This window comes from Wolbachia endosymbiont (group A) of Melieria omissa (genome assembly GCF_964031125.1).
GTDB classification, from domain to species: domain Bacteria; phylum Pseudomonadota; class Alphaproteobacteria; order Rickettsiales; family Anaplasmataceae; genus Wolbachia; species Wolbachia pipientis.
Window position 1 is genome coordinate 1,153,427 of the sequence record NZ_OZ035007.1, and the last position, 57,671, is coordinate 1,211,097.

49 protein-coding genes, 5 tRNA genes and 5 pseudogenes (2 of these 59 running past the window's edge) are annotated in these 57,671 nt (G+C 35.4%); 29 read left to right on the top strand and 30 right to left on the bottom strand.

The genetic code is table 11. The features are described 5' to 3' along the window. Window positions 1-52: pseudogene (locus tag ACQH2Q_RS05400) on the bottom strand (IS630 family transposase); it reaches 937 nt to the left of the window's first position. Window positions 53-374: 322 nt separating this feature from the next. Between ACQH2Q_RS05400 and ACQH2Q_RS05405 the strand changes: the two are divergent. The 9 genes from ACQH2Q_RS05405 to ccmE all read left to right on the top strand — a co-directional run bounded on the left by ACQH2Q_RS05405 (window position 375) and on the right by ccmE (window position 8,281). Then, window positions 375-1,091, top strand: a complete 717-nt coding sequence (locus tag ACQH2Q_RS05405) for a hypothetical protein (RefSeq protein WP_425383435.1) — start codon at window positions 375-377, stop codon at window positions 1,089-1,091. A 73-nt stretch (window positions 1,092-1,164) separates the two neighbouring features. Next, complete coding sequence (locus tag ACQH2Q_RS05410) at window positions 1,165-1,752, top strand: NADH-quinone oxidoreductase subunit J (RefSeq protein ID WP_264339643.1); 588 nt, start codon at window positions 1,165-1,167, stop codon at window positions 1,750-1,752. Then, complete coding sequence (gene nuoK / locus ACQH2Q_RS05415) at window positions 1,743-2,051, top strand: NADH-quinone oxidoreductase subunit NuoK (protein ID WP_006012916.1); 309 nt, start codon at window positions 1,743-1,745, stop codon at window positions 2,049-2,051. Before ACQH2Q_RS05410 ends, nuoK begins: the two co-directional genes overlap by 10 nt. 4 nt (window positions 2,052-2,055) lie before the next feature. Next, the gene (gene nuoL / locus ACQH2Q_RS05420; RefSeq protein ID WP_425383436.1) at window positions 2,056-3,903 is read left to right on the top strand and encodes an NADH-quinone oxidoreductase subunit L; all 1,848 of its coding nucleotides are present in this window, start codon (window positions 2,056-2,058) and stop codon (window positions 3,901-3,903) included. A gap of 3 nt (window positions 3,904-3,906) precedes the next feature. Continuing rightward, complete coding sequence (locus ACQH2Q_RS05425; protein ID WP_264339642.1) at window positions 3,907-5,349, top strand: complex I subunit 4 family protein; 1,443 nt, start codon at window positions 3,907-3,909, stop codon at window positions 5,347-5,349. Next, window positions 5,346-6,710 (top strand): NADH-quinone oxidoreductase subunit N, encoded by a 1,365-nt coding sequence (locus ACQH2Q_RS05430; protein WP_425383437.1) that lies wholly within the window; start codon window positions 5,346-5,348, stop codon window positions 6,708-6,710. Before ACQH2Q_RS05425 ends, ACQH2Q_RS05430 begins: the two co-directional genes overlap by 4 nt. Window positions 6,711-6,727: 17 nt before the next feature. Then, window positions 6,728-7,771 carry a biotin--[acetyl-CoA-carboxylase] ligase gene (locus ACQH2Q_RS05435; RefSeq protein WP_010082374.1) on the top strand — a complete coding sequence of 348 codons (1,044 nt, stop codon included), beginning with the start codon at window positions 6,728-6,730 and terminating at the stop codon, window positions 7,769-7,771. After that, window positions 7,768-7,905, top strand: coding sequence for a CcmD-like small membrane protein (locus tag ACQH2Q_RS05440; RefSeq protein WP_010962957.1), 138 nt, complete (start codon window positions 7,768-7,770; stop codon window positions 7,903-7,905). The genes ACQH2Q_RS05435 and ACQH2Q_RS05440 overlap by 4 nt, the downstream gene beginning before the upstream one ends. Beyond that, window positions 7,889-8,281, top strand: a complete 393-nt coding sequence (gene ccmE / locus ACQH2Q_RS05445) for a cytochrome c maturation protein CcmE (RefSeq protein ID WP_010082373.1) — start codon at window positions 7,889-7,891, stop codon at window positions 8,279-8,281. The genes ACQH2Q_RS05440 and ccmE overlap by 17 nt, the downstream gene beginning before the upstream one ends. Window positions 8,282-8,353: 72 nt before the next feature. On the opposite strand, the gene ACQH2Q_RS05450 is transcribed toward ccmE, so the two are convergent. The 4 genes from ACQH2Q_RS05450 to ACQH2Q_RS05465 form a co-directional block, all read right to left on the bottom strand. After that, window positions 8,354-8,728, bottom strand: a complete 375-nt coding sequence (locus ACQH2Q_RS05450; RefSeq protein ID WP_010082372.1) for a hypothetical protein — start codon at window positions 8,726-8,728, stop codon at window positions 8,354-8,356. Between the two features lie 97 nt (window positions 8,729-8,825). Next, window positions 8,826-9,311, bottom strand: a complete 486-nt coding sequence (locus ACQH2Q_RS05455; RefSeq protein WP_010082371.1) for a hypothetical protein — start codon at window positions 9,309-9,311, stop codon at window positions 8,826-8,828. A gap of 41 nt (window positions 9,312-9,352) precedes the next feature. Further along, complete coding sequence (locus ACQH2Q_RS05460) at window positions 9,353-10,828, bottom strand: magnesium transporter MgtE N-terminal domain-containing protein (RefSeq protein WP_425383438.1); 1,476 nt, start codon at window positions 10,826-10,828, stop codon at window positions 9,353-9,355. Window positions 10,829-11,042: 214 nt separating this feature from the next. Then, window positions 11,043-11,118, bottom strand: a tRNA-Ala gene (locus tag ACQH2Q_RS05465). 320 nt (window positions 11,119-11,438) lie between these two features. Here ACQH2Q_RS05465 and ACQH2Q_RS05470 point away from each other — a divergent pair. Continuing rightward, window positions 11,439-11,511 (top strand) — tRNA-Lys (locus ACQH2Q_RS05470). Between the two features lie 19 nt (window positions 11,512-11,530). Further along, window positions 11,531-12,784 carry an NADH-quinone oxidoreductase subunit NuoF gene (nuoF, locus tag ACQH2Q_RS05475; protein ID WP_010962959.1) on the top strand — a complete coding sequence of 418 codons (1,254 nt, stop codon included), beginning with the start codon at window positions 11,531-11,533 and terminating at the stop codon, window positions 12,782-12,784. A 28-nt stretch (window positions 12,785-12,812) separates the two neighbouring features. Here the strand turns inward: nuoF and infC are convergent, their stop codons facing one another. Next, the gene (gene infC / locus ACQH2Q_RS05480) at window positions 12,813-13,331 is read right to left on the bottom strand and encodes a translation initiation factor IF-3 (protein WP_151807803.1); all 519 of its coding nucleotides are present in this window, start codon (window positions 13,329-13,331) and stop codon (window positions 12,813-12,815) included. Between the two features lie 12 nt (window positions 13,332-13,343). Next, window positions 13,344-15,245: a threonine--tRNA ligase gene (gene thrS / locus ACQH2Q_RS05485; RefSeq protein WP_265043322.1), complete on the bottom strand. Its 1,902-nt coding sequence runs from the start codon at window positions 15,243-15,245 to the stop codon at window positions 13,344-13,346. Between the two features lie 142 nt (window positions 15,246-15,387). On the opposite strand from thrS, the pseudogene ACQH2Q_RS05490 reads away from it, so the two are divergent. Next, a pseudogene (locus ACQH2Q_RS05490) lies at window positions 15,388-16,328 on the top strand (IS5 family transposase). 326 nt (window positions 16,329-16,654) lie between these two features. Here ACQH2Q_RS05490 and nuoI read toward each other — a convergent pair. Further along, window positions 16,655-17,137, bottom strand: coding sequence for an NADH-quinone oxidoreductase subunit NuoI (nuoI, locus tag ACQH2Q_RS05495; protein WP_041573606.1), 483 nt, complete (start codon window positions 17,135-17,137; stop codon window positions 16,655-16,657). 222 nt (window positions 17,138-17,359) lie between these two features. Here nuoI and mnmE point away from each other — a divergent pair, with 222 nt between their 5' ends. From mnmE to ACQH2Q_RS05510, 3 genes are all read left to right on the top strand, one after another. Then, complete coding sequence (gene mnmE, locus ACQH2Q_RS05500; RefSeq protein ID WP_264339624.1) at window positions 17,360-18,688, top strand: tRNA uridine-5-carboxymethylaminomethyl(34) synthesis GTPase MnmE; 1,329 nt, start codon at window positions 17,360-17,362, stop codon at window positions 18,686-18,688. 47 nt (window positions 18,689-18,735) lie between these two features. Further along, window positions 18,736-18,823 (top strand) — tRNA-Ser (locus ACQH2Q_RS05505). Window positions 18,824-18,991: 168 nt separating this feature from the next. Continuing rightward, window positions 18,992-20,008 (top strand): NAD(P)/FAD-dependent oxidoreductase, encoded by a 1,017-nt coding sequence (locus ACQH2Q_RS05510; RefSeq protein WP_182309632.1) that lies wholly within the window; start codon window positions 18,992-18,994, stop codon window positions 20,006-20,008. 251 nt (window positions 20,009-20,259) lie between these two features. Here ACQH2Q_RS05510 and ACQH2Q_RS05515 read toward each other — a convergent pair whose 3' ends face one another. After that, entirely contained in the window at window positions 20,260-20,436 is a 177-nt protein-coding gene (locus ACQH2Q_RS05515; protein ID WP_179945717.1) for a hypothetical protein, read from the bottom strand. A gap of 325 nt (window positions 20,437-20,761) precedes the next feature. On the opposite strand from ACQH2Q_RS05515, the gene ACQH2Q_RS05520 reads away from it, so the two are divergent. Beyond that, complete coding sequence (locus ACQH2Q_RS05520; RefSeq protein WP_264339118.1) at window positions 20,762-22,087, top strand: IS4 family transposase; 1,326 nt, start codon at window positions 20,762-20,764, stop codon at window positions 22,085-22,087. Window positions 22,088-22,204: 117 nt separating this feature from the next. Here the strand turns inward: ACQH2Q_RS05520 and ACQH2Q_RS05525 are convergent, their stop codons facing one another. Genes ACQH2Q_RS05525 through rpmF form a run of 3 tightly spaced genes read right to left on the bottom strand, consistent with a single transcriptional unit; the run spans window position 22,205 to window position 24,438 of the window. Then, entirely contained in the window at window positions 22,205-23,215 is a 1,011-nt protein-coding gene (locus tag ACQH2Q_RS05525) for a beta-ketoacyl-ACP synthase III (protein ID WP_425383439.1), read from the bottom strand. Next, window positions 23,208-24,245, bottom strand: a complete 1,038-nt coding sequence (gene plsX / locus ACQH2Q_RS05530; RefSeq protein WP_182309753.1) for a phosphate acyltransferase PlsX — start codon at window positions 24,243-24,245, stop codon at window positions 23,208-23,210. The genes ACQH2Q_RS05525 and plsX overlap by 8 nt, the downstream gene beginning before the upstream one ends. Window positions 24,246-24,255: 10 nt before the next feature. Then, window positions 24,256-24,438: a 50S ribosomal protein L32 gene (rpmF, locus tag ACQH2Q_RS05535; protein ID WP_041573607.1), complete on the bottom strand. Its 183-nt coding sequence runs from the start codon at window positions 24,436-24,438 to the stop codon at window positions 24,256-24,258. A 918-nt stretch (window positions 24,439-25,356) separates the two neighbouring features. On the opposite strand from rpmF, the gene ACQH2Q_RS05540 reads away from it, so the two are divergent. From ACQH2Q_RS05540 to ACQH2Q_RS05560, 5 genes are all read left to right on the top strand, one after another. Further along, window positions 25,357-26,139 carry an MlaE family ABC transporter permease gene (locus ACQH2Q_RS05540; protein ID WP_264339622.1) on the top strand — a complete coding sequence of 261 codons (783 nt, stop codon included), beginning with the start codon at window positions 25,357-25,359 and terminating at the stop codon, window positions 26,137-26,139. Next, entirely contained in the window at window positions 26,132-26,833 is a 702-nt protein-coding gene (locus ACQH2Q_RS05545; protein ID WP_006279859.1) for an ABC transporter ATP-binding protein, read from the top strand. The genes ACQH2Q_RS05540 and ACQH2Q_RS05545 overlap by 8 nt, the downstream gene beginning before the upstream one ends. Window positions 26,834-27,153: 320 nt before the next feature. Further along, window positions 27,154-27,651 carry a hypothetical protein gene (locus ACQH2Q_RS05550; protein WP_264339621.1) on the top strand — a complete coding sequence of 166 codons (498 nt, stop codon included), beginning with the start codon at window positions 27,154-27,156 and terminating at the stop codon, window positions 27,649-27,651. 72 nt (window positions 27,652-27,723) lie between these two features. Continuing rightward, window positions 27,724-28,887 carry a 1-deoxy-D-xylulose-5-phosphate reductoisomerase gene (dxr, locus tag ACQH2Q_RS05555; protein ID WP_264339620.1) on the top strand — a complete coding sequence of 388 codons (1,164 nt, stop codon included), beginning with the start codon at window positions 27,724-27,726 and terminating at the stop codon, window positions 28,885-28,887. 279 nt (window positions 28,888-29,166) lie between these two features. Then, the gene (locus tag ACQH2Q_RS05560; RefSeq protein ID WP_264339619.1) at window positions 29,167-30,117 is read left to right on the top strand and encodes an Rpn family recombination-promoting nuclease/putative transposase; all 951 of its coding nucleotides are present in this window, start codon (window positions 29,167-29,169) and stop codon (window positions 30,115-30,117) included. Here ACQH2Q_RS05560 and ACQH2Q_RS05565 read toward each other — a convergent pair. Both ACQH2Q_RS05565 and tldD read right to left on the bottom strand, forming a co-directional pair. Then, window positions 30,114-31,361 (bottom strand): IscS subfamily cysteine desulfurase, encoded by a 1,248-nt coding sequence (locus ACQH2Q_RS05565; protein ID WP_264339618.1) that lies wholly within the window; start codon window positions 31,359-31,361, stop codon window positions 30,114-30,116. The genes ACQH2Q_RS05560 and ACQH2Q_RS05565 overlap by 4 nt on opposite strands. Window positions 31,362-31,647: 286 nt before the next feature. Continuing rightward, window positions 31,648-33,066, bottom strand: coding sequence for a metalloprotease TldD (gene tldD / locus ACQH2Q_RS05570; protein WP_010962974.1), 1,419 nt, complete (start codon window positions 33,064-33,066; stop codon window positions 31,648-31,650). Window positions 33,067-33,128: 62 nt separating this feature from the next. Here tldD and ACQH2Q_RS05575 point away from each other — a divergent pair. From ACQH2Q_RS05575 to ACQH2Q_RS05590, 4 genes are all read left to right on the top strand, one after another. Continuing rightward, window positions 33,129-33,213 (top strand) — tRNA-Leu (locus ACQH2Q_RS05575). A 70-nt stretch (window positions 33,214-33,283) separates the two neighbouring features. Continuing rightward, the gene (locus ACQH2Q_RS05580; RefSeq protein WP_425383440.1) at window positions 33,284-33,781 is read left to right on the top strand and encodes a hypothetical protein; all 498 of its coding nucleotides are present in this window, start codon (window positions 33,284-33,286) and stop codon (window positions 33,779-33,781) included. A gap of 253 nt (window positions 33,782-34,034) precedes the next feature. Further along, window positions 34,035-34,742: a uroporphyrinogen-III synthase gene (locus ACQH2Q_RS05585; protein ID WP_010962976.1), complete on the top strand. Its 708-nt coding sequence runs from the start codon at window positions 34,035-34,037 to the stop codon at window positions 34,740-34,742. Then, window positions 34,742-35,521 carry an exodeoxyribonuclease III gene (locus ACQH2Q_RS05590; protein ID WP_006280373.1) on the top strand — a complete coding sequence of 260 codons (780 nt, stop codon included), beginning with the start codon at window positions 34,742-34,744 and terminating at the stop codon, window positions 35,519-35,521. The genes ACQH2Q_RS05585 and ACQH2Q_RS05590 overlap by 1 nt, the downstream gene beginning before the upstream one ends. A 36-nt stretch (window positions 35,522-35,557) precedes the next feature. Here the strand turns inward: ACQH2Q_RS05590 and ACQH2Q_RS05595 are convergent, their stop codons facing one another. From ACQH2Q_RS05595 to ACQH2Q_RS05640, 10 genes and pseudogenes are all read right to left on the bottom strand, one after another. Continuing rightward, window positions 35,558-36,697 (bottom strand): hypothetical protein, encoded by a 1,140-nt coding sequence (locus ACQH2Q_RS05595; protein ID WP_264339616.1) that lies wholly within the window; start codon window positions 36,695-36,697, stop codon window positions 35,558-35,560. A 49-nt stretch (window positions 36,698-36,746) separates the two neighbouring features. Next, the gene (polA, locus tag ACQH2Q_RS05600) at window positions 36,747-39,332 is read right to left on the bottom strand and encodes a DNA polymerase I (RefSeq protein WP_338481758.1); all 2,586 of its coding nucleotides are present in this window, start codon (window positions 39,330-39,332) and stop codon (window positions 36,747-36,749) included. Between the two features lie 171 nt (window positions 39,333-39,503). Continuing rightward, window positions 39,504-40,581: pseudogene (locus ACQH2Q_RS05605) on the bottom strand (IS3 family transposase). A gap of 232 nt (window positions 40,582-40,813) precedes the next feature. Beyond that, on the bottom strand, window positions 40,814-41,620 hold the full coding sequence (locus ACQH2Q_RS05610; RefSeq protein WP_182309590.1) for an SDR family oxidoreductase: 807 nt from the start codon (window positions 41,618-41,620) through the stop codon (window positions 40,814-40,816). A 5-nt stretch (window positions 41,621-41,625) separates the two neighbouring features. Then, the gene (locus ACQH2Q_RS05615) at window positions 41,626-42,270 is read right to left on the bottom strand and encodes an alpha/beta hydrolase (protein WP_319606718.1); all 645 of its coding nucleotides are present in this window, start codon (window positions 42,268-42,270) and stop codon (window positions 41,626-41,628) included. A gap of 397 nt (window positions 42,271-42,667) precedes the next feature. After that, entirely contained in the window at window positions 42,668-43,033 is a 366-nt protein-coding gene (locus ACQH2Q_RS05620; protein WP_064125381.1) for a hypothetical protein, read from the bottom strand. Between the two features lie 121 nt (window positions 43,034-43,154). Further along, window positions 43,155-44,822 (bottom strand): aminopeptidase P family protein, encoded by a 1,668-nt coding sequence (locus ACQH2Q_RS05625; protein ID WP_265024010.1) that lies wholly within the window; start codon window positions 44,820-44,822, stop codon window positions 43,155-43,157. Window positions 44,823-44,830: 8 nt separating this feature from the next. After that, the gene (mnmG, locus tag ACQH2Q_RS05630) at window positions 44,831-46,753 is read right to left on the bottom strand and encodes a tRNA uridine-5-carboxymethylaminomethyl(34) synthesis enzyme MnmG (protein ID WP_425383441.1); all 1,923 of its coding nucleotides are present in this window, start codon (window positions 46,751-46,753) and stop codon (window positions 44,831-44,833) included. A 110-nt stretch (window positions 46,754-46,863) separates the two neighbouring features. Continuing rightward, the gene (locus tag ACQH2Q_RS05635) at window positions 46,864-47,307 is read right to left on the bottom strand and encodes a hypothetical protein (RefSeq protein ID WP_425383442.1); all 444 of its coding nucleotides are present in this window, start codon (window positions 47,305-47,307) and stop codon (window positions 46,864-46,866) included. A gap of 65 nt (window positions 47,308-47,372) precedes the next feature. After that, a tRNA-His gene (locus tag ACQH2Q_RS05640) sits at window positions 47,373-47,448 on the bottom strand. A gap of 150 nt (window positions 47,449-47,598) precedes the next feature. Here ACQH2Q_RS05640 and murJ point away from each other — a divergent pair. Both murJ and ACQH2Q_RS05650 read left to right on the top strand, forming a co-directional pair. Beyond that, window positions 47,599-49,086 carry a murein biosynthesis integral membrane protein MurJ gene (murJ, locus tag ACQH2Q_RS05645; protein WP_264339609.1) on the top strand — a complete coding sequence of 496 codons (1,488 nt, stop codon included), beginning with the start codon at window positions 47,599-47,601 and terminating at the stop codon, window positions 49,084-49,086. 3 nt (window positions 49,087-49,089) lie between these two features. Then, on the top strand, window positions 49,090-51,633 hold the full coding sequence (locus ACQH2Q_RS05650; protein WP_338481766.1) for an AsmA-like C-terminal region-containing protein: 2,544 nt from the start codon (window positions 49,090-49,092) through the stop codon (window positions 51,631-51,633). A 54-nt stretch (window positions 51,634-51,687) separates the two neighbouring features. Here the strand turns inward: ACQH2Q_RS05650 and ACQH2Q_RS05655 are convergent. The 5 genes and pseudogenes from ACQH2Q_RS05655 to ACQH2Q_RS05675 form a co-directional block, all read right to left on the bottom strand. Then, window positions 51,688-51,912, bottom strand: a pseudogene (locus ACQH2Q_RS05655) (phage portal protein); the annotation flags it as partial. Window positions 51,913-51,925: 13 nt separating this feature from the next. Then, window positions 51,926-53,251 carry an IS4 family transposase gene (locus tag ACQH2Q_RS05660; protein WP_264339118.1) on the bottom strand — a complete coding sequence of 442 codons (1,326 nt, stop codon included), beginning with the start codon at window positions 53,249-53,251 and terminating at the stop codon, window positions 51,926-51,928. Between the two features lie 65 nt (window positions 53,252-53,316). Further along, the gene (locus tag ACQH2Q_RS05665; protein ID WP_425383443.1) at window positions 53,317-54,321 is read right to left on the bottom strand and encodes a phage portal protein; all 1,005 of its coding nucleotides are present in this window, start codon (window positions 54,319-54,321) and stop codon (window positions 53,317-53,319) included. Window positions 54,322-54,556: 235 nt separating this feature from the next. Beyond that, a complete protein-coding gene (locus ACQH2Q_RS05670) occupies window positions 54,557-54,820 on the bottom strand; it encodes a type II toxin-antitoxin system RelE family toxin (protein ID WP_425383623.1) in 264 nt (87 codons plus the stop codon). After that, on the bottom strand, window positions 54,796-55,029 hold the full coding sequence (locus ACQH2Q_RS05675) for a DUF6290 family protein (RefSeq protein ID WP_010081986.1): 234 nt from the start codon (window positions 55,027-55,029) through the stop codon (window positions 54,796-54,798). Before ACQH2Q_RS05675 ends, ACQH2Q_RS05670 begins: the two co-directional genes overlap by 25 nt. A gap of 251 nt (window positions 55,030-55,280) precedes the next feature. On the opposite strand from ACQH2Q_RS05675, the gene lipB reads away from it, so the two are divergent. After that, window positions 55,281-55,898 carry a lipoyl(octanoyl) transferase LipB gene (gene lipB, locus ACQH2Q_RS05680; protein WP_010081985.1) on the top strand — a complete coding sequence of 206 codons (618 nt, stop codon included), beginning with the start codon at window positions 55,281-55,283 and terminating at the stop codon, window positions 55,896-55,898. Next, complete coding sequence (locus tag ACQH2Q_RS05685; RefSeq protein WP_182309597.1) at window positions 55,898-56,923, top strand: LD-carboxypeptidase; 1,026 nt, start codon at window positions 55,898-55,900, stop codon at window positions 56,921-56,923. Before lipB ends, ACQH2Q_RS05685 begins: the two co-directional genes overlap by 1 nt. A 343-nt stretch (window positions 56,924-57,266) precedes the next feature. Here ACQH2Q_RS05685 and terL read toward each other — a convergent pair. Beyond that, window positions 57,267-57,671: pseudogene (gene terL / locus ACQH2Q_RS05690) on the bottom strand (phage terminase large subunit); its annotated part runs 906 nt beyond the window's last position; the annotation flags it as partial.

The following is a 57,671-nucleotide window of genomic DNA, read 5'->3' on the forward strand; positions in this document are numbered from 1 at the left end:
CTTTTGCTGATTCCACCACTTTTTCATCCAATAATTTTGATCTTAATGCCATTTAAACCTCGCTACTTTACTTACTTCAGTATGGCTTTTTTTCTATTATTGTCTATCCGTTACTTGTGTAGCGGGAATTGGTATTAGAACTATTGTTGCTTTTGAAATAACCAAATATGTTGTACATTTTGAGCTACCGCTGATTATTAATATACATATATTATGCATTAATAAATTAAAGTTGTCAAGAATTTTACTACTTGCACTCTGTAAAGTTTTTGTTGTGTACTTTGAACTTTGAGAAAAATGGACGCCTAAATTTGACAATTGTGAAAATATTAGTTAAAATTATTGTATGTTAAGTATAGTAAATAGGAGAAAATATGCCTACTAATTCTGATGAGCAAAGAAAACTTTCACTTGAAGAACGGATAGTTATTACGTCTTTAACATCTGTGGAAAATTTAAGAATCCGTAATGTTGAATCAGTTAAAAAAACGACTGACATAATAAGTTATTATGTTGAACAAATAAAGGAGCCCTTTGAGGAATTTATTAAGCAAATCAATGAGATACATACTTCATTTATGTGGGAACTTGATCGTCTTGATCATGATACTTTGAGAGAACACTTTAATGAAGGAGTAACAATAGATGCACTAAAAGAACATGTGCAATCTGTTGGACAATACTTAGAATGCACTTCAAAGATTTTATATAAATTTGGTAAGTTAAATGATGAAGAAAAACAACAAGGTAGTGATTTAGTAGCAGAAAAACTTAAAATAATAGAAGAGATTTCAAATCCTAAAAGCAAGCCAAACGCTTGTAGAACTTGTTGTGCTTTAAGTGGTGGTGCAATTATTGGAGCAGCTATAGCATACCTTGCAGGAGCTGCCACTTTAGCTCCTGCTATTGTTGCTGTTGCAGTATTTATTGCAGCCACTGTTGTTGGTGCACTGGTGGGTTATGGTATTGGAAAATCTTGTGAAAAGGTCAGTGAAGAAAGGCAAAAGGATCGCCATATGAGCATAGGTACTGTGATTAAGAATGTCCTTACTCCTGAGTGTTTAAAATCACAATCGCAAGTTCATCCATAAGGTAGGCATTTAGTATTGACTTTACAACAATAGTCACTTTAAATTAGTAACTATTGTTGCAGTTAAAGTATCAATGCCTTTTTTCTTTTATTTTTTTGCAATTCTAAGCATTTTATCTGCTGTATGCGTGATTAGCGTAAGAAATCCTGTGCATGCAGTATTATTTTTAATTTTCACCTTCGTTAACTCTGCAGTGCTTTTCATTCTTCTTGGAGCTGAATTCATTGCTATGATGGTACTGATAGTATACATCGGTGCAGTTGCAGTGTTATTCCTCTTTGTAGTTATGATGCTCGATATTGACTACATAAGGTTGCGCCAGGGTTTTGCAAAGCATTTCACTCTTGGTGCTATATTATGTGTTGTGTTTTTTCTAATCATCAGCTTTGTAATCCGCAGCTCAGCACCGAATATAAGCAATGTTATAAACTATAATACTAATAACGTGAAAGCTATTGGTAATTTGCTATATACTGACTATATGTATGCTTTTCATCTTTCTGGAATTTTGCTGCTTGTTGCAATTGTCGGTGCAATTGCTCTTACTTTGCAGGATAAGAAAAAAGGAGTTAAAAAACAGAATGTGTTAAAGCAATTGACGCAATCTTCATCTGTAAAATTGATTAAGGCTAAATTTGGAAAAGGAGTAGAATGGAAATAGGATTAAATCATTTTCTGATAGTTGCTGCTGTTTTGTTCACTATTGGAGTGTGCGGTATTTTCATCAACCGTAAGAGCATAATCAATATATTGTTATCAATAGAAATATTATTGCTGGCAATTAATATCAACTTAGTTGCTTTTTCTGCCTTTATGAATGATATAGTTGGGCAAATTTTTGTGATGTTTGTGTTGACTGTTGCGGCAGCAGAGTCAGGAGTTGGGCTTGCAATATTGGTTGTATATTATAGAAGCCGTGGCAATATAGACGTTGAACAAGCGAACTTAATGAAAGAATAAAAGTATGACGTATATACTGAAATTAATAGTATTTTTGCCACTTTTTGGTTCGCTATTTGCAGCACTTTTTAGAAAAAGTCAGTTAGTTACAACGGCAGGGATTGGAATATCTGCAGTTTTATCTTGGTATGTTTTTCTCACCTTCTCTGAAAATTATCACTTGAGTTTATTTCCTTTGTTTTCATTGAGCATCTTAAAAGTAAATTGGGCAATTAGTGTGGATGCTCTCTCATCCTTAATGCTTATTGTTATTACCACCGTTTCACTGGTAGTACATCTCTACTCTATCGGTTATATGGAGCATGATAAGGGGAAGTCGAGGTTTTTTTCTTACCTATCGCTATTTACGTTTTGCATGATTGTGCTGGTTGTAAGCGATAATTTCGTGCAGCTTTTTTTTGGCTGGGAAGGGGTTGGCCTATGTTCTTATTTACTCATAGGATTTTGGTTCCAAAAATATTCTGCAAATAATGCAGCAATTAAAGCATTTGTTGTGAATAGGGTAGGAGACTTTGCACTATTGATTGGAATCTTTCTTATTTATTATACATTTCACTCTTTGAATTTTACTGAAGTTTTCGACACAACTGATCTTCTTGGCACGCAGAACATTAGGGCATTCTGCTGTGAATTCAAAGTAACTCATATAATATGCATATTACTTTTTATTGGCTGTATGGGTAAATCTGCACAGCTTGGTTTACATGTTTGGTTGCCAGATGCAATGGAAGGGCCAACTCCTGTTTCTGCACTTATTCACGCAGCAACGATGGTAACAGCAGGTATATTTTTAGTAGCAAAGTGTTCTCCATTCTTTGAGTTATCAAATGTGGCACGAGAATTAATAGTTATCGTTGGAGCACTCACTGCTTTTTTTGCAGCCACCGTTGCAATTACTCAGAACGATATAAAGAAAATAATTGCTTATTCAACCTGCAGTCAACTTGGTTATATGTTCATGGCATGTGGGCTTTCTGCTTACAATGTTGCTATTTTTCATTTAATGACACACGCTTTTTTTAAAGCTCTACTATTTCTTGGTGCTGGCAATGTGATTCATGCAATGCATCATGAGCAAAACATTCAGAAAATGGGAAATTGCTGGAAGAAAATCCCTTGCACTTACGCTCTCATGTGGATTGGATCTCTTGCGCTTTCTGGGATATTCCCATTTGCAGGTTTTTATTCAAAGGATTTGATAATTGAACATGCTTATAGCACGGATAGCTTTGCTTTTGTAATAAGCTTAGTTGTTGCATTCTTCACAGCGTTTTACTCTTGGAGGTTATTGCTTCTTGTGTTCCACAGCCAAAAACAAAGTAAAATTAATATACATGAGGCACCAAAGATTATGCTTATACCATTACTGATACTCGCTTTTGGATCAGTATTTTCTGGAATATGGGGAGCAAATATTTTGAACATAACTAGTAATGCGTTTTGGAAATCAAGTTTAGTGATGATTGATGAGCATGGAGTTCATAATTTCTTTATAAAACTACTGCCAACCTTAGCAAGCCTAAGTGGAATAGCACTTGCGTACCTAATTTACCAATATCAAGTAATTAGGCAAATTAAGAGTAAATTTTTACTTAAGTTTTTGCAGAATAAATGGTACTTTGATGAGGTGTATGAGTTTGTTATAATTGCACCGATAAGGTTTATATCTAGGCTTCTATGGAAGTTTGATGTTAAGGCTATTGATTCATTTGGACCAAATGGTGTTGTAAGGTTGGTTAATGAATGTTCAAAAAGTTCTATAAAGTTACAAACTGGTTATATATTTGATTATGCATTTATTATGTTTGTTACTCTAATAATCGGTGCTTTATATATTATTGGAATTAAATAGAAGGTGTTGTTACTTAGTATATTCTTGCTTCCACTGATAGGAGCGTTGATTTTATCCTTAATCAGGATTAATCATCAATCTATACACCTAAGATTCCTTGCTCTATTTTTTGCTGTACTTCCATTTTTGCTTAGCATTGTAGTTTGTATAGAATTTGATTATAACAATGCGGACTTTCAGTTTGTCAGCTACCCAATTAGAAATGTTGGAATAGGGATAGATGGTATATCGTTGCTTTTCCTTCTGCTTACAACTTTCTTGTTTGTAATTTGTATACTCTACAACTGCAAAATGAGTTATACGACCCTAAAAGCCTATATGGCATTGTTTCTACTGCTTGAGAGTTTTGTAGTCGGTTTTTTCGTTTCACTGAATGCTATAAGCTTTTATGTGTTTTTTGAAGCTGTTTTAATACCAATGTTCTTTATTATTGGCATCTGGGGAGGAAAACACAGGGTATATGCAACGTTTAAGTTGTTTCTTTATACATTAACTGGCTCATTATTATTTCTACTTGGATTGGTTTACATCTATAACATTTTTGGAACGTTTAATATACAAAAATTAGCTACATTAGTGCCAAGCCTTGATCTTGAAGTGCAGTCATTGCTGTGGATTGCATTTTTTATTTCTTTTGCAATAAAAGTACCGATGTTTCCATTTCACACTTGGCTTCCTGATGCGCATGTACAATCACCAACTTCTGGATCTGTGATTTTAGCTGGCTTGCTTATTAAAATGGGAGGATATGGATTTTTAAGGTTTTCTATTCCAATGCTTCCTCAGGCAAGTTTATATTTTTCAAATTTCGTTGTTGTGCTGAGCATTATTGCGGTGATATATGCTTCGCTAGTTGCGTTTGCTCAAGATGATATAAAGAAGTTAATAGCTTATTCTTCAATAGCACATATGGGGATCGTTACTGCTGGCCTCTTTTCATTTTGTGAGGAAGGAGTACTGGGTAGCATATTTCAAATGATTAGTCATGGCCTTATTTCTGCTGCTTTATTTTTGTGTGTTGGAATGCTATATACTCGAACTGGAACTTTGGAGATTGCAAAATATTTTGGCATAGTAAACACAATGCCAAAATTTGGTTTTATGTTCATTTTATTTTCAATGGCTTCAATAGGGCTACCTGGAACATCTGGATTCATAGGTGAGTTTTTGGCTATGGTTGGAATGTTTAAGAGCATAGGGTTTTTTACAGGATTTATCGCACTTGGCACTATTTTAAGCGCAGTTTATATGCTGAATTTATGTAAGCAAATAATATGGGGGGTTAGCTATTCTAAATTATTAAATAACCGCTTGGATAGCATAGAATTTTCTGTCTTAATTCTGCTTGCAGTGTTTGTTATTTTGCTTGGATTCTACCCAACCCTTGCACTGAATTATTTGAAGCCATGTATGGCAAATTTGTTAGTCAAATATAATGCGCTATGAATTATATACAGATATTGCCGGAAACGTTCTCTATTATCTCCTCGTTAGTGTTGCTACTGCTTGGAATTATATTTAACCGCCGAACTATCAACTTATTAGCACTTGGCTGCACAGTGGTAACTTTGATTATTTTAATTATTTCGGCAGAAAACAATGAAATTTTTCTCTTTAATTCGTTGTTAAAACTCAATTTATACATCAGGTCAGCCCAAGGGTTAATTCTCAGCACAGGAATTTTAATACTTTTGATGCTGAATTTATCAAAATATGACTATAAATATGAATTTTCAATACTGATTCTTTTTGCGCTATTTGGCATGATAACTTTGGTTTCAGCAAATAGTCTGATTTCTTTTTATTTAGCTTTTGAGTTGATGAGTATATCTTTGTATGTTCTTGCGAGCTTTAATAAAGATTCAGCTTATGCATGTGAAGCAGGAGTGAAATATTTTACACTTAGTGCACTATCTTCCTGCATTATGCTATATGGAATGTCGCTGCTTTATGGATATACAGGACAAGTCAATTTCTCTGAGCTCGGTTCATTCTTGCAAAGCCATCAGATAACTTATGGAATAGTTTTTGGGTTAGTTTTTATCCTTATTGGTTTGTGTTTCAAGCTTGCTATTGCTCCTTTTCATATGTGGGCTCCAGATGTCTATCAAGGTGCACCTACCATAGTAACTGCGTTTTTTTCTACAGCTCCAAAAGCTGCACTTGTAACATTTTTAATTCGATTGATGAATGAAGAGTTAGTAAATGTAAAAAGTTATGTTCAGCCTATTTTCTTATACGTTTCAGCATTGTCTGTGCTTATCTCAGCTTTTGGGGCCTTACGTCAGCAAAACTTAAAAAGGCTGCTTGCTTACAGTTCAATTGGTCACATTGGTTTTATATTTGCTTCACTTTCTATTTTTACACAAGCAGGAACAGATAGTGCCTTAATGTATCTGGTGATATATATCATCACAAGCATAGGGCTATTCTCATATCTTGTACAAATTGACGATGACGATTGTGATATTGCAAATTTATCTGGTATAGGGAAGAAACGCCCAATTGTAGCATTTCATCTTTCTGTACTGTTACTCTCGATGTCGGGAATACCTCCACTTGCAGGTTTTATCGCTAAATTTTTTATATTCAAAAGTTTAATAAATTCTGGCTTTATCAGCCTGTCTTTGACCCTTGTGGTGGCGAGTGTTGTATCGTGTTACTATTATCTAAATATTATAAAAGCTATGTATTTCGATAAAGCTAGTGGTAATAAGGTTGCTTATTCTAAGGGCCTATTCATTATCACTTCGGTGGCTTCGCTGATCAACCTCGTTCTTTTCTTGTACGTTTTACTCACTCATTGAACTAAAGGGCTGACAAGGTGACCCCTGAGGGTTTTCATATTCATCATTACAAAAAAGTTTCAAGCACTAATAAAGAAGCGTTGGATTTAATTGATAAAGGAATATCAAATGAAACTATTATTGTTGCTGATAAACAAACAGAAGGCAGGGGGCGCACCGGAAAAAACTGGATTTCTCCAGAGGGTAATTTTTATGCAAGTTTGGTAATAAACCTCTTTAACGATTATCTGAATGAAAGCCAGCTTTCGGTGTCATTCCAGCGCGTGACGCTGGAATCTAGAAATCAAGAAGAATGGTCAAGCACACAACTGTACAAACGTTGTGGTATTCCCACCAAGGATGATGTCATCCGAGTAGCCTGGCACTGGGATCCAGAAAACTTAATTACAAATGGGCACATCAGGCAACTGTGTAATAAGAACTGGATTCCAGTGTCACGCACTGGAATGACACCACATACCACCTGCAAATTGCAATGTTCGCATAGTTATGTGTCAAGCACTGGGGAAAATACTGGGATGATAGAAAGAGGTTTAATGAATCAAGTTAGCAAATTAACAGAATTGACTTTTGTTACTGCTCTTGCTGTTGGAAATGCTATACTGTCATTTATAAATGGTCTAAATCTCCAGTATAAATGGCCAAATGACATTCTAATCGATGGCAAGAAAATAAGTGGAATATTGCTTGAAAAAAGATCCAATTCGAATTGGCTCATTATAGGAATTGGAATTAATGTCAGTCATGCACCACTTCCAGGAACAACGTGCATTAGCAATTACGGTGAGTCTGTGTCTAACATAGATCTGTTAAAGAAATTAATAATAAATTTTAATAAGCTAAGAAAGCAATGGCTACTTGATGGGTTTTATGCTATAAGAGAAATGTGGTTAAAAAAAGCATTCAAAATGAATGAGCAAATCAGTGTAAAGTTAGCTGACAAATTGTATGAAGGAATTTTTGCTGATATAGATAAAAGTGGTAAATTGGTGTTGCAGCAAAAGGATGGAAGCTTAATTTATTTTGATGCAGGTGAGTTATTTATTGATAATGCATTATGAATACATATGTAATTTTTGCTTACCTTATTAGTTTCACGCTGATTGCTGGAGAGCTAATTTTTACCATTTCTTGTTATACTAAAAGTAAAAAAATTCTAGAAAGCCTGAAAGATAATCATGAAGAAGAAACATAAGCGATTACTTATAACTTCAGGAATTTTCTGCTTTTTAAGTTGTGCAGTTTTTTTTATTTTAACAACGCTCAAAGAAAATATCTCATTTTTCTATACAGTAAGTGAGGCAATAGTTTTACCAAATGGTCAAAAACTAATCCGTGTTGGTGGAATGGTTGTTGAAAATAGCGTGATACGCAACGAAAGTGAAGTGATTTTTCAAATGACAGATTTTAATAAGAGCGTTATGGTGAAATATCAGGGAATACTTCCACCAATGTTTTCAGAAAAAAGTGGTGTTGTTGTGCAAGGTAAAATGTTTGATAATAGTACTTTTCTTGCAGATACAGTGTTTGCAAAACATGATGAGAACTATATGCCGAAAGTTTTAAAATAGATTCCTTAACCTGGCTGTATTGAAACGGTATGTAGAGAGAGTCACAGCCTAGAGACTATTACTCTTTCCAGTTTAACCCCAATCTGGTTCATTAATGGTATTGTTTTCTAATTCCTCTACTTTTGTCTGTAAGTTATTCAGGCTCTGTACTAAACCACTATTTTCATTACCAACCTTTGTAATTAGCTCGTCAAGCTTACTCCTTTCTTCTGTTAGCATGTCATTTAATTGACTGATGGAGTTGCTATTGTTATGCAATACATCATCCAATTCAGGAACGAATTTCGTGTTCAGCTCTGCGATTAATTTATCTAAAGCTTTGTGGACATAACCAAGCTGCGCTGGATTTCGCGCAACTGTTTCATCATAACCTTTAGGTTTGGTGTTAACTTCTATTTTGCTTATTACTTTAAGTTCGTTTTTGCTTTCTTGTTTACTATTATTCATGCTAACTCCTATAAAAAATTATAATTTTAAAATCAATTCAGCTACATTGAAGTGGTATGTGGAAAGAGTAACAGCTAGCAAGCTATTACCTTTTTTATTAAAGCAACCCGTTCTCTTCGCCAGTAGCATGAGGGAATATGGAAGCTTCTGCAATGCCTGGCTGATCATCACGAAATTCCTGAAGCTCATCTCGAAGAGTTTGAAGTTGACTTTTTATTTCAGTTGTATTGTTCCCTATATTTGATATAGTTGTTGACAGTGGCTCCACTATGCCAGTTGTAATGTTACTGCTTAAACTTGTGTTATACTCATTAATACTGTCTATCAAGCCATCATAAACCTTTTTAAGGTATGTTATAGCTGCGGCTGTTTGCTTCATTTCCGCTATAGGTATTTTTTCCAGTGGCTGATTTATATCAAAATCTAACTCCTTAGCACCTTTTTCTTTATTCTGAATTTTTACTGAATCTATACTTGGTTTTACAAAATCTGGTTTTGTAAAAACCGGGCTCTCAAGTTTTAGTAATTTACTTTGGTCTGAAGGCTCGTCACCAAAATATAATTCTACATTGTTTTTACTCATAATAAGTTACCTCCTATAAAAAAATTGATTTTCATAAATTGCTACCATACAAGTAGCATTGAATCGTTATTGTTTTCTACTATTGTAAAATCTGGAGCTTCTGCAATGCCTGGCATATCTTCCTTGATTTGCTTGAGCATCTCAATCATTTCCTTGTTCTGTTTACTCTGCTCGTCAGGTTTCCCTTTTAATGCATCAATAATAGCTTTAGACTGATCTTGATTGCTGAGATCACCGATCACAGCTGTCACTTTCTCATAAGGCAGTTTGTGAATGATGTCTTTAAGCTCTTCTGCGCCTACGTTATCCAAAAGTTCTTTAAACTGCTCATTAGACATATTGCGAGCAAAAGCTTGAAGTTTGTCTGGGTTGTCAACTAAAGACTTAATGATAATCTGAATCTTATTAGAATCAGTTAAATCCTGAGCAATTGCTTCGAGTTTCTCAGGATCAAGCTTATTAACTAAGTCTTTCAGTTGTTCTTCTTGCAGACTATTTACTAAAGCTTTCAACTGATCACCTTCTAATTCTTTGGAGAGTATTGTCAAGTGGTGCTCAGCCAAGTCTTTTGCAAGCACTGTAAATTGCTCGTCATTTAAAGTTTTAATAAGTGCTTTGAACTGATCCACTTTTAAGTGAGGTAAAATTTCTTTTACTTGCTCTGGATTTAAGTCTCTAACTAGAGCTTCAAGCTGAGCATCATTTAAAATAGGAACAATTATTTGTAACTTTTCTGGATTTAGTTCCTGAGCAAGAGTTTGTAATTGGTGATTGGTTAGATGATCCACTAAAGCTTGGAGTTGTTCATCTGTTAAGTTCTTTGCTAAGGTCTGTAGTTGGCTTGAGCTCAGTTCAGGAATTATTTTTTGCAGTTGCTCGTTACTAAGAGTATTGGTAAGAGTTTTTAGTTGGTCGTCTGTTAGGCCCTGAATAAAAACTTTAGTAAACGCGTTTGATAGCAACAGTAGCACATCTCTTATATGTCTCTCACCGTAGTATAACATAATGTCTTGTAATACCTTATTGTCAGGTGAATCGATTATATTTCCTGCCTCGTCTGAAAAATAATATTTATTGTTGCCAGTATCTGAATCTTCCCATGTTACATATTTGTATTCCAATTTTTTTGATTTAATAGAACTGCTACACATAGTTTTGAAAGGCTGCACAAGCTCTCTTGTATATGATAACTTAGCCAACTCATTACCGTAATATACAAATGTATGGTTACTTTTTACATAATCTAAGTTAGAATCACTTTTATAATCTTTGGCTACCAGATTTCCTTCATTTTCTTCCTCCAGACATATGTAACTGTCTAGGCAAGAACTGCTGCAAAGTTTTATAGGCAATAAGCCTAGTACTACATCGTTTTTATCATCCAGCGATACAAGCTCAACTTTTTTAATAGGCATTGTAGGATCATTACCTTCAGGCCACTTTATCCTTGTAGTCGGGGTTTTTCTAAACACCTCTTTTCCAGGTATCATCTTAAAAACATGCTTTTTTCCACTCATGAGTATTACCTAATAAATTTAATTATAGCTATTCTAACATTTATTGATTAATTTATTGTTAAGTTAGTATATATTAGAATTATAATAACAAACATTACTTGTGTAGAGAGAAGTGACGAAAAGAAATAGGGATTTTTAGGAAACTAGTATAAAACACTCATAGATTAAAATAAGCTGTTTTGACAGGTTTTGTGGCGGCTAGAGCTGTATAGACTGGTGGAGGCAAGCGGGATCGAACCGCTGACCTTCTGCGTGCAAAACAGATGCTCTACCAGCTGAGCTATACCCCCAGGTAATTCTTGCTTAAAGCATAAATCACTCAGGCTGAAATGCAAGAAATATTTATCTATTAGGCTATTGCTAAATAGTGTACAAATTCTGCAGGGTGTACACACTTCTCTATTTTTTTGTCTCCTTAGCGTTATACGTCACACCATCCAAATAAATCTGTGAACTGAAAATTAACAAGAAGTTTTCCTTTAAAAATTTTTTAACTAAATTATCACTAACGCAGTATATTATATAATTCATTTAACCACACATGAAAATTTTAGTTTGATTAAAACGGATAAAAACTGTATTGATGTTTAGTATAGCTGAAAAATGAAATGATCCCGTAGCTCAGCCGGTAGAGCAACTGACTTTTAATCAGTGGGTCACGCGTTCGAATCGCGTCGGGATCACTCACAAATTTTGAAAAACATGCTAAAAGAACAAGACAAAATATTCACCAACCTAAATGGTAAAGGAACTCCACTACTTGAGGGTGCAAAAAAACGTGGTAGCTGGCAAAAAACAAAGGAATTACTGGATTTAGGATCAGAAAAGATCATTGATGAAGTAAAGAAATCTGGTTTGAGAGGTCGAGGGGGTGCAGGATTTTCCACCGGCCTTAAGTGGAGCTTTATGCCCAAAAATCTCCCAAAAGCATATTTAGTAGTCAATGCAGATGAGTCAGAACCTGGTACATGTAAAGATAGAGATATATTGCGATATGAGCCACATAAGTTACTTGAGGGAATTCTCCTGGCCGGCAAAGCGATCAGCGCATCAGTTGCATATATTTATATCAGGGGTGAATTTTATAATGAATATTTAGTTCTAAAAAAAGCACTTGAGGAAGCCTATAAAGAAGGTTTAATTGGAAAAAATGCCTGCAAATCAGGTTATGATCTTGATGTGTTTATCCATAGGGGCGCAGGAGCTTACATATGTGGGGAAGAAACAGCTCAACTCGAATCAATTGAAGGAAAAAAGGGCTTTCCTCGCATGAAGCCTCCATTTCCCGCAGGTGTTGGACTTTTTGGCTGCCCAACCACAATAAACAACGTTGAAACTATAGCCATGGTTCCAGATATTCTGAATCGCGGAGGAGAATGGTTTGCATCTCTTGGTAAACCAAATAATACTGGTACCAAGGTCTTTTGTATTTCAGGGCACGTAAACAACCCGTGTAATGTTGAAGAAGAGCTCGGAATTCCATTACGTGAATTAATTGAAAAATACGCAGGTGGAGTGCGAGGAGGTTGGGATAATTTACTTGCTGTAATACCTGGTGGGTCTTCAGTGCCATTAATTCCAAAATCTATATGTGATACTATTGAAATGGATTTTGATTCATTAAGAACTGCACAATCAGGGCTTGGTACTGCTGCTGTAATAGTGATGAATAAATCAACTGATATAATAGCTGCAATAGAGAGGTTATCACACTTTTATATGCATGAGTCCTGTGGACAATGCACACCATGCCGTGAAGGTACTGGATGGATGTGGAGGATTATGAAGAGGATGGTGGCAGGAGATATTAAGCCTGATGAAATAGATAAGCTGCTTGACCTTACAACTCAAATAGAAGGACATACAATTTGCGCACTTGGCGATGCTGCAGCTTGGCCGATTCAAGGATTAATAAGACATTTTCGCCATGTTATCAAAGAGAGAGCGATAATTTAACTTTACTTATACTTCTTAAGCCGTTTTGCTACTTAGCAACCAGAGCTAAAAAATATTGATTCCCTTCTCTTTTAGGTGCCAATTCTACCTTTGCGATATCTTCAGTGTCTCGAATTAGCCGTTCTAATTTTTCCAGTCCAACTTCAGTGTTTATAAGCTCTCTCCCTCTAAATCTCATTGTGACTTTAATTTTATGTCCGTGGGCAAGTAAGTCTCTTGCTTGACGCAATTTTGTTCCGTAATCGTGATCACCAATATTGGGACCCAGTTTAATTTCTTTTATAGTTAATGTTTTTTGTTTCTTTTTTGCTTCACTTGCTTTCTTTTTTATATCATACTTTTGCTTGCTATAATCCAGAATTTTACATACTGGAGGGGTTGAATCAGGTGCAATTTCTACCAAGTCTAAACCAACACCCTGTGCAAGCTCCAAAGCTCGTTCTATTAGCACGATTCCGATCATTTCACCACTGTGATCAACTAAGCGTACCTCCTTAGCTGTGATGAATCCATTAATTCTGTTTTTATTGTTCTTTTTAACTTGCAAACTTTAACTCCCTTAATTCAAATTAATACTTTTTAACAACAATTCAATAGCCTTCTCCAAAGAAAAAGACTCCTGTCTTTCCGATCCTAAATTTCTCACTGACACAGTTTTACTTGTAACTTCATTTTTGCCTACAATCCACAATATAGGAACCTTGTTTGAACTATGCAAACGTATCTTATAACTAATTTTTTCATTGGTCAAATCAGTCTTGACTCTCACACCTTGTTCTTTTAAAATATTGCTAATTTCTGTGGCGTAACCGTCAGCTTCATTTGTAATGGTCAGAATAGCAAGTTGCGTTGGAGCAAGCCAAACTGGAAATTTTCCTGCATAATTTTCTATCAAAATTCCGATAAAACGCTCAAAAGTCCCAAGAATTGCCCTATGTAACATGACAGGGTGATGCTTGTGCCCATCTGCCCCTATATAAAAAGCTCCCAGACGTTCTGGTAAAATGAAATCAACTTGCAATGTTCCACATTGCCAGCTTCTGCCTATTGCATCTTTCAAAACAAACTCTAGCTTTGGACCATAAAATGCACCTTCACCAGGGCTCAGTTCATAACTCAAGCCCGCTTCTTTAACGGCTTCAAGCAGCGCTTTTTCAGCTCTATCCCACACTTCATCATTACCTGCTCTAATATCTGGACGGTCTGAAAATTTCACAGAAATTTCATTAAATCCAAGCTCTGAATATACTTCTTTTAAAAGGTCACAAAACTTTATAGTTTCAGAATTCACTTGTTCTTCCATACAAAAAATGTGTGCATCGTCTTGCGTAAAACCACGCACTCGCATCAGTCCGTGCAATGAGCCTGAGCTTTCATTCCTATGACACGTACCAAATTCTGCCATACGTATCGGTAAATCACGATAGCTTCTGGTGTGAGAATTAAAAATCTGCACATGACAGGGGCAATTCATGGGTTTTATTGCTAGCTTTTTGCTTTCAGATTCATCAACAATAAACATATTTTCACGAAACTTATCCCAATGTCCAGATTTTTCCCACAGCTCTTTGCTTACTAAAATAGGAGTTTTTACCTCAAAATAGCCATTATTTATTAGCTTCTTTCTGATGTAAGACTCAAGAACATTATATAAAATATATCCTTGTTCATGCCAAAAAACCTGCCCGACAGCTTCCTCTTGGATGTGAAATAAATCCATATCCTTGGCAATTTTGCGGTGATCACGTTTCTCTGCTTCTTTGAGACACTCAAGATAAGCGTTTAATTCATCCTTATTTCTCCATGCTGTGCCATATATTCGCTGCAACATTGGGCCCTTTGCATCACCTCGCCAGTATGCACCCGCTACTTTCATAAGTTTAAACGCTTTAACTCTACCGGTTGATGGTGAGTGCGGACCACGGCATAGGTCAACAAAATCACCTTGCCTATAAACAGTTAGGTTTTCACCCTCTGGTATGGATGAGATAATATCAACCTTATATTTTTCGCCTATACCACTAAAGAAATCAACTGACTGCTTGCGAGTCCAAACTTCTCGAACAAATCTGTGGTTACTTTTTACAATCTCTTTCATTTTCTTTTCTATTGCGGTAAGATCGTCCGTAGTGAAGGTACGATCTGTAGCAAAATCATAGTAAAAACCGTCCTGAATTGTTGGGCCGATAGTAATCTGAGTATTAGGAAATAGCTCTTTCACTGCCTGCGCCATTATATGAGCAGCATCATGCCTTATTATATCTAAACCCACTTCGTCACTCAGTTGTATCACCTCTATCTCTGCATCAGCTTCAATTTCACGTGAGAGATCATGCAACTCACCATTTACCTTAAAGGCAATTGCTTCTTTCAAAACATCCGGTTGTAATATATCAAAGCCAGTAACTTTACCACTGTATTCTTTTACTTTTTGTTCGGCTGAAAAAGTAATCCTAATCATTTATCGACCCTTTTGTCTAACCCTCTCTTTGTCATCCCAGTGCTTGACACTGGGATGGCTTTGTTGCATAGCAACTGAAAAAATCTGGTGGCTACTGACAAAATTCATTATAAAATAGCCATTTAACCTTGAAAGAAAAAATATGCCACAAAAAATGAGGGTCAGTAACCATAGCGAATATAACAAATTTCTAGAAAAAAGAGGAAATATTTTTCATTATATCAACGAAGCCATAGAAAAGTGGTACGAGAATGGTCCAAAAATACCAGGTGGCAACAATATTTATAGCGATAAAGTTGTAATTTTGGTGCACATAATAACTTGTTTATTTAGAATAGGCCTGAGGCAAACAGTTGGGTTTATAGCAGGATACCTTGAGCAAATTGGGAAAAATTTGCAAGTTATCAGCTATTCACAATCATCAAGAAGGTTTAAGAAACTCAATATTAAGATCAATGATTGCAGAAAATAATATGGAAGATATCGAAATTGCTATAGACAGTACAGGAATTAGTATATACAACAACACTCCTGGTCATAGCAAAGAAAATAGCGAAGATAGAAAGTATCGCAGCTATGAGCAGACAAGAAAATTGCATGTAATGTTGAATACAAACAGCAAAAAAGCCATAGCTGTAAAATACAGTAACGGCTGATCACTATGGAGCTTGTGATTTGCTAAAAGAAGTCGATTTTCAGTATGTCATAAAAGTACTATATGCAGATAGGGCATATGACAGAGAAAAGCTCTATAAGCTGTGTAATCAATATGGTATAAAAACGAAAATTCCTCCGAAAAACAACGCAGCAGAGCATCCAAAGTTAGACTATATGGCTGAGAGAAATGCTGCAATTAGACTAATAAAATCATGCAGCGAAGATGGAATGAAGAGGTGGAAAAGGCAAACAAACTACGGAAAAAGATCTTATATAGAAAGTTTTTTCTCGCGACTGAAACAAACATTCGGGTTTAGTTTTAGGAATAAATCTGAGACAAATAGAGAGAAGGAACTACTTGTTAAATGCTATTTGCTCAATAAGTTCACTGATATTGGTATGGCTAAATTTGAGATAGCTTCATAAATTTATTGTGCGTTACCTACTATCCGAAGAGCGATGCAACAAAGCCCACTGGGATCCATCTTATTTTTATAATGGAAATTAGTTTAACGTATGCTCCTAAAATCTGTTGTCCATTGCACAATTTGCAAATATTTTTATACCTGGACCCCAGTGTCAAGCACTGGGATGACACCTTTGTGTTTGAGGCAAAACAGGCTATAACATTTAACATACTGCCCTCGCAAACAAATGTTCGTACAGTTGTGTATCAGCTACTTGGATGACACCACCCCTAGTGGGCACTGCCCTTAAATCATAATGGATAACAGGGTTATAAGCTCTGAACATTAATAATAAGGTCTATTCTTTTTTAACCTGAGTGCAATTGCGTCTTCCCAAATTTCACCATTACGCAATAACTTTTCTTTATTGTACATTAGCTCCTCTCTCGTTTCAGTAGCAAATTCAAAGTTAGGACCCTCCACAATTGCATCAACTGGACATGCCTCTTGGCAAAGCCCGCAGTATATGCATTTTGTCATGTCAATATCATAGCGTGTGGTGCGACGACTACCGTCTTCTCTTTCCTCTGCTTCAATAACTATTGCTTGAGCAGGGCAGATAACTTCGCATAATTTACAAGCTATGCACCGTTCTTCACCGTTTGGATACCTACGCAACGCATGCTCACCACGAAACCTTGGACTTAAAGGGCCCTTCTCCATAGGATATCTTAACGTAACCTTTGGTTTGAACATATATTTCAATGTAATAGCAAACCCTTTGATTAACTCTGCAAAAGACCAATACCAAGCTAATTTCTTGAGCATAAAATATTTAAAACTTGTGTCAGCCATTATAAATCATATTATCAGTTTTCAAAATAAATATTTTCACCTGGGTGACTTTTACAGCTTTTCTATATAATACATTCACTAGTATGATAGTACTGCATTAATATAAACTAGCAAGATAGATAAAAATTTTGAATATTTTCAAATTAGGTATTTTGGTTTCTTAAGTGTAATATTGCTAAGTAGTTTATATAAATAATGACAAACACAAATGAAACTATTTTCGCTTTATCGACCGTATTTGGTAAGTCAGGAGTTGCAGTAATTAGAATTTCAGGCAACTATGCGCTTAAAGCTTTAAATCATTTTCATATTAAGAAAGAAATTAAACCAAGATTTGCTACTTTAGTTGATCTATATGATGATTTCAATCAATTGATAGATAATGGAATAATCATCTATTTCCCTGCTCCAAACAGTTTCACTGGCGAGAATGTTATAGAGTTACAAGTGCATGGAAGTAAGGCAGTCATAAAAATCATCTTGGAGGAATTATCAAAAATTTTCGTTATGGCCAGGCCTGGAGAATTCTCACTTAGGGCTTTTCTAAATGGTAAATTTGACTTAACTCAAATAGAAGGAATTGCAGACTTAATTGATGCTGAGACGAAAATGCAAGCTAAACAAGCGATTAAGCAGATATCAGGAGAATTGGAGAGACTATACAGCAATTGGAGGCAAAGATTAATAACGATACAATCCAAAATCGAAGCATATATAGACTTTCCAGAGGATGTTTGGACAGAAAAAAATGAATTGGAAAAAATTAATAATGAAGTGCGAGCTCTTGTGCGGTTGATACAAGAGCATTTAAATGATAATAGACGGGGTGAAAGGTTGCGTGAGGGTTTACATGTTGTAATAACTGGTAAACCAAATGTCGGTAAATCAACTCTGTTTAATTTCTTAGCCAAGCGTGATATTGCTATTGTTTCTGAATATGCAGGCACAACAAGAGATATACTTGAAGCTCATATTGACATTGGCGGATACCCAATCATTCTCTCTGATACTGCTGGAATTCGTGAGAGTTCAGATCCAATAGAATCAGAAGGTATAAGTCGAGCGAAAAAGAGGTCTTTTGAAGCTGATTTAAGAATAGAACTGTTTCCTTTTGAACAGCGTCATAATATCAATTGCAACGTTGTAAATAGCGATACTATTTATGTATTGAGCAAAGCTGACGATGTTATCAATAATCACAATATAAAAATTAATGGCATAGATTTTCTACCTATTTCTATTTTAAAGGGAATAGGTACAAACAAATTGATCTCTCTCATAAAAGAGAAGGCAGAGGAAAAATTTGGGCATGATAGAGACACTCCTGTAATCACTCGGCAAAGACATAGGAATCACATGCAGAAAGCACTGGAACATTTACAACGTTTTAATATCGATAATCCAATTGAGTTGATATCTGAAGATTTGAGGCTTGCTGCATTTGAACTTGGTGCGGTGATTGGAATTATTAATGTTGAGGAAATATTGAGTAGTGTGTTTAGCAACTTTTGCGTGGGCAAGTAAAGCTTTTATAGATTGCTTAAAATCAAATGTTGTGATAGAAAAGAAATGGACGGATGGCCGAGCGGTTTAAGGCACCAGTCTTGAAAACTGACGTACGTGATGAGCGTACCATGGGTTCGAATCCCATTCCGTCCGCACAGCATCTCGCTATGCTAGCTGATTTTTAGAGCTTATTTGGACTATGTGGTTCATAACGCTGGAAATCTTATCTAATCTAGCCACATCTTTTAAAAATACGTCCCTTTGTAAATTGACCTTATTAGCGAAGAAAGCTAATATCTATAAATAGATTACCATCTGAATATGAAAACCGATATAGTAATAATAGGTGCAGGACCTGTTGGAATATTCACTGCTTTTCAAGCGGGAATGCTTGATATGAGATGTCATGTAATAGATGTTTTGGATCAAGCAGGAGGACAATGCACAGCTCTTTACCCAGAAAAGCCAATATACGATATACCTGGTTATCCTGTAATTACTGCCCAAAAATTAATTGAGCAGCTAATGGAGCAAGCTTCCCCATTTAAGCCTATTTACCATTTAAGTCAAAAAGTAGAAAAGATTTCAAATAACGAAGGTGAAAACTTTACTATCATAACGAGCATAGGTACAGAGGTAAAATGTAAGGCTGTTATTGTTGCTGCAGGTAATGGAATGTTTGAACCTAACCGTCCACCCTTAAGTGGTATATTAGAATATGAAAATAAATCTGTATTTTACAGTGTAAATAAAATTTCTGATTTTCAGGATAAAACTATAGTCATTGCAGGGGGGGGTGATTCTGCAGCTGATTGGACTGTAGAACTTTCTAAAGTTGCAAAGAAAATTTATGTGATACATAGGAGAAAGGAATTTCGCTGCACTCCTGAAACTAGAAATAAATTAGAATCACTTGAAATTGATGGAAAAATAGAACTGGTAGTGCCATATCAATTACACGAACTAGCAGGAGGTAATGGGCAATTGAGCACAGTGATAGTAAAAAACATTGCCTCTAAGGAAGAAAAAGAAATATCCGCTGATTTTTTGCTGCCATTTTTTGGATTGTCAATGAATCTTGGTCCAATAAACAATTGGGGTATACAGTTAGAACATAGCCGCATAGTTGTCGACCCAGCTACACTTAAAACCAGTAGAGATAGGATATATGCAATCGGAGATATAGCTATTTATTCAGGCAAACTAAAATTAATACTAAATGGTTTTGCTGAGAGCGCCATGGCTTGTTATGACATATACAAAGTAATCCACAACTCTCCAGTCAATTTTCAATATTCAACTTCAAAGGGAATTCACGGGAAAGAAAAACTTCCTTGACAAACCTTGCCAGCTCCCTTATCATGAAACTGAAGCTATTGTATTTGCTTTCGCCAATCTGCAGATTAAAAGGTAAGGATTACTTAATGTATCGGCGTCTTATGTTCAATTTTTTGCAGTATATAGATACTGTATGTCTTTACAAAACTTCATCTACATCTAGATTTTTATCTAAATAAGCTGAACGCGCTTACAAAGCGTTACAAGACATCAAAAAATGCCAATACTCGACAGAGATAGTAAAAGACTAGCTAACTCGGGGATTCTTTGTCTTTTTTTCTGCTTAGTAAATTTCTTAAACGTTTGCAGCGTAAGTTAGTTGCAATTAAAAGCAGCTTAATCTCGCTTGTCAAGCGTTTAAAACATAAAAAACGCCAATATTTTAAAGCGGATAATAACCCCAGGGCTTCTTTTGCCTTTTTTTTCATTTGGTAAATTTCTTAAATATTTGTGGCTAAACGACAACCGTCATCCCGCTGCTTGTTAGCGGGATCTAGAGATACCGCGAATGAATCGCGGTATGACGTAGGACTGCTGTCATTCCAGTGCTCCTTTTTTTGTCATCCGAGTAGCTGACACTGGGATCCAGGAAACTTAACTTTACACCAGGTGAATGTACAATAAGAACTGGATTCCAGACTGGAATGACACCGAAGGGGCTACCATACGCGTCAAGTTAAGGAAATAAAGGTATGAAAGAGATAGAATAATAAGGTATAAGTTCTCCCAGATATACTTTTAGTGAGAGAACCAATGAATAAAATAACTTGCTTATCAAAAAAGCTCAAAGAATTTTTTAATGAAAAAGCAGAGAAAATCTCAATTACAACAAGGTTTATAAAAAGAAAGAGAAAGCTAAAAGGTTCATCATTCGTAAAAGCCATGGTCTTGGGTAATATAGGAGTTGATAATTGTAGCGTAGAAACAATGTGTCAATTACTAAACGAGGACTCGATAGATATAACAAAACAAGGTTTGGATTTTAGATTTACTGAAGAAGCAGTGGAATTTATGAAAAGGATGTATAATGAATCTGTGATTCTCTTTAAAAATATCTTGCAAGTTGATTGCAAAATCTTACAGCAATTTAATAGTGTTAAATTATTGGACAGTAGCTATATTACTCTACCTAACAGTATGGAAGAGATGTATAAAGGTTATGGTACTAGCTACAGTGGCTATGAAAGCAATACTAAGTCTGGAATAAAGTTACAATTAGTTTTCGACTACATGAATCAGATAATAGACCAACTTAATTTAACGGAGGGGGTAAGATCAGACCAGGGATATAGGAAACATTTAAGTAATATATTAAGCAATGATTTGCTAATATCTGATCTCGGTTATTTTGTGCCAAGTTCTTTTAAACAAATCAATGAAATAGGAGCTTATTTCATAAGTCGTTATAAATCCGATACCAACATATATGATGTAGAAACAAATCAAAAAATGGAGTTATTAGAATGTTTAGAGGATAAGTTATTTTTAGAAAACGAGGTATTGTTAGGAAAAGAAGCAAAAATTAGAGTAAGAATTATATGTCAGAAACTAACTGAAGAACAGTCTATGGCCAGAAGAAGGAAAGCTAATAGATTAGCAAGATCGCAGGGATATACATCCTCTAAAAGAAATCAAAAATTGTTGAACTGGTCAATATTTATAACTAATGTTCCAGAAAATAAAATTAGTGCTGAGCAAGTATTAACGATTTACAGAGTAAGGTGGCAAATTGAGTTATTATTTAAATTGTATAAAAGCCATATCAGGCTTGATAAGCTAAAAGGAAAGCCATGCAGAGTATTATGTGAACTATATGCTAAATTGTGCGCAATTCTTATATTTCACGGCATAGTTGGTTGCACAGAAGTGAAAAAGAATACAGAACTTAGCTTAACAAAGGCATTTATTGAGCTAAAAAGGCGGGTTAGAGAGTTATTTTTAGTATTAACCAAAATTAATAGTTTAAAAGCATTTCTTAAAAAACTCACTATAACTTGGTCGCGATTTTCATTAAAAGACAAACGTAGAAGGGCTAGAGTATCCACTTTAACCTCTCTAAATTTGCTCACAATCTCTTAACTTGACGCGTATGGAAGGGGCTACTGGGATGACAAAAGGGGGCACTGGGATGACAGGAGAAAGAGGCACTGGAATGACAAAGAGGGTACTTGGATGACAGGAGGTAATGCAGGAAGTCTAATAGTGCAGCAACACGGAACCCCAGGTCAGGCCTGCACCTATTGAAATCAGCAGTACCAGATTTCCTGATTTTATTTTTGATTCTTGTATTGCATAGCCTAAGGCCAGTGGAATTGATGCCGCTGAGGTGTTTGCATGCTTATCAACGGTATTAATCACTTTCTCTATAGGAAAATCTAATTTCTTTACTACTGCTTCAATAATACGAATGTTTGCTTGATGGGGAATTAACCAGTCAATATCAGTGATTTTCAAATTATTGCATTTCAGAGTTTCCTCTACTGAGGCTGTTAACTTATCCACTGCATGTTTAAACACTTCTCTTCCATTCATGCATATTTTTCCAGAATCACCAGTTGAGGATATCCCTCCGTTCGTACATAGTATGTCCACATTGCCATCAGAATATAGGCTAGTTGAAATTATACCTTTTGTAACCCCCTTCTCTGCCACCCAAGTATCAGCATCATTTGTTGGAATGACGTTAAAATGACATGCTGATTTCATTATTACTGCACCAGCACCATCACCAAAGAGTACACAAGTTGACCTATTTTCCCAATCAACAATCCTAGACATTATTTCAGCACCTATAACCAATGCATATTTAATTCTATTGTTAGATTTTATGAGCGAATCAGCAACTGTAACTGCATATATAAAACCAGAGCATGCTGCTTGTACATCAAAAGCAAATGCGTTTTTACATTTTAACTTACTTTGTACAATCGTTGCACAGCTAGGAAAAGTTTTATCAGGAGTTGTTGTAGCAACTATAATCAAGTCAATTTCATCTACTGAAATTTTAGCTTTTTCTATAGCACTTTTTGCTGCATTTACAGCTAGATCTGACGTTAGTTCTCCTTCATCTGCTATATGCCTTTGAACTATTCCTGTTCTCTGCCTTATCCATTCATCGCTCGTCTCAACTATCGATGCAATTTCGTTGTTACTCAACATTTTTCTTGGTAGGTAAGATCCAGTGCTTAATATGAAACTTTTATTCAATATGACTTACCCCGTTAATTATCTTTTGATTTAAATTTTCACTAATTGCATTTACTGCAAATTTTATGGCATGGGCAAAAGAAATAGCATCAGAATTTCCATGACTTTTAATGATGATACCATTCAGCCCTAAAAACATAGCTCCACTTCTAATTTTGGGATTAAAACGCGTTAAAGCTTTATTTAGTTTGGATTTTAACAATATACCAACAAGCATTTTCGCTATCCACGAATTGAATACTTCCTGCTTTATTAGATTGATAAAGGTACTAGCGGTTGCCTCAGCCGTTTTGAGCATTACATTGCCAACAAAACCATCAGCAACAATCACATCTATATTACCCTCTAAAAATTCACTTGCCTCTATATACCCTTTGAAATTAATGCCTGGAGCGTTTTTAAGCAACTCAAAAGCGCCGCGCACTGAGTCATTACCTTTAACTTCTTCTGTGCCGATATTTAGCAAAGCAACTTCAGGATTGTCAATTTTTAATGCTATTTTTGCAAATATACTACCCATTAACGCAAATTGAAATAATGAGTCGGCATTACAATCAACATTTGCACCAAGGTCAAGCAAAGCGAAGCTTTTTGTCTTAGTTGGACAGATAGAGGCAATAGCAGGACGATAAATGTTTGGTAATGTTCCTAAAATAAATCTGGAAATTGCCATCAACGCTCCGGTGTTGCCTGAAGATACCACTCCGAAAGCTTTACCTTCTTTCACTGCAACAGTTGCAGCTTTCATACTTGAGTCTTTACGATGTCTCAGCGCAAAAGATGGCTTATCATTTGCAAGGACATTGTCAGAACAATGAGTAAATTCAGAATTGTTACTTACTTTTTTATATTTCAAAAGCAAAGGAGATACTTCTTCCTTATCTCCATAAATATGAAAAAAAACTTTAATGCCTGGGTCAACAAGGTTGTCTAAAAAAAAACCAGCACCCTGAATTACGGAAAGAGGCGCAAAATCGCCCCCCATAGCGTCAAGTGCAATAACTATATTATTATTGACCGTAGGTAACATATCATAATAGTCACTCCGCCTGTTGCTTGATGAAAACCCGTTTTCCTTTGTAACTGCCATCAACTGCTACGTTATGAGGCAACATGAATTCCCCAGTTGTTGAACACACCACAATATTCTTAGGCTCAATAGCATGATGAGAACGATGCATATTACGCCTTGACTTTGACTTTTTTCTTTTTGGAACTGCCAAAATTTCCTCCATTCTACTACAAAATACAATACATTAGTAACATGTTTTTTACAGGAAGTAAACAGGGATAGTAAAATAAGTAAGGTTTGCTTATGTAATTGAGTTCTATAGCTAAAGTGGCTCTACAATTTGAAAAACCGTCATTCCGCTACTCGTTAGCGGAATCTATACCGCGAATGAATCCATAGCTGTACGAACATTCATTTTTGAAGGTAAATTGCACAACAGATGATGTCATTCCAGTCTGGAATCCAGAAATTTTGCTTATAACTGAGCTGATGAGCTAAAGGTAGTTGTCTTATGCTAAAACAAACGTTTTTAATTAAGTTGCATAGAAGCTGGATCCCAGTGGGCTTTGTTGCATCGCTACTTATGAAAGGCTAACTATAGTTAGGATTATAAGCGACCTATTGAAAATCTTGTTTTTTTGCAATCAATCTGATCAAATTTAAGAATAGTAATTTGTTATTTATATTAATAAATTTAATTCTATTGAAAATAGCTAAAGCATTGAAATTCTTGAATTTTAGCCAGATTGGTGAGTGGTAGTGAAATTTCTTTTACTCAAATTTAGGTATTCACTGACCGTTCTTGTTATAAATACCAGAATAATAAGCTACTGATATTCCCTATCTTTTTTATCTTTAATCCATCATAGCTAGCGATGCAACAAAGACATCCCAGTGTCTGGGCACTGGCCCACTGGTGGGAATTGCTCCCAAACTACAACGTTCGTACAGTTGTGGATACCGTGGCGGTATGACGTAGGGAAACCTTTCTTGGGTTAGCTATATGAGCTTTAAATTAAAACATCAAGTATGTTGAACTTAAAACATATCTCAGCTATACTTTGCGATAAAGTTAATAAAAATTTTAATAAAATCAGTAAGACTAACCTCTAGCTAAAATGAATACAAAGTGAGCTTTTTTGATATAAATAGTGTTAGAATAATTGGTAGGTACTTTATCAATTTTTTGTTAAGGCTTGGTAGTGCATTCATATTTTTTATTCAATCTCTATACCACTTCCTTGTGCCACCATATTATTTTAGCAACATAGCAAGACAAATTATAGAGATAGGCTTTTTCTCTCTGCCAATTGTTGGGCTCACTGGAGTTTTTATAGGAGCGGCAATAGTTTTACAAAGTAGCTTGAGTGACCCATTAATTAACCAAGAACAGATAATACCCAAACTTGTTACGATCACTATCATTAAAGAGTTAGGACCAGTTTTGATCAGCTTAATAATGGTAGGAAAGGTTGGATCATCAGTTGCAGCAGAAATTGGTACAATGCGCATCACCGAGCAAATAGATGCACTTACAACCTTGAACATCAACCCTTTTAAATATTTAATTGCACCAAGGATTTTAGCGTCAATCATAGTATTTCCCATACTTACAGTATGTGCAGATTTAATAGGAATATTTGGAGGATGTATCACTGCAGTCTTCGAATTTAACCACAATTTAAATATATACATTAAACACACAGCTCAGTTCTTTAATACGTATGATTTTATAACTGGGCTAATAAAAGCAACTGTATTTGGCGCCATAATTTCTGTCTCAAGCTGCTATTACGGTTACCATTGCAAAGAAGGTGCACGAGGAGTAGGTGTTGCTACAACATCAACTGTTGTTTTATCGTCCATACTGATCATTTTAGCAAACTACATGATTACTTTGATACATGCGTAACCCCATAATATCAATATTGAACTTAAGCTTATCTTTTGATGATAGGACAGTACTAAAAGATCTAAATTTTGATATATTAAAAGGGGAATCATTAGTCATACTTGGTGGCTCAGGAAGCGGCAAATCTGTATTAACAAAAACAATTATCGGCTTGCTTGCTCCAGACTCAGGGTCTGTTAAAATAAATAGTAAAAGCAAAAATAAATTTGGGGTTTTATTTCAAAATTCCGCTTTATTTGACTACGTTACAGTGTGGGAAAATATATCTTTTAATTATAAAAAGCGCTTTAATATCAGCAAAAAAGAGGCAAAACAGCTAGCAATCGAGAAGTTAAATGATGTTGGACTGGAGGAAAGCATAGCAGATATGTTTCCAATAGAGCTATCAGGTGGAATGAAAAAAAGAGTGGCACTTGCAAGGGCGATTGCACACAATCCAGAAATCATTATTTTGGATGAACCAACTTCAGGATTGGACCCAATTATGTCAGATATAGTAAACGAGATAATAATAAAATTATCTAGAGATCTTAACCCTACAATTATCACGATTACACATGATATTCATAGTGCATTTAAAATAGCTGATAAAATAGCAGTATTATATGAAGGGGAGATCATTTCCCATGGAACTGTTCAGGAAATACAAAATACCAATAACGAATATATAAAAAAATTCATTCATTATATATAGCTAAAGATATATACACTATTGCTAACAGTCATATTTTTAAGTTTTAACTTTGTAAAAGGTAGTGGACATTGGAATTCAGATTTTTTTCAAACTGGATCCTATAGCTAACACGTCATACCGCGATTCATTCGCGGTATCTCGGCATAGATTCCGCTAACTAGTAGCGGAATGACGAATTTGTCGTTTTTCAAATTGTCGTAAGTCAGTTTAGCTATATATAGGATGACAGAAATTGTTTGTATTAGCTATATTCAAAAGCTCTATTGATATTTTGCAATATTTGTGATAAAATAATAGCTTAAGGTTGAGAGTAAAAATTTATGAGTGAAGCTCAAGGTCCAAATATTGCAGAATGGCAAGCGCAGCAGCAACACCAAGAGGCTGCTGGTGAGAAAAGTGGTTTTGGTCTTGGTCACAGTGACTCTGTTTCAACAGTTGTCGATGGAATGAAATGGTTGTTCAACTTTCATGAAGGAGCAATTGCTGCTTATAATAATGTGTTTGAAGGTTTGGTGAGTGGCAGTAGTTTAGTAACACTGTTTGGAAAGTCAGGTAATATGTTTGGCATAAAACTTCTTGAAGGCCTTGCAGAATATTTTTCAGGTGGAGGTGGGGAAGATATGCCATCAGAAGGAATGGACATGGCTCATGGTGATGATGGACATCACTCAGATGATTACCCTCATGCCAATAACGAAATAGCTCATAATGCTGATGGTTTGCAAGACATGCATGATGCAGGTGATCACCATGGTCAATCTTTTTCACCTGGTCCTTCACCATCTGTTGGCGATGACCACGGACATGAACTTGGTTAAACGCTTAAAAACTATTGAATAGTTGGAAGAAGGCCTAATAAGAAAAGTTGCTATTGTTATGAGTTTGTCTTAGTGAAAAAGGTTTCAGTTTTAGGATCAACAGGAAGTGTTGGAAAAAAGACTGTAGATTTGCTCTCAAAGAGAAAAGAAGAATACCAAGTGGAAGCACTAAGTGCCCATTCGAACTTTGCTCTACTGGCACACCAAGCAAAACTGCTGAATGCAAAATATGTTGCTATCTCGGATGAAAGACTTTACAAAGATTTGAAAGAAAGTCTACTTGGTACAGATGTAAAAATAGCAATTGGTGCTACAAATGTTGCTGCTATACCTGTTGATCTCTCAGTTGTTGCAATAGTTGGCATTGCAGGCCTTGGGCCAGTTATGGAAGTTATAGAAAGCGGTACCAAAGTCATTGCATTGGCAAACAAAGAAAGCATTGTTTGCGGTGGAAAGTTATTACTCAAAAAAGCTAAAGAAAAAAATGTACAAATAATCCCTATTGACTCTGAGCACAATGCAATTTTTCAAATTTTGCAAAATGACGACAAATGCGTAGAAAAGATCATACTTACTGCTTCTGGTGGACCATTCTTAAATTATAGCCTTGAGCAATTAAAAAATGTTATGGTAGATAAGGCGCTTAGTCACCCCACTTGGAATATGGGAAAGAAAATCTCGGTTGATAGCGCAACAATGATGAATAAGGCACTAGAGATAATAGAAGCACATAACTTGTTTAACATCAGCCCGGATAAAATTGAAGCAGTAGTGCATCCTGAGTCAATAGTACATGGAATTGTAACTTATAAAGATGGGTTCAACTTTGCTGTGCTTGCAGAAACTGACATGGCAATCCCCATTTCGTATGCTCTATCTTGGCCAGAAAGATTAGTTTTAAATTATAAATTAGATTTAACAAAGCAAGGAAAATTGACCTTTCAAGAGCCAGACCATAAGCGTTTTCCTGCGCTAAAGCTTAGCATGGCAGTGTTAAACTCTTCTGCTCCACAAACAAACAGTATTGTGCTCAATGCTGCAAATGAAATAGCTGTTAATGAATTTTTGAAGTCACGAATCGGCTTTTTAAAAATAGTAGAGGTAGTGGAATCAACAATGGAAAGTTTTGGTAGTTATACCGATATTAATTCACTATCTGATATAATAAATATTGATTGTGAAAGTCGTATTATTGCTCACAAAATTGTTGAAAGTAAAGTTGTTGCGTATAGCTAGAGTAATGTAACCAGACTGCATTCTGTGATTTTTAGCAAAACACGATACACAATCGTCATTCCGCTACTTGTTAGCGGGATCTATGCTAAGATACCGCGGCGGTATGACGGTTCGCGGTGGTATGACGGTTAAGTAATTCGTCATCCCGCTGCTTGTTAGCGGGATCTAGAGATACCGCGGCGGTATGACGGTTCGCGGCGGCATAGCTATCTTCAAAAATATGGTTGAATAATTGTTAATAATAGTGTATAATTATTAATATTTTTAAGCACTTTGGCTATGGCTTTATCTAAGTTTCTCGACCCTAAGCTGGATTTAACCTTTAAAAGAATCTTTGGCACTGAAAAAAATAAGAATATTCTCATACATTTTTTGAATGATATTTTAGGGTTTACCGAGATAAATACTATACAAGAAGTGGAATTCCTCAGTACTATAATGGATCCTGAAATTGCATCTGATAAACAAAGTATAGTTGATGTTCTTTGCAGGGATTCTAGTGGGGCCAGGTATGTGATTGAAATGCAGCTTACTCGCGATAAAGGCTTCGAAAAACGAGCTCAATTATATGCTGCTAAGGCTTACTCAAGGCAAGCTGATAAATCTGGTAAGTACATTGATTTAAAGAAGGTTTTCTTTATTGCTATCTCTAATTGTAATTTATTTCCTGATAAGCTTGATTATATATCCAGCCACACTATAAGAGATGAGAAAACCAATGAGCATGACTTAAAAGATTTTCAATTTGTATTTATTGAACTACCTAAATTTCCTAAGAATAAGGAAGAACAGCTAGAAAGCATAGTGGATCGTTGGTTATTTTTCTTCAAATATGCAGATGAAACTACGGAAGAAGACTTAAGGAAAATAGCAGAAAAAGCACCAATAATAAAGTTAGCCTACGATGAATTAGACAGGTTTAGCTGGAATGAAAAAGATTTAGTAGCTTACGAAGAAAGAATAATGGATCTACGCAAAGAAGAAGCAATTCTTGAATACAGACTTGACCTTGCTACTGAAAAAGGCATCCAAATTGGCGAAGAAAGAGGCATCAAAATTGGTAAAGAGGAAGGGAAAATTGAAGTCGCAAAAGCAATGCTGGCTAATAATGTTGATGTCAACACTATTGTCAAGTTTACTGGCCTTTCTATTAGTGAGATTGAAGAATTAAGTGTGAACGGTTACAGAGTAATTTCAAAGTGCATTTGCAATTGGAATGGATACATTTAATGAGAGTCCCATTTCACGGTGTTCAAATCTACTCCTTCTTGTACCATCTCCCAAAGTGGGCTCATTTCTCTCAGTCGGCCAATATTTTTAGCAACAAGATCTGCTGCGTACAAAACTTCTTCTTTAGTTGTAAATCGGCCTAGGCCGAATCTAATTGATGAATGCTCAAGGTCATGGCCATTATTTAGCGACCGTACGACATAGGAAGGCTCAAGAGACGCAGACGTGCACGCAGAACCAGAACTTACTGCTAAATCCTTGATTGCCATGATGAGAGACTCACCCTCAACATAGGGAAAGCTCAAGTTTAGGTTGCCAGGAATTCTATTTTCATAATCACCATTTAAAACGATATCAGGAAACGCTTCTTTTATCTTATTATACAAAATATCCCTTAATTCTTCCACTCTAGTTGTTTCTTTTTTCATTTCTTCTTTAGCAATACGTGCCGCTTCACCAAAACCAACTGCAAGAGGTGTTGGAACTGTTCCAGAACGCATGCCTCTTTCCTGTCCACCACCACTAATTAGTGGTATCAGCCTAACACGAGGATTCTTTCTACGTACATATAATGCGCCTATTCCCATAGGTCCATAAATTTTGTGGCTAGAGAGACTCATAAGATCAATGCACATCTCATTAACATCAATTGGAACTTTTCCAAAGCTTTGAGCTGCATCTGTATGGAAAAATATATTATGCTTTCTGCATATTTTACCAATCTCCTTTACAGGCTGAATTACTCCGATTTCATTATTTACCATCATCACTGAAACCAGGATTGTTTGATCAGTAATTGCTTCCTCAAGCTTTGATAAATCTATAATTCCGTTTTGCTTAACAGGCAAATATGTAACTTTAAAGCCTTCATTTTCCAGATGCCGACAAGAATCCAGAACACACTTATGCTCCGTGCAGACAGTGATTATATGATTTCCTTTATTTTTATAAAAGTGAGCAACGCCCTTGATTGCTGTATTATTTGACTCAGTTGCACCTGAGGTAAAGATAATTTCTTTGCTATCTGCGTTCACCAGATCAGCGATGTGTTTCCTTGCTTTTTCCACTGCTTCTTCAGCAGTCCAACCAAATGAATGGCTGCGAGAGTGTGCATTGCTGAACTCACCAAAGTAAGGTATCATCACCTCTAAAACACGGGGATCTACTTTAGTAGTAGATTGATAATCAAGAAATATTGGTAATTTTATTTTAGCATCGTGTATTTTTTTACTTTCAACATTCATAAAGCTACCACGGAGACAAAATTTACAATTATTTTATAGCATTAAAACTTAATTTTTTCAAGATATAATCTTGCATCAAGTACAAAAGTGTCATCCAAGTAGCTGACACATAACTGTACGAACATTTATTTGCGAAAGCAGTGTGTTAAATGTTATAGCCAGTTTTGCCTCAAACACAAAGGCAGTGCCCAGACACTGGGATGACACCCTATTGGTGGCAATTGCTTCCAAATCATAATGTTTGTACAGCTGTGCGCCGTGCGCTGGAATCCGTTTTAGCCCTTATCTATATCTCAGTTCCACCAACAGTTATTGCGTCGACTTTGAGTGTCGGCTGACCAACTCCAACGGGCACATTTTGTCCATCTTTCGAGCATGTGCCAACACCAGGATCTAACTTTAAGTCATTACCAACCATAGATACTTTTTTCAACACTGTTGGACCGTCACCAATTAGTGTTGCTCCTTTTACTGGCTGTGTAATTTTGCCATTTTCTATTAGGTAAGCTTCCGAAGATGAAAAAACAAATTTTCCTGACGTTATATCAACCTGCCCACCACCGAAATTTACTGCATATAGACCTTTCTTTACGCTAGATATTATTTCCTTCGGTGTATACTTTCCGGGCAACATATAGGTGTTTGTCATGCGCGGCATAATAACTTCTTTATAACTTTCTCTTCTACCATTACCAGTTGGGCTTACACCCATGAGTTTAGCGTTCATATGATCCTGCATGTATCCTTTTAGGATCCCATCCTCTATCAATATATTATAACTGGGTGGAGTGCCTTCATCGTCTACGCTGATAGAGCCGCGCAAATTGGGCAGAGTTCCGTCATCAACTACTGTGATGTCACTAGCTGCTACTTGTTTACCCACAGAATTTGAAAATGCTGAGACTTTTTTGCGATTGAAGTCGCCCTCAAGTCCATGACCCACGGCTTCGTGTAACAATATTCCTGGCCAGCCTGGACCTAAAACGACTGTCATTTCTCCGGCTGGAGTTGGAATTGCTTCAAGATTTACCAGTGCTTGTTCTAACGCTTGGTTTGCAACTTCTTTCCACTTTTTCTCAGAAATAAACTTACTATAAGAGTCCCTTCCACCATGCCCTGCAGAACCTCTTTCGGTACGGCCATCTTTTTCTACAATGACTAGCACATTAAAACGTACCAGAGGCCTGATATCGCTTAATCTGTGATCACCCTTTATTATTTGTACAACTTGCCATTCTCCACTTAGAGTTATTTTTACTTGCTTCACGCAGTTATTTTTGGACCTTACATACTCATTAACCTCATTGAGTAGCTTAATCTTTGAATTCAGATCCATTTCATTTATAGGGTTAATCCTCGAATATAGGCTTTTTGTCTCTTCGTTTAAATTTATTGAATTTGTCTTGTTTAAAGACACTGAGCTTTTTACCATAGAAGCAGCATTACTAATTTCTTTTTCGCTGATCTCAGAAGAACAAACGAAAGATGTACTATCTTCACAAAAAGACCTTAAACCAAATCCCCTTCTAGTATTCAAGTCCATGTGTTTTAATATGTTATCCTCAAAAACCAGGGACTCCGACTGGCAAAATTCTAGAAACAGCTCACCACCATCGCTATTGCTCAAAGCGTTATTGACTATTTTATATACGTTATTAATATTAACATTGTTTTGAGCAAAAAATATTTGATCTAGATTTGGCATTACCTTTGAACTAAAAATTGTTTAAGTATATTATTTAACTTTAACATAGTAAACTATAAAAAGCCCGGGTGGCGGAATTGGTAGACGCGCTAGCTTCAGGTGCTAGTAACTTTTTAAGTTGTGGAAGTTCAAGTCTTCTCTCGGGCACTCTTAGCTTCCATATTGCTTATTGAATTAATTAATGTTATAATATAACATATTAGGTAATATTTATGCTATGTATGGTGAAAAAGATAAGTTAGCCTACAGAAAGAAGGTACGAACTTACTCGAAACGCTTAGTTACTACACTATCTACTATCTCTTTCATTGGATACATAGCGGCATTGTTCTTGAATATTCCTGTCTTAAGTCTGTATTTTAGTATTGCCGGCACTATATTCAGTGCACTTTCGTTTGCTTTAAATATATGGTCACTAAATGATCATTCCCGACAACAGAATCTTAATAAGAAATCTGGCATAAAAAACACTCCAGGACAAAAAAAGTTAACAAAGATCTATCTTGATATAGCATCCAGTGCTTCATTTCTAATAGGAGGTATTGCATCTATGTCGCTTTTTGAGTCTTCTGTTATTTATTTTGTTTCTACGCCTTTTTTTATTCTAGGCTGTGTTATTATGGCAGCTAATATCGTTCAAACTATGATTAGTGAACCACAGACAAAAAACGTCCTTGAGAATCTCTCTTCAAATACTGCAAGAGTACAAGCTTAAGTATTAACTTATTTAACTTATACAGGAATATTAGCTATATAATTCCACTGAAGGAAGCCATTCAAAAGAGTTCGATGTAATTAGCGTCAAAAAAGTGTAAGCAGAAATTGTGGGCTTATTGGGGTAGGAGCGCTTAGTACTCCTACTTCCACATCAATTACTTGAATAATTGCTCAAGCTATCAAAATAAAAGTTTTTATTCAGTAATTTGTGTATAAAGGGTACTATTTTACTGGTAGTAAAATAAATCAGAATGAAGTCTATTTTATTAACGAGGCCTTTATTGGATTCGTTCAATACAAGAAATATATTGAGAAAGTATGGATACAAAGTTTATATAGAACCAGTATTCACAATAAAGTACTTAAATCCTGATATATCTGCACACGAATTTGACGTTGTAATATCCACAAGTAAAAACAGTGTAAAGGCTTTTAGTCAAATATGCAAAGTGGATGACTTTCCGATTATTACAGTTGGTAATTCAACCATGCAGGCTGCAAAAAATTTGGGATTTTCTGATATAATCTCAGCAGACAGCAACGTTGATGGTCTGATATCATTCATAAAAGCTCACTATTCAAGTGCAATAAAGTTCTTATATATAAGAGGACAAGAAGTATCATGTGACCTAAAAAAGAGATTATCTGAAGAAGATTTTAACGTAAGAGAAGTTGTACTCTATAAAACAATCATTAAAAGGAGTCTAACTAATAGGTGTAAAAATTTACTGTTGGATGGTAAAATTGGTAGTGTTGCTTTTTTTTCCTCACAGACAGCAAGGGTATTTTGTTCATTAGTTCTAAAAAGTGGGCTATCTCATGTGATGAATAATACAGTTGCATATACCATGAGTAAAAACATTGCTGATAGTTTAAAGTTAATCAAGTGGAAAAAAATTATAACATCGAGGTTGCCTACTGGGGAGAGTTTAATTGATATAATTAATAAGGATTGCTGATGCTAAAGATTGCAACTTGGAATGTAAACTCCATACGTAAAAGAGTTAACCAACTTTGTAGTTTTATAGTTGATAGTCAGATAGATATAGTTTTGCTGCAAGAGATAAAATGTACGGAAGAGCAATTTCCTTATGCGGAGATAGAAAAGTTAGGATATGAATATGCTATCTATGGACAAGTTGCAAGAAATGGCGTTTGTGTTTTATCTAAATATCCGATACTGGAGAAGTTTAAGATTGATATCGTAGAAGGTTATCAAGAAGCGCGTTATATAGAGTGCATAATAAAGCACAATAATCAGAAGGTAAGGGTGGGAAGTGTATACGTTCCAAACGGTCAAAGCCCGGACTCTCAAGCATTTGAATATAAACTCAAGTTTTTTGATAATCTATATGAAAGGATGAGCACTTTGTTAAAGAATGAAGAGTTAACTATTATAGCTGGCGATTATAATGTTGCACCGGATGAAATTGATGTCTTTGATTCAAACTTATTGAATGGCCAAGTGTGCTTTCATATAAGAGAACGTGAGAAGTTAAGAGCGATCTTGAATCTTGGGTTTAAAGATGCGTTTAGAATATCTCACCCAAATTTGCAACAATTCACTTGGTGGCATTATCAAGGCAATTCACTCAGAAATAATCAAGGAATGCGAATAGATTATATGCTGTTATCACCACAAGCTGTAGATAAATTGGAAACATGCTACATAGATGATAGATTGCGTAAGCTAGAAAATCCGTCTGACCATACTCCTGTTGTATGTGCTATAGAATAATAGTAGACCTCTTACACAACTCACTTTTTGGCAAACCTAAGGAGTCTTACTTGTCTGCCGCACTGTGTTTTTAGCTTGCTGACCAACACTAATTTTTTCAAGCATAGGGTTAGGTTGTTGTTCACTCTTTTCATTTTTCTGGGAAACTTTCTCAGGAACATGCTGTTGTTCACTCTTTTCTTTTCCTTGGGAAATTTGTTCAGAAACAGAGGTGCATTTCTCAGCTCCTTTGACTGAAGTTTTTAAAATTGTATTGATACCATCAAGAACTTTCCCATCCCATCCTTCTTTTTTCTTTTCATCTTGCGAATGAGGGTTATATAAAGTACCTTTTTTGTCATTTGAAAAAAGAACCTCCACTCCTCCTTTTATGACGAATATTGCACCAATAGCAGCAACAACTACTCCGAGTGTAGTAGGACCAAAAATTAACATTGGAATAGTGGAAAGAAGGACAGGAAAAAAGATCTTGCTTAAGAACGTTGTTACCATCTCTTCATCACTAAGTGGTGGTTCATCTTCCTCTTTTTTGTCTTTACCCAAGAATGGTATTTTTTCTTTCACCCCATCCATAAAGGAGCCAGAAATATTTTTCGGGTCTATTTTGATCCCTCCAATTAGCAGCAGCGGCATTTCCAATACGAACTTTATGGATGAATCTTTAGCTTCTGTACCGCGTATATCAGCTACACAGTCATCTACTACTTCTTTTATTTTACCATTCTTGAGATTCTCCTCATTAGCTAATTTTTTCTCTCTAATTTTCTCAAATACGGAAAGTAAAAACTGAGAAAAATTCTCTTCACTGAGTGATTTTATATCTTCTGGATTGACATTGTTGAATATCTTTCCACTATTCTCAAATACAAAAGTAAAAATTTTCTTTTCATTTTCATCCTGTAATCGAGGTAACCGTTCCTTTAATGACTTCAGATCACTCTGTAATTTTTGTTTTTCTTTCAATTTCTGTTTCTTCTTTTCTATTTCCTGTTCCTTCTTTTCTATTTCCTGTTTCGTTTGCTCTTCTAGTTTTTCTGGATTTTTAAAAATATCTAGGAAAGTACGATAGATTAACTGATGTTTCTCTTTTTCAAATTTAAAAACTTTCTCATCTTTGTTAGTTACCTGAGTAGGTAACTTTGGAGGTTTTGAACTTTTTACTTGTGGGCCTATCATGGCTGACCTATTTGCATTTGCTATGTTCTATTCTAACATATTTTTCGTATTAGTTCAAATGATTTATACTCCTAGAATTCACGATGTTTAAGTCATAATTAAGGGAATTTAGACCCCAGTTGTCGCCAACTTTTATTTCTACTTCAAGTGGTACAGAAATTTCTATTGCATTTTCCATTATATCTTTCATAAGTTTTGCTGTTTCTTGTACCTTTTCGTCCTCTACTTCAACCAGTAGTTCATCGTGAACCTGGAGGATTATTTTACCTACTTTCAATTGGTCAAAAAGCTGAATTGTCGCACGTTTTATTATATCAGCAGCGGTTCCTTGCAGTGGTGCGTTTATTGCTGCCCTTTCTGCAAATTGTCTTATATAAGGAATTGTATTGTTTATGTCTCTTACAAAGCATCTCCTGCCAAACAAAGTTTCTACATAACCATGCAATCTTGCGATAGACACTGCTTTTTCCATATAGGCCTTTATTTCTGGGTAACAGGAAAAATAGTAATTAATGTATTCAGCAGCTTCCGCAATGGTAATTCCAAGCCGCTTTGCAAGACCAAATGGGCTAATGCCATATATAATTCCAAAATTGATGGATTTTGCTTTGCGTCTTAATTGCTCATCTATTTCTTGCACTCCAAAAACTTGCCTAGCGGTGATCTCATGAATATCTTGTCCGTTTGCAAAAGCTTCTTTAAATGCTGCAACGTTTGCAACGTGTGCCAGGAGTCTTAACTCTATTTGTGAATAGTCAGCAGAAATTATCTTATGCCCTTTTGGCGCAATAAATGCTTGTCTGATAAGATTTCCCTCTTCGCTTCTGATAGGAATATTCTGTAAATTAGGATTGCTGGAGCTCAGCCTTCCAGTTGCAGTTGCAGTCGTTGAAAAGCTTGTGTGTATTCTACCATCAAGTGGATCAACTTGCTTTATTAATGCATCAGTGTAGGTGCCTTTTAATTTACTTAAATGTCGCCAATTTAAGATTTTACTTGCGATTTCTACCCCTTCTTCTTCGAGTGCCTCTAGAACTTCATAATTGGTGCTATACGATCCAGATTTTTTTGACTTTTTCTTTTTATTAAGCCCCATTTTGTTAAACAAAACATCACTTAATTGTTTTGGCGAAGCAATATTAAATCTTTCTCCTGCCAAATTATATATCTCATCTTCAAGCACGGCAATTACCTGCTGAAATTTATCGGACAGCTCCTGTAATTTTTGTATGTTCAGTAATATCCCATTTTTCTCCATATCAAATATTACTTTCATAAGTGGCTTATCGAAGCGCTCGTAAATTGTGAGCAATTTTTCCTGAAATAACCTTTGCTTTAGCTTTTCATGAATTGCTATTAAAGTTTTTGCCGAGAAAATTTCTGCATTTTCACTCAAATTATGCGCAACTATGTTTGGAATACTGTGATCATGCTTTCCTGTATCCAAGCTATACGACATTATCATCAAATCATCAACTGAATCTAGCATCTTCTCTACTGTAGGGAAGATTTTCCTGATTTCTTTAATGTTATGTATTATTTTAAGCGCCCCATTTGAGAGTAAAGTTGAGTTAATTATAATGAGTGCATCTTGTATGCTGTCTTGCTCTATATAAAAAATATTACTTTCGCTATAAGATAAGGAAATTTTATTTAATAAGTTGTCTTCAAAGTGGCAATGAATTGCAATTCTGCCTTCATATCTACAATGCTCCAAAAATTTCTCTAACTCTTCACTACTATATTCTATTTTCTCTTTTGTGCTAGACCCATTATAGGAAAAAAGCTTTTCCACTTTCCCTATTAAGGAATTGAATTCATACTTCTTTAAAAAGGATAATAGTTTTTCCATATTTGGAGAATGGACTTCATATTTTGCAATATCATGTTGAAGGTCTACTTTTTCGCATAGTGATAAAAGTTCTCTTGAAATTAGAGCTTTTTCCTTATGTTCGGTGAGAATATTACGAATCCTCGTTTGCTCGATATTATCAATGTTCTCTATAATATTATTCAATGAATCAAATTCATCCAGTAATTTAGCTGCAGTCTTCGGACCTATTCCCGGAACGCCTGGAATGTTGTCAGATGCATCACCAGTTAGAGAAAATAAATCAAGAAGCTTGTGTGAGTTTACACCAAATTTTTCTATTACTTGTTTTTCATCTATGTATATATTTTTAATAGGATCAAATATTAGAATGTTGTAATTCAAAAGCTGGAACAAATCTTTATCTGATGAAACGACTACCACTTTAAAGTCTTGGTGGTTGGCGTATTTTGCAGCTAGTGTTGCGATTATATCATCTGCTTCATAACCTTCAATCTCTTCATAGCTGAGGTTAAAAGCTTCTACCGCTTCCCTCAGTATGGTGAACTGTGGAGTTAGATCCTCAGGAGGCGTTACTCTGTTCGCTTTGTACTCAGGATATAAATTGTGCCTAAAATTCTTTTTCCCTGCATCAAGTGCTATAGTTAAGTAGTCCGAATGGGCAATGTACTTAAGAACCATATTCAGAAAGCCATATACACCACCTATTGGCATTCCTGTTGTGGTAATTAAGTGAGGTAGTACATAGTAAGCTCTGAAAAGAAAACCATAGCCATCGATGATTGTGAAAGTTTTTTCTTTCATTGTAGATATTTATGCGTGCTTTTGATGGTCCACTATTTAGCTGAGAAAATCAAGTTTTTGTTTTTCTGCTTTTGAGCGTTGTAAGAGATTTTACCGAAAATAGCATTCATGATGGGGATGTACACATATGACCTTACCCAGAAAAAGTGGAGAGAAAGTGTGGAATGTTTTTCACAAAGAGAATGATGAATCAAAATGCTCAGGAATGCAATAGTTAATAGTGACGTTGTTTGTTATAAAAAATTTCTATGTATTCAAATATTGCAGTTCTAGTTTGTTGAGCAGAGTGTTGTGAAGTATCAATAAGTATTTCTCTTTTCAATGAGCTAAAGAAGCTTTCTGCAACAGAATTGTCGTAACAACAGCCTTTATTACTCATCTATATTCTTTACAGCTAAGAGATATTGATACCCTTGCGCAGTATATTGTGAACCTTGGTCACTGTGCAGCAGTAGATTTTTAACAGGTTTACGCCTATTAATGGCCATTAATAAAGAGTTCATAACCAATTGTTTATTTATTGCACTACTCATTAACTACCATACGTGAGAATTATTGCTGCCAAATATAGCCATCCCTCCTTGGTTTTGATGTAAGTAATCCCATACTTTATTTGGTTGATCAACAATAAAGTTTTGGTCTAATATATTGGGAGCTACAGCTCTATTATCTGTTTGTTGTTTTTTAATTTTAAACTTTCTTCTCAGTATAGCCCTGATGTCATTTTTCTGCATAATACTTTGCACCGTTTTCAAATTGCAACTTTTACCCAAAGCCTTCAATTCAGCATGAATTTTAGGAGCTCCATATCTACATTTAGAAACTTGATATATTTTTTGAATAGCTTCGAGTAGCTCTTTATTTGCTGATTCTCTACTGCTTATTTTTCTTGTGGTCCACTTATAGTAGCCACTAGCAGAAAATCCTACATAATTCCTGTACTTTATAGCAGTTACTATATAAAAAAATATTTTACTCTTTTTGACTGGCCAGGGCTTTTTTTTAAATGTCTCTTTCCCTTGTTACTCTTGCTTTGTAAATCAAACCTCTCTTTGTCATAAGGTGCTACATCTGGAAATGCATTTGCCGCTGACTTTTTTTCGTTATATTTCTTCATCCATTTTCCTAATACACTATCCCTTATTCCTAGATCTCTTGCTACTTTTGCAACTGGTTGACCTACCTTTCTTTGTTCATTTGCCAGTTTAACAGCTTCCAATTTGAATTCTGCTGTATATTCTCTTACCATTTCTAATCCTCCAAAATTTTATTTTACCCAAAAAAACTCTTTTCTTTCTCTCCACTTTTTCTGGGTAAGGTCACTATTTCTTAAGTAATTTACACTTCAGAGTTTATCTACTTTAAAGTTTACTCTATTCTGTTTCAGCATTTGTCATAAATCCTTAATTATTTCTGACTTTTTAGTTCAGTTTTTAACCATTCTTTCCTTAACTTAATGGCAGTGACAATAAGCCTATCTATCATTCTGATGTGATTTCAGTTTTGTTTACGTGCAAACTCTCTAATCCCACCTTGTAGTTAGGATAAATTAGAGAGACATTAAGATCTTTTTTAATTTTAACATTACTTACTTTTTTTGATCCTAAATAAAAACTCTGTGCATAATCTGGTAACTCAATTGGCTCTGGAGGGCTAACATTGAGAAGTTTGGCCGCATACATTATCACTTCAGATCGTGTAGTGGGTAAATCGTCTGCACAATTGTATATTTCACCAGGTTTTATGTTTTGCATGGAAGAAAATAAAATATTCGATATATCTTCAACGTGAATACGAGAAAAAAAATGCCCTTCTTTTTTCACATTTCTTGCTTTGCCAAGCTGCAAGTCAATTAACACGTTCCTACCAGGACCGTATATTCCAGCTAAACGAAAAATATGTACAGGCAATCTGCTATTTAGCCACTTCCTTTCAGATTTAAGGCGCTTTTCTCCTCTGATTTCTATAGGTTTTGTTTTAGATTCCTCATCAACCCAATTACCAGAGTGATCACCATAGACGCTAGTTGCAGACAAATAACCAAGCCATTTAACATTTTGCAGGCAATCACCGTATCTCTCCACAACATCATCGCCATCTGGAGGAATAGAAATTAAAACGTGCGTTGCACTTTTAAGCAGACCTTGGCTAACTTTCTCATAATTACAGAGGATTACATTTTGTATATTTTTACTTCTTGATGTGCCACTAACTTTCCAACCTAAGTTCAGTAGTTTTTTCGATAAAAATTTAGCTACATATCCATAACCAAAGCAAAACAAGTGCATGAAAATTAATTTTTAAAGTTCTTCTTGATAAATTCTACTCCTAATTTTATTCCCTCTTCATTGATAATATGCCCTAATCCATGAATTGGGTGCCCTTCAACATTTACTCCATTTTCTTTCAGAGCTTTAACCGCTAAGTCGAGGGACGAAAAAGGTACCACGTCGTCAGCATCACCATGGATAACACATATGTTAGGTTTTGATTTGATCTCTGGTGCAGTTTTTGAAGGTAAAAGAAACCTACCAGAGTATGCAACAACTGATGCACAGGATTGAGAGCGGGTGAGAGCTGTATGTATTGCAAGCATTGCTCCTTGAGAAAATCCAACTAAAGAAAGTTGCGTATCTTTTAAATTAAGCTCCTTTAATTTTGTATCAATGAAATGATTTACAATTGATGTAGCATTTTTTACTCCATTATATAGCGCTTCCTCACTACGATCTTCCAAACTGAACCACTGATAACCATCACCTATTTCTCTCTCAAACGGAGCATTGGGTACTGCAAAATATGAACCCAGTAAAAACTTGCTCATAACTTTGGCAAGGTGAATAAAATTATCGCCACTTGAGCCCCAACCATGTAAAAAAATAATCAAATTTTTCTTATTTCCGCCTGCACAAATTTCTGGGCCTTTAAGTTCAATCATTTCTTTTCCTTTTGCGTTTATATTTTTATTTAACACTAATTTTCACATTTGTAAAACCAATGTGCAATTACGTTCCCGATACTACAGATAAAGTAACTTAGGTTCATCGACGATTTGAAAAACCGTCATTCCGCTACTCGTTAGCGGCTGAGATACCGCGAATGAATCGCGGTATGACGTAGGGAAAACCTTAGCTATAAACCTCAGAAATAAGAAAACAAACTAGAAAAAATACCTCACTATAACTGCAGCCTTAAGCAACGTACCTTATTTATTTACGAAAACTGGTATAAATGCTATGCAAGTAGCTACACCACTTGCATGGCATCAATAATTGACCTCGACTTACCGTCCAACTAGAAAGTTGTATATAGAATGACAGAAATCCAGATGTTATTTACTTACTTTCGATCTTTTCTATCAATTTTTTAACTAAGCCTCTTAGCTTTTTACTGGATTCATCAAGCTCTTGAATCTGCGAGCTGTGCTCTTTCATTAGTTCCTTATAGTTACCTCTTATGTAGTCAATCATTTCCTTCATCTGAGCAATCATCTTGTTAACATCCATACTGCCCAAATCAGGTATCATGCCAGGCATAGCCCCTTCTAACATACCGCCAGCCATAAGCTGCTGAGACATTTGCATAAATGGTTTTAAAGTCTGATTAAGCAATTCAGGATCCTTGGCTAATTTTTCTATTTGCTCTTTGCAAGTATCCATATACTGCTTCATAAATTCATCTTCTTGCCCTTTGTCTATCATAATTATAACCTACCTAAAAATACGTGTTCTTTATTATATATTATTTTAAAATTAAAAACAATACAAAATACCTGTCACAATTGCATTAATACTTTTTAAATAATAAAAAATGCTCCTTTGCTTATAAAGGGTCACATACCTTCTTTAACCATTCCTTATCTTTTACGCTATTTTCTAAGTTTTTATAGACAAATTGATGGTAGCCATTTATCCATTCAATTTCATCCTTAGTAAGCATTTGCACATTTATTAGTCTTCTATCATATGGAATAGAGGTCAGTTGTTTAAAGTTTAAGAAGCCATTCTCTTGCCTGTCAACATACATCAGATTTTCAATTCTTATTCCATACTCTCCCGGAATGTAATAGCCAGGTTCGTTGGATAGTATCATACCTGGTACTAATTTTACTTTATTACTTTTTGATATTGCTTGTGGTCCTTCGTGTACTGATAGGTAACTTCCTACTCCATGCCCTGTACCATGCATATAGTCCATTCCAAATTTCCATAAATGCGTACGTGCCAATATATCCAATTCTCCACCAGTAGTGCCGGGGGGAAAGACGACACTTGCTATAGCAATGTGAGCTTTGAGTACTATTGTATAGTGGGTTATTTGTTCATCAGTTGGATTACCAACTACTACAGTTCTTGTCACATCAGTTGTGCCGTCAAGGTACTGGCCACCAGAGTCAATCAAATATAGTCCATTTTTCTGAATTACCTTATTCGTCTTACTGCTTGCACGATAGTGAATTATTGCACCATTTTCATTAAATGCGGAAATTGTTGGAAAGCTCAATTGTTTAAACAAATTCTGCTCTTTTCTGTATTCTAAAATCTTTTCTTCAGCTTCAAGTTCTGTACCAACATTATTTTCAAGCCAATATAGAAAATTTGTAACTGCCACTCCATCTCTGATATGCGCATTTATAGCCCCAGCTATTTCAGTTTGGTTTTTTGCTGCTTTATAAATTAGACAAGGATCTTCTCTCTCAGCTACCTGTTTATCTTTTATTACAGCCATGATACTCATTGGAGTTGTGTTTGGATCTATAACTATTGAATTTAGCTTGTGCAGCGAATTTTCTAGCTCACTAATATCAAAAATATTTATATGGTTGCCTAAATTTGCTTCTATAGTTGAATGTTCTTTATCTTGAATAAACAAATCAACATTACCGCTTTTATACAATATAGCACGGCCCAATATACATGGAGTATATTTAGCATTTTCATTTCTTAAATTTAATAACCACGAAATTGAATTTGGATCAGTTAAAAGCACTGCTTCAGCTTCTTTATCTATACTTTTAGCGACTTTTTCACATTTGTCCTTACTACTTTTACCAGCATATTTAATAGAATGTAAAACCACTGCTTGTTTTCGATAGTCACTTTTTTTTCCAGCTAAACAGGGTATTAATTTACAGATATTCTCATACTTTCTTATATCTTCGATGGTAAAATATTGCAAATAATAACCTAGTGAGGCAGTCGATGTTAAGTTTGCTTTTATCCATTCGCGTGGATCCTCTTCTTGTATATTATATACTTGAAAATTGCCCCGATCGAGCTGATTGCGAGCTTGTGTAATATAGCGTCCATCCGTAAAAAATGGGCACTTGTTGTCTTTTGTAACGATAAGTAGCCCATTTGTTCCTGTAAAGCCACACAGCTTTGTTAGCTCCTCTGAATACTCATTTAAATATTCATCTTTAGTATGCAACATAAATGCATCAACGTTTATCTCGTGCATAAAAGAACGAAATTCTTCGATTTTTGACATAGAACACCTCATACAAAATTAGCAGCCACTTTCGTTTTCCTGTTTCTCAAATACACTAATATGCTCACTATCGCTGCAGGAGTGATGCCTTGTATTTGCTTTGCAATGCCAATCGTCGCTGGTTTTATCGTCTGCAACTTTTCTATTACTTCACTTGACAGGCCTTTAACTTGTGAATAGTTAAAATCAATTGGAATTTGAGTGTTAATTTCCTCTCGTAAAAACTTCATATCCGCTTCTTGTCTTATTAGATAAGGTTTGTATTTTGCTTCAATTTCAACCGCTTCACATATTTCATTCTTAGTTATGCTACCCATTGCGGTGCCATCCCAGCGCGTGATGCTGCTTAACTCCGGCCATATTTCTTGTAATTTATTCCAGTCGATGTTTGGATAGCTAAGTAAATCTAGTGCCGTTTTTCTTATCCCATCATAAGATATTTTGATACCATAAGACCTAAGCTGCTCAGGAGTAATCGTCAGACTCCCTAACTTCTCTTCAAGCTGCTTAATGGATTCAAGTTTATTCTGTAAAACAGAGTATCTCTCATGCGAAACAAGGGAAATATCATAACCTTTTTGTGTTAATCTTCTATCTGCATTGTCTGACCTGATAGCTAGCCTATATTCTGCACGTGAGGTAAATAATCTATAAGGTTCGATCACCCCTTTGGTGACTAGATCATCTATCATTACGCCGATATATGAGTCTGTGCGATGAAGAACAAAGCTTTCTTTTTTTTCAGATGCAGAGAGTGCTGCATTAATTCCGGCAATAATTCCTTGCCCTGCTGCTTCTTCATATCCAGTAGTGCCATTAATTTGGCCAGCAAAATATAGGCCTTTAATTTTCTTAGTTTCAAGAGTATGGCTTAGTTCTCGTGGATCAATATAGTCATACTCAACTGCATATCCAGGTCTTAGTATTTCTGCATTTTCAAGTCCCTTGATACTCTTTATCATTTCACACTGCACTTCAATAGGCAATGAATTTGAAATTCCGTTCGGGTATATAGTATCATCATTCAAGCCCTCTGGTTCTAAAAATATTTGATGACTACTTTTTTCTGCGAATTTTTTAACCTTAGTTTCAATGGATGGGCAGTATCTTGGTGCTATAATATCATCCAAATACGAAGAAGCTGACCTGTGCAGATTCTCTCTAATTATTTTATGCGTGTTTTCATTAGTATGGGTAATAAAGCATGATACCTGAGGTTGGTTAATTTTTTCTGTGAGATAAGAAAACGGCACAGGTGGATTATCACCCACTTGTTCTTGCAATATTGACCAGTTTATAGTGCCACGATCAAGCCTTGGCGGAGTTCCGGTGCGCAATCTACCTAATTTAAAATTATATTTCTTCAACGTATTTGCAAGTTCTACTGCAGGCTTATCTCCCATTCTCCCTGAAGGAGTTACCTGCTCTCCTATATGAATTACACCTTGCAGGAAAGTTCCCGTAGTTAAAACAACTTTACCTGTTAGTATATGTTCCCCTGAGCTTGTTATTACAGCTTTAATGCACAATTCTCCATTGTTATTACTCTCTATAAGGAAATCGTCAACCGACTCTTCTTTTACCGTCAAATTGTTATAATTTAGAATAATTTCCTGTATTGCTTGCTTGTACAATTTTCGGTCTGCCTGTGCACGTGGTCCCCACACCGCCGCACCTCTGCTGCTATTTAAAATGACTGAGTGTATACTTGCTTGATCGATTGCTCTTCCCATTATTCCATCAAGAGCGTCAACTTCCCTGACTACAACGCCCTTTGCAACTCCTCCGATTGCTGGATTGCAGGACATTTCCCCTATAGTTGAAATTTTATGAGTTATAAGCAGCGCGTTTGCACCAAGGCGAGCTGCAGCAGCAGCAGCTTCGCACCCTGCATGACCACCACCTACTACTACTACATCATATTTATGCATGCCTTCTTGAGTAATTCTTACTCTACTAATATTCTAACTATTAGCGGTTAATGTCAAATCTTGTTATTCCAATGTTGCACACTGGAATAACAGAAACCTTTTTGGTTAGCTTAAACGTCCTGCTTTTTTGAAGAAAAACACTCAACTATAGGAGAGATGATGTATTCATTTACTTTTTCAGCAGCAGATAGTGTAGCTATGGCTGCAAAGACCCCTGCAATTGGTGCTATGGCTCCTATTACAGCACCTGCTAAAGCTGCAGAGCCCATTCCAAGCATTGCGCCAGGAAAAATAGCAGTTGCGGCTGCAGCAAGGCCAACTCCAATTGCAGCACTTGCAACGCAGAAACAAGCAAGCATGAAAAGATCTGTTTTGGAGAATTCTCCTATTTTTACATCATTGTATATCAAATATGCAGCGAATAATATTGAAGGAACGGCAGCAACAATTCCACCTATAACCAAAGGTGACAAAGCTGTAAAACTCAATCCCAAAACTGTCAATGCTCCTATTACTGATACTGCACCTAAAAGTATTAAATCTCCTTTATCCATACAACCTCCATAATAAATTGATATATTACCATTTGTTCATATTTCTGTAAAGTAGAAAACTTTAGTGGGGCGAGCGACCAGGATCGAACTGGCGACATTCAGTACCACAAACTGACGCTCTACCAACTGAGCTACGCCCGCCAAGGTATAAAATTTCTAACATAAGAGCGCAAATAGTCAATTGATTATTTAACTCTCCTTTTGCAGAGGGTTTTAAGTTTAGCCAATAAATATTTTCATTGATACTTTTACCATTATAGTTAATTGTATTGACACTAATGAAGTAGTGGTATGTTTAAAAGTATTTTCACATTTAGTTTTTTTACGGCTATTTCAAGGATCTCAGGGTTAATAAGAGATGTATTGATTGCTACGGTTATTGGTGCAAACTCTCTTGCAGACATATTTTTTTCTTCGTTTCGCTTTGCCAATCTATTTCGAGCATTTTTTGCAGAAGGAGCGTTCACTACCTCATTCATACCGTTATATTCGACAGAATCATATGATAATAAAAAGGCATTTAATTTTGCAAGTAGTGTAATATCCATTACGTTTATCATCTTAGTAATTTTTTGCCTTATCATGCAAACTTTCTCCCCTTATATGATTCAAATTTTTGCTCCTGGATTTGACCAAAGTAAGTTTACCCTTACTGTTACTTTATCAAGAATTATGATGCCCTACATAATCTTTGTTTCAATTGCATCACTTATTGGTGGAATGCTGCAAGTAAAGCAGCATTTTGCTTCAACAGCTATTGCACCAATCGTTTTGAATCTCTGTTTAATCATCAGTTTGTTTGTGCCTTACGTAAAAACTCCAGCGCACAACCTTTCTATAGCTGTCCTTATAGGAGGAATTTTCCAGCTACTTTTGATACTATTTAGTGCATACAAGTTAAAGGCAGCTTTTTCTTTTAGCCTTGAATTAAGCAATGAAGTAAGGTTGTTTTTTAAGCGTGTGGTACCTGCAATTATCAACAATTGTGTAACTCAAATAAGCTTATGGATTGATACAATCATGGCGAGTTTTATACCAAATGCGGTGTCCTATATATATTATGCCGATAGACTAAATCAACTACCGCAGGGAATAATCGGTACTGCAATTGGTACAGTGCTTCTTCCTTTAATTTCAAAACAGGTGGATAATACTGAAAATATAGTCAAAATACAGAACAAGGCTCTCAACATAGGATTAATGTTAATTATGCCAACAACTGCTGCCTTTATCATTATTCCCGACATAATTTTACTTACGCTTTTTTCTTACGGCCGGTTTGATCATTATGCAGTGCAGCAAACTGTTCCCACTTTAATAGCATTTTCTCTTTCTTTACCTGCATTTATTATAAATAAAGTATTGCTACCTACATTTTTTGCTAAAGGCAATCTGAAAATACCAACCATATTTTCGCTAATGTGTCTTGGAATTAATGTAGTGCTAAACCTTTTGTTAATGAACGAGTATCAGCATACGGGGATTGCTATTGCTACTTCCGTTTCCACTTGGATAAACTCTATTCTATTAATTAGTTATTTAACAATAAATAAAATGTATAAGGTTAGCCAAGCGTTATTGTTAAATGTCATGAAAATTTTTGTAGCAACGGCAGTCATGTCAATAGCCCTTTATATTTTTAATTCTTTGTTGGCAGGATTATTTTTTGATAAAATGTTGGCTCGTATTGTTTATTTAACGACTTTAATAGCTTTGAGTGTTATTGTTTATTTTGGTATTCTCTATTTAATATTTAAGGGAAACTTTAAGCATGTGTAAATTATGAGACTTTCTTTATATGCTATATTATCAATCTCACTGCTATTAATTCTCATGCATGTTGCTGCAACTTTTAAGGATTGGAGTGGCTACAGGAAATATATCATAAAAGAGTTAGAGAAGACGTATGATGCTAAAGTGCATATTGGGGGAAAAATTAAAGTTTCGTTGATTACCCCAAAGCTCACTATTTATAATGTATACGTACAATACAACGAAAATAAAGAGCAAAAGTTGTCAGATTTAATTAGTGTAAGAAAAATTGAAATAAGGCCATCGTTCCTATCGTTGTTTTTATTTTCGTTGCAACCAAAGTCAATCACATTGTTTGGCATGAAAAGCAACAAAGAAAATTTACTTAATATTATAAATACAAACGCCAGTGGTAACACAGTCAATATAGTAATAAAAGACAGCCAAGTAAGTTTCAAGAATGATTTCGCTGATATTGTTAACATAAAGGAAGTTGCTGTAAAAAAAAATAAGCAGTTTTTTGGTAAAGTAAAGGTAGGTGATAATAATTACGATTTTTCAGGAAAGGTTAATATCACAAAAAGGAATGTACACATTAGTGTTGAATCAAATTTTGTAAATTTGCTATTTACAGGTAATAGAAATCAAGAAGAACTCCAGGGTAATTTAACATTAACAATTAATAACAGTTCCGGTTCTGTGAGTGATTTAGCAAAAATCATTAATCTTAGCTTTCTCTCTTGTGTTATTCCTAGCGAAAATATCAAGATATCATCCAATATAAGTCTTAATGAAAGTGAGTTTACGGCAACTGACTTAAAAATTGATTCCAAAAGCATGCAAGCCAGCGGTACAATACAAAATGATAGAAAAGGCAATCACACTAATTTCAATATTAGCTTCAGTAAAGTTGATTTAGATTCCATACAAAATGATTCACAAAGAACAATGAATATGAAGGATCTTCTGGAATGTTTTAGAGCAGTTGTGCCAAAGAACTTGAGCTTAAATTTTAATATGGAAGCTTCTAACATTCAATATCAAAACAAAATATTGGACAATTTCCGTGCTGTACTAAAATCCACTGATGGCAAAGTAAAAGTTAATACGCTTCTTAAATTTCCTGGAATCAATAATATATCTTACTTATCAGGAGAGATCTCAAACAATAATGTCCTATCTGAATTCAACGGCGATTTATTAGTCGAAGGAAATGATTTTGGGTCATTCATTTCATGTTTTTTCCCTTCTATAAAGATGAAAGAAAACCAGAAAAATCAATTTACACTAAGTTCTAAACTGCACCTTGCACCAAGAATATTATCTATCTCAGACATTAGACTGCTAAATAATAAGGAATCCTTGCAAGGGTCAATTAGAGTAAGCCATACAAAAAAACACAATGTGGTCAATGGTGAATTTAGCATGCATAATCTTGATGCAGATAAATATGATCATTCATTATTTAGCAGTTTACCTAAAATGCAATGGCTGAAAAATTTTCAGTATGATGCAAATATAAAGGCCCGTGTTAATAACCTTACATTGAATGATACGAAAATTAAAAATTTGGATTTTTTGCTGAAAATGGAAAAAGGTAAGCTAGTTGCAGATAAAATAAAACTATCTGGAGAAGATTTCGATATTACCGGTAATGCAAAAATATTAGCAGATCAAAAATACGCCAAACCTTTATTAGATGTTAACCTTACGGGCAGTAAATTTAATGGAAAAATTATTACATTACCAAATTTAGTAGAGACGAAAAGAAATTCAAGAAATGAGATAGATCAAATTCAATGGTCAACAAAGCAGCTTGATTTTTTGGATGACAAAGAAGGCTTTGATGCAAATGTGCAAATCAATACTGCAGAATTTAAAACCGAGCATAATGTTTTGAAAGATTTTAATTTGGATGCGGTAATGAGAAACAACACTATCACTATCAGGCAGGCAAGTTACGTATTAGAACGCGGGCAAGTGTTTTTTCAGGGTTATTTAAGATCAGACTCAATAAATACAAGGTTTTCTATTGTAAATTTGGACACTAAAAAGATTGGTAAGGTTATAGGAATTGACAATGTAAATGGTCAGGTAAGCTTAAATGGTGAAATCAAAACTCAAGGAAAAAGTTTTCATGATTGGGCTAGTAACTTATCAGGAGATATAAATTTACAAGCACAGGGAATAGAATTTACTAATGTGGATTTTAATTCATTTATCACTAATTTGTTAAGCAGTAAGAATAAGTCTGAAATTTCCACACTTGCTTATATTGATATATATAATGGTAAAACATTTTTTGAAAATATTAGCGGAAAAGCAAGTATTAAGAGTGGTATATGTTCAACTAGTTTACAGTTCGGGATTGATCAAGCATCAGGATCAATCTCTTCTAATTTAACCTTATCTAACTTCACTTTAAATTCTATATTCAGGTTCTTTTTCATATCACCAGGTTATAGTAATCCAATCTATATCGATATGCATTTGGATGGCCCTATTTGGCGTCCTAAGATGAGTTTTGATGTAGACCAAATCTTCACCGCTCTGGTTGGCAAGAAAAATAGTTGATTTACTTAGGCGTACGGTTTAGGGGACAATGAACTCATCTGAACGGATACAAACTTAACCTAACTCATCACCACCTGGCAGTGGTGGCAAGCCAAATGCTTCTCTCTTTTCGTTGAGCGTCATGAAGCTTGCGTTTTCTACGTATTTCCACAACTTTTGTCTTTTTTCCATGAGAATTTCTATTGCATCTTTGTCATACGACAAGCACAGATCTTCACCAAATTTTGGTGTTAGCCAAGAATTCAGGTGACAGATAATATTTTCTAGCGTTGGTAAAACCATACGCGTCAAGTTAAGAGATTGTGAGCAAATTTAGAGAGGTTAAAGTGGATACTCTAGCCCTTCTACGTTTGTCTTTTAATGAAAATCGCGACCAAGTTATAGTGAGTTTTTTAAGAAATGCTTTTAAACTATTAATTTTGGTTAATACTAAAAATAACTCTCTAACCCGCCTTTTTAGCTCAATAAATGCCTTTGTTAAGCTAAGTTCTGTATTCTTTTTCACTTCTGTGCAACCAACTATGCCGTGAAATATAAGAATTGCGCACAATTTAGCATATAGTTCACATAATACTCTGCATGGCTTTCCTTTTAGCTTATCAAGCCTGATATGGCTTTTATACAATTTAAATAATAACTCAATTTGCCACCTTACTCTGTAAATCGTTAATACTTGCTCAGCACTAATTTTATTTTCTGGAACATTAGTTATAAATATTGACCAGTTCAACAATTTTTGATTTCTTTTAGAGGATGTATATCCCTGCGATCTTGCTAATCTATTAGCTTTCCTTCTTCTGGCCATAGACTGTTCTTCAGTTAGTTTCTGACATATAATTCTTACTCTAATTTTTGCTTCTTTTCCTAACAATACCTCGTTTTCTAAAAATAACTTATCCTCTAAACATTCTAATAACTCCATTTTTTGATTTGTTTCTACATCATATATGTTGGTATCGGATTTATAACGACTTATGAAATAAGCTCCTATTTCATTGATTTGTTTAAAAGAACTTGGCACAAAATAACCGAGATCAGATATTAGCAAATCATTGCTTAATATATTACTTAAATGTTTCCTATATCCCTGGTCTGATCTTACCCCCTCCGTTAAATTAAGTTGGTCTATTATCTGATTCATGTAGTCGAAAACTAATTGTAACTTTATTCCAGACTTAGTATTGCTTTCATAGCCACTGTAGCTAGTACCATAACCTTTATACATCTCTTCCATACTGTTAGGTAGAGTAATATAGCTACTGTCCAATAATTTAACACTATTAAATTGCTGTAAGATTTTGCAATCAACTTGCAAGATATTTTTAAAGAGAATCACAGATTCATTATACATCCTTTTCATAAATTCCACTGCTTCTTCAGTAAATCTAAAATCCAAACCTTGTTTTGTTATATCTATCGAGTCCTCGTTTAGTAATTGACACATTGTTTCTACGCTACAATTATCAACTCCTATATTACCCAAGACCATGGCTTTTACGAATGATGAACCTTTTAGCTTTCTCTTTCTTTTTATAAACCTTGTTGTAATTGAGATTTTCTCTGCTTTTTCATTAAAAAATTCTTTGAGCTTTTTTGATAAGCAAGTTATTTTATTCATTGGTTCTCTCACTAAAAGTATATCTGGGAGAACTTATACCTTATTATTCTATCTCTTTCATACCTTTATTTCCTTAACTTGACGCGTATGGTTGGTAAAACCGTCTGCTCCCAGAGGGATAAGCGTGCTTCGACTAAATTACTATAAGTGTTATCACCTGGTATGCCAAGCAACTGCGGCGGAACGCCAAAAGCCAGGGCAATATCACGAGCTGAACTGTGTTTGGACTCAATGAAATCCATATCCCTCGGCGAAAGACTCATCTCCTTCCACTCCAAGCCTCCTTCAAGCAATATCGTTCTCCCAGCGTTTATAGAACCTGAATAATGATCATTTATCTGCACCTTTAAGCGTTGGTACTGCTCTTGACTTAAACTTCCACCACTTCCATCTTTTGCTGATTTTACAACTATTGCACCACTTGGTCTTGCCCCATTTTGCAACATCGCTTGATTCCAAGCACCCGCCTGATTATGTTGATCTATGCTATATGCAGCTGCCTCAATTGGTGATAACCCATACCAATCATTCAAAGGATTAAAGGTCTTTAAGTGCAACACTGCTGAACATCCAGTTAGTTTATCAACTTTAAAGTCATAACTGTTGTTATTTATGGTATAACGATAGATATAAGGAACGTTATTTCTCCCTGGAACAATTTCAACCCTATCTGGGCGCAGAAGATAAAGCTCTGTTGGTGGTTTTCTACTATTCTGTGACTCAATCATCAATATATAAGAATTGCCGTTAACTAACCGATAAGTTACAATCCCCTCAATAAATTCCGATTTTGATGTCATTGGATTAGGAGAATAAAGTAATTTCAGTAATGGATGGGCTTTTAATTGCGATTTTCCCTGTTCAGTAAGCTGGCAGAGAGTAAAAGGTACCGAAGATGCAGCACTTGCAATCATATTAATTGCTCGAAAGGCAATAACATTTTTTATGTAACCTTCCTCAGCAAAACTTACATAATCACGCTTACTCCAACTTGGCTCCATCATTAGCTGCAAAGCAGAATATTTAGTAAATACTGCGCTTTTTTTTCTTTGAAAAATATTGAGATTCATATATGCCTCCTAAAAAATTGAATTTGTGGTAGAATTATATCAATTGGTGTCACAGGAAGGATATACTAACGTACGAACATTATGTTTGAGAGCAATCTCTACACAGTAGTTAAATGGCAGGCACAATAAGGGGTAGCAAAAAGAATGAGCTTTTTTTTTGAGCTGAGCGAAGCCACCTAAGGTAGAAAATGAATCAGGAAGGAGTAAAAATATATTTAATATTTATATGATGTACTTACTTATAAATATCTTTTCTGTGTCCTATCTCTGTGATAACCACTTCATATTTTATAATATTTACGGAATAGATAACGCGATAATCACCTACCCTTAATCTTCTTTGTCCTTTAAATCTGTAATATAATGGCTCACCAAGGTTAATTGGATCAACTGTAAGGCGCTTATTTATCGCATTTATGATCCTTAATCTTATTGTTTTTGCAAGAGCTGGAAGGTCTTTCTCAAGAACGCTTTCTATGAAGATAATATTGTATTCCAGTCTACATCCTCACTTCTAATTTTCTTTACACCTGAAACATTACGTTTAGCAGCACGCTCAATTAGTATTTTATCTTCCTCATTTTCAATTGCTTCTTGTATTAGCTTCTCTGTTAGTTCTTTAATGGACTTATTTCTTATTTTAGCCAGTCCAGCAAGACACTCTGAAATTTCGTTGTTGAAAGTTATGCTAAATTTTGAGTTTGCCATATATTTTACCTAAAATCTACTAATAATTATACAACATTTTTCTGAATTTTTCAATAAAAAAAGTTGCCTATACGTAAAGAGGACCTGTGTTGACAAATAATTAAACATTTGTCATGTACTATGTTTGTTAAGGAGAAATAGCACAGAAGTTAGTATTAAGTATATTAGGAATAAGAAAGGCTGCGCTCAGTGTCACACACTGGAATAACAGGAAAAAACGAACTGCTATACTAAAAAAAAAGAAATTGAACATGACAGAATGGCTAATATCTAATCAGCTTATTGATTATAACTGTGCCGTAAAATCTATGGAAGAGAAAATTCAACAAATTCACAATAATTCAGCAGACGAATTAGTATGGCTACTCCAGCACCCTCCACTTTACACTGCAGGAATCAGTGCAACAGCTGATGATATTGTTGAAAAACTATTTCCCATATATAAAACAGGAAGGGGTGGTAAACACACATATCATGGTCCAGGACAGCGCATTATATATTTAATGTTAAACCTTAAAAAAAGAAACAAATGCGATATAAAGCTATATATTAGAGATCTAAGTAAGTGGATCATAAATGTTTTAAAGCAATTTAATATACTTGGAGAGTTTAGAGAAGATAGAATAGGCATTTGGGTAAACCATAACGGAGTAGAAAAAAAAATTGCAGCTTTTGGTATCCGTTTAAGAAAATGGGTAACTTATCATGGCATAGCGCTTAACGTCTTTCCAGACCTCTCTCACTATAAGGGTATTATTCCTTGTGGGTTGCAAGGTTATGGCGTCACGTCAATGGAAGAACTAGGAGTGAAAGTTCCACTCTCTGAATTGGATGATATACTAAAAAAAGAGTTTTATAAGATATTTTAATGATTGTTTACCTTTTATATTTCATTCTCACTTTATGTGCTAACACAGGTATTCATGCAATCGACCAAGTTGATATTATTGCTCCTTCTTCGAAGGGAAAAGAATTAGATCTGACTACTATAAAAGAATATGTAGAAGCTTTGGATTTTAATCCCCATATTTCGGAGAAAATATATAGTAATGATAATCCATTTTATTCCAACTCTGATGAATTCAGAGCAAATGATTTGATTAGTGCACTAACCGGTGATAGTAAAATAATCTGGTGTATCAGAGGAGGAGAAGGGGCTTCTCGGTTAATTCCCTATCTAGAAAAGTTACCCAATGATAAAAAAGAAAGGATTGCTCAAAACAAAAAGATCCTCATAGGCTATAGCGATATAACTGCCTTGCACATCTATCTACAAGCTAAATATGATTGGCAAACTCTTCACGGCACCATGTTGGAAATGATAGTAAATAACTCCGTTTCTGAAAGCTCTGTTGAAAAATTGAAAGAGTTAATTCTTAACAAGCGGGATTCTATCAGATTTGATAACCTAAAGACGATAAATAATGGCATTAGACTAAAAGATGGCAGATTAGAGTCTAAAATCATCGGTGGTAATATGACTTTAGTTGAAAACAGTATAGGAACTGTTTGGCAAATAAATGCGAAAGGTAAAATTCTATTTTTAGAGGACATAAGAGTCTACCCATACGCAATAGAGCGCAGTTTAGATCACCTAAAACAAGCTCACATCTTTGATGGAGTACATGCAGTAATCTTTGGGGATTTCGTTAACTGCTATAACGATAACCTTGTTGAAGTTGTAAAAGAAAGGTTTGCAAAAAGTGTTAACTTTCCTGTATTTACTATGAAAGGGGTAGGCCATGGACATACAAATGATCCTTTACCTTTTAACACTCACGCTATTATTAGCGTTCAAGACGAAAAAGAAGGTTTGTTTTTTATGGACGTGCAGAATTTAGCTAATCTTATAGCTAACGCGAGCTCTACGTCATACCGCCGCAGTATCTCTTAGCCGCTAACACGTACCTAACCGTCATACCGCGATTCATTCGCGGTATCTCATCCGCTAACAAGAGATCCCGCTAACATGTAGCGGGATGACGAATTGCTTAACCGTCATTCCGCCGCAGACCGTCATACCGCCGCGGTATCTCTTAGCCGCTAACACATAGCGGAATGACGAAGTTATCGTCATGCCACCGCGAACCGTCATACCGCCACGAACTGTCATACCACCACGAACCGTCATACCGCGATTCATTCGCGGTATCTCTAGATCCCGCTAACACGTAGCGGGATGACGGTTGTCAGGGTGTCATGCAAGTAGCTGACTACTTGGATCTGGTAGGCTTAAATCACAATGCCCGTAAAGCTGCGACCCTAGAGCTACTATCTCTCACCCACTGCAAATATTGCACGGTACTATCCACTTGATCATCGTGTCGAGTTTCAGGAAACATTAAAATCTCATACTCAAAATCGTTCAGCCATACTGCTTGGTGCGGCAGAAAAACCTTGCCAGACTCTATAATCGGAACAATTTGATAAAATCGAGTGAGTTTGTCATCATGTGGTACTATTTCGATAATTGGTAAATCACTGTTTGTCTTTAGCTCTTGCACCAATTGCTGACCACTTGTTTTTGCTCCGATTAAAATTGCGTGCGGTGTCCATCTTGCAGCTAGTGACAGAACTTGCTCTTTAAGCTTTGGATACTCAAGCTTTGCGCGATATACATCGAGTAAATAGAATTTATTGCC

Excerpts from the sequence above, each read along its gene's own strand:
- ACQH2Q_RS05405 (WP_425383435.1), top strand. The coding sequence starts at position 375 with ATGCCTACTAATTCTGATGAGCAAAGAAAACTTTCACTTGAAGAACGG.
- ACQH2Q_RS05410 (WP_264339643.1), top strand. The coding sequence starts at position 1,165 with ATGCCTTTTTTCTTTTATTTTTTTGCAATTCTAAGCATTTTATCTGCT.
- nuoK (WP_006012916.1), top strand. The coding sequence starts at position 1,743 with ATGGAAATAGGATTAAATCATTTTCTGATAGTTGCTGCTGTTTTGTTC.
- nuoL (WP_425383436.1), top strand. The coding sequence starts at position 2,056 with ATGACGTATATACTGAAATTAATAGTATTTTTGCCACTTTTTGGTTCG.
- ACQH2Q_RS05430 (WP_425383437.1), top strand. The coding sequence starts at position 5,346 with ATGAATTATATACAGATATTGCCGGAAACGTTCTCTATTATCTCCTCG.
- ACQH2Q_RS05440 (WP_010962957.1), top strand. The coding sequence starts at position 7,768 with ATGAATACATATGTAATTTTTGCTTACCTTATTAGTTTCACGCTGATT.
- ccmE (WP_010082373.1), top strand. The coding sequence starts at position 7,889 with ATGAAGAAGAAACATAAGCGATTACTTATAACTTCAGGAATTTTCTGC.
- ACQH2Q_RS05450 (WP_010082372.1), bottom strand. The coding sequence starts at position 8,728 with ATGAATAATAGTAAACAAGAAAGCAAAAACGAACTTAAAGTAATAAGC.
- ACQH2Q_RS05455 (WP_010082371.1), bottom strand. The coding sequence starts at position 9,311 with ATGAGTAAAAACAATGTAGAATTATATTTTGGTGACGAGCCTTCAGAC.
- ACQH2Q_RS05460 (WP_425383438.1), bottom strand. The coding sequence starts at position 10,828 with ATGAGTGGAAAAAAGCATGTTTTTAAGATGATACCTGGAAAAGAGGTG.
- nuoF (WP_010962959.1), top strand. The coding sequence starts at position 11,531 with ATGCTAAAAGAACAAGACAAAATATTCACCAACCTAAATGGTAAAGGA.
- thrS (WP_265043322.1), bottom strand. The coding sequence starts at position 15,245 with ATGATTAGGATTACTTTTTCAGCCGAACAAAAAGTAAAAGAATACAGT.
- nuoI (WP_041573606.1), bottom strand. The coding sequence starts at position 17,137 with ATGCTCAAGAAATTAGCTTGGTATTGGTCTTTTGCAGAGTTAATCAAA.
- mnmE (WP_264339624.1), top strand. The coding sequence starts at position 17,360 with ATGACAAACACAAATGAAACTATTTTCGCTTTATCGACCGTATTTGGT.
- ACQH2Q_RS05510 (WP_182309632.1), top strand. The coding sequence starts at position 18,992 with ATGAAAACCGATATAGTAATAATAGGTGCAGGACCTGTTGGAATATTC.
- ACQH2Q_RS05515 (WP_179945717.1), bottom strand. The coding sequence starts at position 20,436 with ATGAAAAAAAAGGCAAAAGAAGCCCTGGGGTTATTATCCGCTTTAAAA.
- ACQH2Q_RS05520 (WP_264339118.1), top strand. The coding sequence starts at position 20,762 with ATGAATAAAATAACTTGCTTATCAAAAAAGCTCAAAGAATTTTTTAAT.
- plsX (WP_182309753.1), bottom strand. The coding sequence starts at position 24,245 with ATGTTACCTACGGTCAATAATAATATAGTTATTGCACTTGACGCTATG.
- ACQH2Q_RS05545 (WP_006279859.1), top strand. The coding sequence starts at position 26,132 with ATGCGTAACCCCATAATATCAATATTGAACTTAAGCTTATCTTTTGAT.
- ACQH2Q_RS05550 (WP_264339621.1), top strand. The coding sequence starts at position 27,154 with ATGAGTGAAGCTCAAGGTCCAAATATTGCAGAATGGCAAGCGCAGCAG.
- ACQH2Q_RS05560 (WP_264339619.1), top strand. The coding sequence starts at position 29,167 with ATGGCTTTATCTAAGTTTCTCGACCCTAAGCTGGATTTAACCTTTAAA.
- ACQH2Q_RS05565 (WP_264339618.1), bottom strand. The coding sequence starts at position 31,361 with ATGAATGTTGAAAGTAAAAAAATACACGATGCTAAAATAAAATTACCA.
- tldD (WP_010962974.1), bottom strand. The coding sequence starts at position 33,066 with ATGCCAAATCTAGATCAAATATTTTTTGCTCAAAACAATGTTAATATT.
- ACQH2Q_RS05580 (WP_425383440.1), top strand. The coding sequence starts at position 33,284 with ATGTATGGTGAAAAAGATAAGTTAGCCTACAGAAAGAAGGTACGAACT.
- ACQH2Q_RS05585 (WP_010962976.1), top strand. The coding sequence starts at position 34,035 with ATGAAGTCTATTTTATTAACGAGGCCTTTATTGGATTCGTTCAATACA.
- ACQH2Q_RS05590 (WP_006280373.1), top strand. The coding sequence starts at position 34,742 with ATGCTAAAGATTGCAACTTGGAATGTAAACTCCATACGTAAAAGAGTT.
- ACQH2Q_RS05595 (WP_264339616.1), bottom strand. The coding sequence starts at position 36,697 with ATGATAGGCCCACAAGTAAAAAGTTCAAAACCTCCAAAGTTACCTACT.
- polA (WP_338481758.1), bottom strand. The coding sequence starts at position 39,332 with ATGAAAGAAAAAACTTTCACAATCATCGATGGCTATGGTTTTCTTTTC.
- ACQH2Q_RS05610 (WP_182309590.1), bottom strand. The coding sequence starts at position 41,620 with ATGCACTTGTTTTGCTTTGGTTATGGATATGTAGCTAAATTTTTATCG.
- ACQH2Q_RS05615 (WP_319606718.1), bottom strand. The coding sequence starts at position 42,270 with ATGATTGAACTTAAAGGCCCAGAAATTTGTGCAGGCGGAAATAAGAAA.
- ACQH2Q_RS05620 (WP_064125381.1), bottom strand. The coding sequence starts at position 43,033 with ATGATAGACAAAGGGCAAGAAGATGAATTTATGAAGCAGTATATGGAT.
- ACQH2Q_RS05625 (WP_265024010.1), bottom strand. The coding sequence starts at position 44,822 with ATGTCAAAAATCGAAGAATTTCGTTCTTTTATGCACGAGATAAACGTT.
- mnmG (WP_425383441.1), bottom strand. The coding sequence starts at position 46,753 with ATGCATAAATATGATGTAGTAGTAGTAGGTGGTGGTCATGCAGGGTGC.
- ACQH2Q_RS05635 (WP_425383442.1), bottom strand. The coding sequence starts at position 47,307 with ATGGATAAAGGAGATTTAATACTTTTAGGTGCAGTATCAGTAATAGGA.
- murJ (WP_264339609.1), top strand. The coding sequence starts at position 47,599 with ATGTTTAAAAGTATTTTCACATTTAGTTTTTTTACGGCTATTTCAAGG.
- ACQH2Q_RS05650 (WP_338481766.1), top strand. The coding sequence starts at position 49,090 with ATGAGACTTTCTTTATATGCTATATTATCAATCTCACTGCTATTAATT.
- ACQH2Q_RS05660 (WP_264339118.1), bottom strand. The coding sequence starts at position 53,251 with ATGAATAAAATAACTTGCTTATCAAAAAAGCTCAAAGAATTTTTTAAT.
- ACQH2Q_RS05665 (WP_425383443.1), bottom strand. The coding sequence starts at position 54,321 with ATGAATCTCAATATTTTTCAAAGAAAAAAAAGCGCAGTATTTACTAAA.
- ACQH2Q_RS05675 (WP_010081986.1), bottom strand. The coding sequence starts at position 55,029 with ATGGCAAACTCAAAATTTAGCATAACTTTCAACAACGAAATTTCAGAG.
- lipB (WP_010081985.1), top strand. The coding sequence starts at position 55,281 with ATGACAGAATGGCTAATATCTAATCAGCTTATTGATTATAACTGTGCC.
- ACQH2Q_RS05685 (WP_182309597.1), top strand. The coding sequence starts at position 55,898 with ATGATTGTTTACCTTTTATATTTCATTCTCACTTTATGTGCTAACACA.